A 57,671-nucleotide genomic window follows, 5' to 3' on the forward strand; every position below is an offset into this window, starting at 1 on the left:
CGGCAAGGGCCGGCCGCTGGTCATGCTGCTGAGCGAGGGCCAGATGAGCGACTACAAGGGCGCTGCCCTGATGCTCGACGCCTTGCCTCCCGCCAAAGCCTTGCTCGGCGATCGAGGCTATGACGCCGACTGGTTCCGCAAAGCGCTTGCGGAGCGCAACATCACCGCCTGTATTCCCTCAAAGAAGAACCGGAACGTGCCAATCCCGCACGACGCCGCGCTCTATCGTCAGCGCCACAAGATCGAAAACATGTTCGGCAAGCTCAAGGACTGGCGGCGCATCCACACCCGATACGACCGTTGCGCACACACCTTCATGTCCGCCATCTGTATCGCCGCCGCCGTTATCTTCTGGCTCAATCAATGAGTCCTGAGCCTAGCAGATGCAGATAAAAGTAACCCCACCGGAAAGATCTCCACGGCGGGACCAGAATTCAGGAAGGGCCGCTCTACAGGGGAGGAGCGGCGAGCCGGCTACGGTGCACCGCGATGACGTTATGATGACGATGCCTTCTGCCACTTGCCGAAATCTTACACCGTCCAGAACATGGGATTGCGCAGCCAGTCGTCGATGGCAGATTCGCGCCCATTGTAGACTTTAATCTTCATGCCCTTCCTGCGAGGTCCAGACCTCATGCGCGTCGATCTGGATGCGCAGGATGGCGCGCAGCAGGGTGGCGCGGGCGTCAATTTCCTGGCGGCGCGTCTCGTTCGCCTGGCGGCGGGCGAGCAGCGTATCGGCGAGGTCGATCTGGCCCAGCTCATAGCCTCTCTTCGTCCGGGTCGCGGCGGCGGCGGCACTGGCGGCAGCGCTTTCCATGCTGCGCCAGACCGCTTCGCGGGCGCGGACATTGCTGAGATCGGCGGCGGCGGTCGCCTCTATCTCGCGCCGCACGCGGGCGAGTTCTAGTTCCGCCGCACTGGCGTCTGCGGTCGCCTGGTCATGCGCGGCGCGGCGATAGCCACCGCCCAGCGGAATGGAGCCGACCAGACCGATGCCCTTTTCCAGCCCGCCCCGTTCGCTGAAGACGCGCACGCCGAATGACGGGTCGGCGATGCGATCGGCCGAGGCGCGGCGGGCGACCATGGCCAGCCGCTGCGCCTCCCGCTCCGACGCGCGGATCTCATGGCTGCGCTCGATCACCAGATTGCGCAGTTTCTCCAGCGCCGTGGCGGGCATGGCCGGATCGGCAAGCAAGGGCGCCTCTTCGGGCAGAGCAAGGCCGGGGAAGCCGGCGGCGAGCTTCACCCGCGCCTCATCCCGCGCCGCGCGGGAGCTTGCGGCCTGCGCCTCCGCCTGAGCCAGCGCGGCTTCAGCCTGGTCGACGTCCAGTAGCGACGCGTCACGCAACTGGGCACGGCGGCGCACGGCCGCCATGTCCTGCGTCAGGCTGGCGGCGGAATCGAGGTCGGTGCGATGCTGGGCACTGGCGACCAGCCAGTCATGCCAGAGATCGGAAAAGGCGAGCGCGGTCTGATGCCGTACATCCTCCATCAGATTATGCGCCACCTCGATGCCCAGCTCGCCGGCCTTGCGATCCAGCGACGCCTTGCCGGGCAGGCGGAACGGGCGGGTGAGGTTGACGTCATATTCACCATAATCGCCCTCCCCCTCGGCCGAGCGGCGGGAGACCGTGCCCTGGAAGGTAAACTCATGGCTGCCCCGGCGGAGCATGGCGGCGCCGGCCTCGGCCGAGCGCACGCGCGCTTGTGCCGCAGCCACGGCGGGATGGCTATCAAGCGCTTCGACCACCAAGGGTTCGGGCGGCAGGTCGGTGCGCTGGGCCCAGGCGGGCGTGGTAATGAGGGCGGTGGCCGACAGGAGAAGCGCACGGATCATGCGATGCGCCCCCGTGCCGCGACCGGGCAGGCGTGCCAGCGGACCGGATGGCCCCGCCGCGCATCGGTGACGGCGGCGACCAGCGGGGCGACATCGTCCGCCGCCACGATCAGGTCGATCGCCGCCCGGCGCAGCGTGCCGCGCACCTGCTCGCCTGCGCCGGCATCGCCGAAATCGCGGCCCAGCACCTGCTCGTCGCGCAGATGGAGCGGCGCCGGGGTGCGGCCGCGCAGCGCGTCGGCCACGCCGTCGCGGTCGATCGCGGCGCAATAGAAGGTCAGCAACATGTCGGTCATGATCGGGCTTCCGTGGCGCCTTCACCGAAGCGCTCGAACAGGATGGGCAAAAGGATGAGGGTGAGCAGGGTCGAACTGACCAGCCCGCCGATCACCACGATGGCGAGCGGCTTCTGGATTTCCGACCCTGGCCCGGTCGCGAACATCAGCGGGACAAGGCCGAAGGCCGTGATGCTGGCGGTCATCAGCACCGGGCGCAGCCGGCGTTCGGCGCCCAGTCGCACGGCCTGGGCCATGCTCTGCCCTTCTTCGCGCAACTGGCGGAAATAGGCGACGAGGACGAGGCCGTTCAGCACCGCGATGCCGAGCAGCGCGATGAAACCGACCGAGGCAGGCACGGAGAGATATTGGCCCGATACCCAGAGCGAGATGATGCCGCCGACCATGGCGAAGGGAATGTTGGCGAGGATCAGCAGCGACGCGCGCATCGAGCGCAGGGTCATGAGCAGCACCAGCAGGATCAGCAGCAGCGCGGCCGGGATGACCAGCATCAGCCGGGCGGAGGCGCGCTGCTGATTTTCGAACTGGCCGCCCCAGACCATGCGATAGCCGGCCGGCATCTTGATCTCGCGATCGACGGTGGCGCGCGCCTCATCGACATAGCCGACCAGATCGCGGCCCGAGACGAAGGCCTGGACCAGCGCGTAGCGCGAGCCATTTTCATGGTCGAGCTTGACCGGCCCCTCGGTGCGTTCGACCCGCGCCATGTCGCTGACCCGCGCGACGGTGCCGTCGGGCGTGCGCAGCGGCAGGTCGGCAAAGCGGGTCGCGTCGCTGCGGATCGTCTCGTCGCCCTTGACCAGGATCGGCACACGCTTCTGCCCGTCGGCGACGACGCCGGCATGCACGCCCTCGATCTGGGCACGCAGCGTGTCCTGCATCTGGTCGATCGGCATGCCGAAACGGCCGGCGGCGGCGCGATCGATATCGAGCTGGAGATAGTCGACATGGTCGTTGGCGACCGTCATCACCTCCGAAGCGCCGCGCGTCTTCGACAATATCTTCTGCACCTGCCCGGCAAGGTCCGACAGGGTGGCGAGGTCCGGGCCGAAAATCTTGACGGCAAGGTCGCCGCGCGATCCGGTCAGCATTTCCGAGACGCGCATCTCGATCGGCTGGGTGAAGGTCGGCTCGATGCCGGGCAGCCTGTCGAGCGACTTGCGGATTTCATCGACGACGAATGCCTTGTCGCCGCGCCACTCCTTCTGGGGTTTGAGCACCACGAAACTGTCGGTCTCGTTCGGGCTCATCGGATCAAGGCCGATCTCGTCGGTGCCGACGCGGGCGATGATCTGCGCGATTTCGGGCACATCCTTCATCAGCGACTGCTGCACTGCCGTGTCGCCCAGCACCGACTGGTCGAGATTGATGGTCGGCAGCTTGGCGGTCTGGACGATCACCGAGCCTTCATCCATCGACGGCATGAAGGTCTTGCCGACCGCGCCATAGGCCAGGCCCGCCAGCACCAAGCCGAGCGCGGCCAGGCCATAGACCAGCCGTTTGCGGCCAAAGGCACCGTCGAGCAGCGCCCGATAGCGCGGCGTCAGCTTGCGCATGATCCAGGGTTCGCCATGATGGCCAGCCTTGAGGCCGAGCGAGGCGAGCACCGGGACCAGCGTGAGCGCGATCAGCAGCGATCCTGCCAGCGCGAAGATGATGGTGAGCGCGACCGGGGCGAACAGCTTGCCCTCCAGCCCTTCGAGCGAGAGCAGGGGCAGGAAGACGAGCGCGATGATGACGATGCCCGCCGACACCGGCACCACGACTTCGCCGGTGGCGCGGTAGACATGGTGCAGTCGCGGCGGGCCATCATCCTTCGCATGATTGAGCCGCTCGACGATGTTCTCGACCACCACGACCGCGCCGTCGACCAGCATGCCGATGGCAATGGCCAGGCCGCCCAGGCTCATGAGGTTGGCCGACAGGCCCATGCCGCGCATCATCAGGAAGGTGACGAGCGCCGACATCGGCAAAGTGGCGGCCACGATCGCCGCCGCGCGCCAGTCGCCCAGGAACAGGATCAGCAGGATGATGACCAGGACGGTCGCCTCGATCAGCGCCTTTTCGACCGTGCCGACGGCGCGGCCGATCAGGTCGGATCGGTCATAGAAGACGGCGATCTTGGTGCCCTGTGGCAGGGTCTTTTCCAGTTCGGCGACGCGTGCCTTGACGCCATCGACCACGGCGCGGGCATCGGCACCGCGCAGCGCGATCACCAGCCCCTGCACCGCCTCGCCCTTGCCGTTGGCGGTGACCGCGCCATAGCGGGTCAGGCTGCCGGTGCCGACGGTCGCGACATCGCCCATGCGGACGATGCGGCCATTGCGGGTGGCGATGACCATCGACTGGAGGTCCGCTTCCGACTGGATCGCACCGACCGCCCGGACGATCAGCGATTCCTCGCCCTGCGACAGGCGACCGGCGCCGTCATTGCGGTTACCGCGCTCGATCGCTTCCTGAAGATCGGCGATGCCGAGGCCCGCGCTGGCGAGCGCGATCGGATCGGGCCGCACCTCGAAGGTGCGAACGAAACCGCCCAGCGCATTGACGTCGGCGACGCCCGGCACGGTGCGCAGTGCCGGCCGGATCGTCCAGTCGAGAAGGGTGCGCTTTTCCTCCAGGCTCAAAGGCCCTTCGATCGTGAACATGAAGATGTCGGACAAGGGCGTCGAGATCGGTGCCATGCCGCCCGATACCGCGGGTGGCAGGTCGCCCATCACGCCCGACAGGCGTTCGGCGACCTGTTGGCGCGCCCAGTAGATGTCGGTGCCGTCGACGAAATCGATGGTGATGTCGGCGATCGCATATTTGGCCGAGGAACGCAGGATCGCCTGCCCCGGAATGCCCAGCATCTCCATCTCGATCGGGGTGATGACGCGGCTTTCCACCTCCTCCGGCGTCATGCCGGGGGCTTTGAGGATCACCTTCACCTGGGTCTGGGCGATGTTGGGATAGGCATCGACCGGCAGGTTGACGAAGGCCCAGGCCCCCAGCACGGCGGTCAGCAGGGCAAGCGCGATGACGATCAGGCGATAGGACAGCGCCCAGGCAGCCAGCGATTTGAGCATCCGGCCTTACTCGCCCATCGCCAGCGGCTTGAGCGCGCTGGTGCCGGCGACGACGACCTGCTCGCCCGGCTTCACGCCGGACAGGATCAGGACATGATCGCCATCCTTGCCGCCGGTCCTGACCGGACGTGCAACGACGCCGGCGCGGGTGCGCACGAACAATGTGTCGCCGCCGGGCAGCGTCGTGACGGCGGCGGCGGGCACCATGGCGGCACCGGCGGGCGCGGGGCCGAAGATCGACAGGCTGGTGGCGCGGCCGGCCATGGCACCGGGGCCAGCCGGCAACTTGGCCTTCAATGTTACCGACCGGGTGGCGGGATCGATGGTCGATCCGACGGCGGTCACCGTGCCGCGCAGATCATCGCCCAGCGCCACGGTCATGCCGGGCTTCACCTGCCCCGCCAGCCGCTCGGGCAATTGCGCCTGCGCCTCATATTGGCCGGCCGCATCGATCACATAGGGCGCGGTGGTGCCATCGACGACGCTGCCGGCATGGATCGCGGCGCTGGTCACGCGACCCGCGATCGGCGCGGTCAGCGTGTAGGTGCCGCTGGCGCCCGATCCGTTCACCATCGTTAGGATGCGGCTCTTTTCCGACACGTCGGCGCGGGCCTCGCCCAGCACGGCGCGGGCCTCGTCCGCGCGGGCGCCGGCGATGATGCCTTCGCGTTCCAGTTGCGACAGGCGGCTGGCGCTCGATTGCGCCACGCCCAGCCGTGCGCTCGCGCGATTGAGGTCCGCGCCCATGGACAGGACATCGCGGCTCGACACGATGGCCAGCGGCTGGCCGCGCCGCACTTCCTCGCCCTCGACCACCAGAATGCGGGTGACGACGCCGGGGAAGGTAGCGGCGACCGCGACACGGGCGTTGGGCGGCGGCGCGATCAGCGCGGGCACGACCGCAATCGGCGCCTCGGTGGCAGCGACGGCCGCGCCGAATTTCAGCCCCAGCCGGGCGATATTGTCCGCCGTCAGCGGGATCGATCCGTCCGCCTGTTGCGCCGCAGCGCTGTCATTGGCGGGCGCGGCCTGCTCCCCCGAACAGGCAGCAAGCGACAGGAGGGCGAGAGCACCGGGCAGGCACACGAATCGGAATAGCGGGACCATGGCCCCCGCCCTACGGGATCAAACTGACGAGACCCTGACGAGGAGGCCGGGGCGCTACAACCGTGGCGCGAAATCCAGCACCAGTTCCTGTGCATCGGCCACGCTGGAGAGGGTGCCGCCATGCGCGGCCATGATGCGGGCGACGATCGCCAGCCCCAGCCCGGCGCCTTCGCTGCTGGCATGATCCGCGCGGCGATGGCGTTGGACCAGTTCGGCCAGCCGCTCGGGCGTCAACCCGGCGCCACCATCCTTCACCCGCAAGCGCGGACCGGGGCCAGCGATCACCGTGACGGCGCCACCCGCCGGCGTCACCCGCAGCGCATTTTCGACAAGGTTGCGCAGCGCCGCCGCGACCGTCTCGCGCTGTCCCATGATCGGCGCGACATCGCCGACGCGGGTCAGCGACAGGCTCTTGTCGGCAGCGATCGCGCCGGGCGCCATCAGGCTGACGATTTCGGCGCCGACATCCTCCAGCCGGACGCTGTCGCGGATCGACTGGGCTACACTCTGCGCCTCGACCCGCGCGAGCAGCATCAACTGGTCGATCAGCCGGCGCATCGCGATCACCTCGGCGCGCAGACGCGGCGCATCGGGATGGTCGAGCCCGTCCAGTTCCAGCGCCAGCACGGCGAGCGGCGTGCGCAGTTCATGCGCGACGTCAGCGGCGAACGCCTCATGATCGCGCGCCGCCTGGTCAAGTTGGCCAAGCAGGCGATTGACAGCCTGGGCGAAGGGCACGGCCTCGGTCGGGAAGGCGGCATGATCGATTAGCACGCCACGCTGATGGCGCTCGGCCACCTGCAACTGGGCGACCGCCTCCCCCAATGGCGCCAGCGCCTTTCGGATCACGATCAGGCTGGCCATGCCCATCGGGATGATCAGCACCAGGATCGGCAGGATGACATGCTCGAACAATTCGCGGAAGGCATGGCGGGCGGCAGCCGGGTCGCCCAGCGCGGTGAAGCTTTGCTGATGTTCGTTGATGATGAAGACGAGCAGCAGCGTGGTGCCGATGAAGCCCACGATCGATAGGCCTATGAAGAGCCGACGGGCAATCGAGCTACGCTGGCTCATGCCGCCGGCTCCCGCAGCATATAGCCGACGCCGCGCACGGTATGGAGCATGCCACGCGCGCCCGCTTCCTCCAGCTTGCGGCGCAGGCGCGACACCGTGGCTTCGACCGCATTGGGGGTGACCGGTTCGGCAAAGGAATAAAGCGCGCTTTCGATGCTCTCGCGCCGGACCACGGCGCCGGCCTGACGCAGCAGCAGTTCCAGCAGATCGGTCTCGCGGCGGGACAGGTCGATCGCCTGCCCCCCGCACAGCGTCATACGCCGCGCCGAATCGACCAGCAGCGGACCGAAGCGCAATTCGGTCTGGGCACGCGGCCCCGGCCGACGCATCAGCGCGCGGATGCGGGCGGCGATCTCGTCCACCTCAGCGGGTTTCACGACATAATCGTCGGCGCCGGCATCAAGGCCGGTGACGCGGTCCTCCAGCGCGTCGCGCGCCGTCAGGACCAGGGCAGGCTGCATATGCCCCTGCCGCCTGATGTCGCGCAGCCAGGCAATGCCGTCGCCATCGGGCAGGCCGCGATCGACGATCAGTACATCATGAACTTCCGCTGCGACGGCCTCTGTCGCAATGATCAGCGTTTCGGCATGGTCGCAATGGAACCCACGCCGCTCGAGGCCGGCAATCAGCAGTCCGGCCAGTCGACTATTGTCCTCAATCAGCAAGAGACGCATGACCAGTCTCATCCCGTTTCATCCATGGTGGATCAACAGATTTCTCTGGAAGTCGCCAAGTTTCTTGGCCCTCGCCGCCCTCTCCTGCTCATCCTTCGGCGTGAAACGGTCGGCATAGCAGACGCTGGTCCCTACCTCGCCCTTGCGGACATTGCCGCCCAGCGCCTGCGCCTGCCGATAGGCGATCCAGCGCTGCGCGCCATAGCCCCGCTCGAACAGACGGTCCAACAGGATCAGGATATTGATGCCTGAATAGCAGCGGCCCGTTGCCGCATTGCGGAGAAGCCCCGTGACAGTGAGGCTCGTGTCCCAGGGCTGCACCCATGGCAACCGCCCCTCTTCCAGCTGTGCGATGATGTGCTGCGTCACATCGTCATAGAGCGATCCGTTCCCCGTACCCATGTCCTTTCTCCTGCCTCTCCAGCACCGGCCGCCGGAATGGCGGGGATGGGCGGCAAGGAGGCGCACGGCAGGCCCGTGCCCATAAGGCGGGCTGCACCCGCAGGGCCGCAACGCAAGGGAAGGAGCCGGTGCAGCCGCGCTGGCCGCAGCCAGCAGCCCAAAAGGCTGCAATGCGTCAGCGGCCGTCACCTATATGGGACGAGATAGGCAAAGCCGTCTCGGAGGCGCCAGGGCGCCATAGGGCGTGGTCCGCCAGAGGCGGAGACGCCAAAAGTAAAGATCACATCGACAGAAAAATCTGACAGGCTTCAAATATTTTTACACACTTCATGAGCATTACAGAAAGGTAAATTCAGAATTATAAAACATGTTTATTTGATAATTAAAAGAGATGCACGCACTAATTGTTGCGCCATCACTTGAATATAGCCAAAATAGCATATTTGACTTTAACCGATTTTATCTCGACCATTAACTCCACCACTCCACCACTCCACCACTCCACCAATACAATCAGTGAATTCTTGATAAATAAGGAATGACCGCAAAGGACACGGCGACATCATTTGCGCGTGACCTGCCCCAGCGTGAGCATCACCACACTGTGCTGGGGCAACGTCACGGTCAGAGCGCCTTGCGAGAGGGTCGCGCCACTGAACGGGACAGGCCTCACCACATCGGGCGATCCGAAATCATTGTGCGACTGGACACTCGGCGCGGTCAGGATACGCCCCTCGACCATAGAGGCGGTTACCCCCTCCAGTTTCGCGGTCACTGTCATCGGTCGATTGGGGTCGGTGTTGGCAAGGGCGATATGCACAATGCCTACCCTGTCGCGCACCGCCGCTGCGCTGAGCGCAGGCATCGCCCATTGATCCCTGCTGTACCAAGGGGATGCCAATTCCAAGGGCAGGAAGGTCGCATCCTGGAAGGGCTTGTACATGTCGAACACATGATAGGTGGGCGTCAGCACCATCTTGTCGTCGCGGGTCAGGATCATGGCCTGGAGCACATTCACCATCTGGGCGATGTTGGTCATGCGCACCCGGTCGGCATGGCGGGCGAACAGGTTGATGTTGAGCGCGGCGATGATCGCATCGCGCATACTATTCTGCTGATAGAGGAATCCGGGATTGGTGCCGGGTTCAACATCGGTCCAGATGCCCCATTCGTCCACCGCCAGGTTGACGCGCTTTTCGGGATCATATTTGTCCATGATCGCGCCATGCTTTTCCAGCAGTTCCTCCATGACCAGGGTGCTGGCAAGCGTGCGGGCATAGTCCGTTTCGGTGAACTGGGTCGCCGATCCCTTCACCTTGCCGCGCGTGGGGTGCGTGTAATAATGCAGGCCGATACCGTCGATCGACTTGCCGGCGACGCGCATCATCACGTCGGTCCAATCATAATCGCGGCTGTTCGCCCCGCTCGCGATCTTGAGGATCTTCGTGCCACGCGGTGCTTTCACGAAGGTCGCGTAACGGCGTGTGACGTCAGCCGCATATTCGGCGCGCATGTTACCGCCGCATCCCCACAGTTCGTTGCCGATACCGAACATCGGAAGTTTCCAGGGCTCCTTGCGGCCATTCTTCGCGCGTTCCTGCGCCAGCGTACCGGCCGGCGCGGTCATATATTCGACCCACTCCGCCATTTCCGCCGGTGATCCATTGCCGACATTGCCCGACACATAGGCTTCCGCGCCGATCAGTTCGGCGAAATCCATGAACTCATGCGTGCCAAAACTATTGGGTTCCGCGACGCCGCCCCAATGGGTGTTGATCTTGACCGGACGCTTACCACGCGGGCCGATCCCCTCGCGCCAATGATATTCATCGGCAAAGCAGCCGCCCGGCCAACGCACCAGCGGCACGTTCAAATGCTTCAGGGCGGCGACCACATCATTGCGATAGCCCCGCGTGTTCGGGATTTTCGATTCCGGACCGACCCAGATGCCACCATAAATGCGATAACCCAGATGTTCGGCAAATTGACTGAATATCCTACGATCTATTGTCGCACCGGGCTGGTCGGCATGAAGCGTCGCCGACACGTTCAGGATCGTGGCGGCTGCCGGACTTTCCTGCGCCATTACTGATGCATGCGGCGTCATGATCGCCGTCGCCAGCAACCCGATGGACAATATGGAGCGCTTGATCATTCCGTCCTCTCCCAATCCGGCACGTTTCACGCGTTTCTGAGCGGCTCCACGATCGCGGCGATGTCGCGATGTCCTTCCCCGGCAGAGTCGGCCTCGACGAAGCGCTGCCGTGCGGCCTGGGCGATAGCAGAGGTGATGCCGACATCGGCCAACGCCTGCGCAGCATATCCCAGATCCTTTGCCATCAGCGGCACCAGGAAATGCGGGGCATAATCGCGATCGAGCATCCGTCGGCCCACGCCCTTCACCATCGGACTGGCGGGGGCACCGTCGAAGAGAATGGACATCGCCTGCTCGACGTCCAGTCCATGCTTCTCGAACAAGGCGATGGCTTCTGCCAAGCTGGCCGCCTGCACGCCGCACAGGTAATTATTGGCAAGCTTGACCGTAGCGGCGCTGCCGACGGGGCCGAGATGGACAAGCGCCCCGCCCATGGCATCAAAGGCTGGGCGAGCGGCTTCGATCGCATCCGCGTCGCCGCCGACGAGGAAGCGGAGCGTACCCTGCGCCGCCTGATCGCGACTGCCGGTAACGGGCGCTTCCAGGAAACCTATGCCCCGGGCGACGGCTTCGCGCGCCAGACCGAATACCCAATCGCCGGTCAGCGTGCTGGATTCGATCGCGATCGCGCCCGCCTTCATCGCGGCGAGCGCGCCATCCGCTCCGGTCCAGACCATCTTAGACACGTCGTCATTCGCCAGCATGGCGATGACGATGTCGGCATCTGTCGCCGCCTCCGCCGGCGAGGCGGCGATATGGGCGCCAGCCTCCCCCAATATTGCCGCCTTATCGGCACTACGGTTCCACACCGTCACGTCGAAACCGGCCGACAGCAACTGGCGCGCCATGCCCGATCCCATGATGCCCAAACCAAGTACCGCCACTTTCATCTTCATCATCCGATCACCTTGAAACGCGCGAGCGCGGCCTCGTCAATTTCGAGCCCCAGGCCCGGAAGATTATCGTCAAGATCGATATGGCCATCGACTGCCTGGGGCTCGCCCTTGAAGATGTACCAGAAGAGCTCGTTGCCCACCTCCACATCGACCATTGGGAAATATTCGGCGATGGGGCTGTTGAGGCTCGCCATCACCACATGATAATTGTGCATCTGGCCGGCATGAGGGACGACGGGGATGGAATAGGCTTCGGCGAGCGCCTGTATCTTTCGCGCGGCGGTGATGCCGCCGACGCGGTTGGTGTCGAACTGGAAATAGTCGAGCGATTTCGCCTCGATCATCTGGCGGAAGCCATAGCTGGTAAATTCATGCTCGCCCGCCGCGATCGGCGTCGTGCCGAACCGGCGCAGTTCATGATAGCCGTTGATATCGTCGGGAATGATCGCCTCCTCCAGCCAGCGCAGGTTGAAGGGTTCGATGAGGCGCATCATGCGCTTCGCATAGTCGAGGCTCCAGCCCATATAGGCGTCGGCCATGATGTCGATTTCGTCACCCACCGTTTCGCGCACGGTGCGGATCAGTTCGACATTGCGCGCCATGCCCTCCGCCCCGTCGATCGGCCCCCAGCCGAAACGCAGCTTCATCGCCTTGTAGCCCTGCGCCTTGTAATTGGCGGCTTCCTGCGCCAGCTCGTCGAGCGGGATCGAGTAGAGGCGGCTGGCATAGACCGGGATCTTCGCCTTGGTCCGGCCGCCCAGCAGGCGGAAGACGGGCTGTTTCGCAGCCTTGCCCATCAGATCCCAGATCGCGATGTCGAGCGCGGAAATCGCAACCAGCGCCACGCCCTTGCGCCCGAATGCCATGGTCTTGCGATACATATGCTGCCACAGAAACTCGCTGTCCCACGGATCCTGGCCGATCAACAAGGGGGCAAGATACTGGTCGATCAGTTGCTTGGTCACGAGCGGCGCGAGCGCGGCATTGCCGATCCCAACCAGCCCCTGGTCGGTGAAGATTTCGACAATCAGCCAGCCATGGAAGGTGAAGGTGCCCATGGTTTCGGGCGACAGCATTGGCGACACCATATCCATGGGATTGGTGCAGAAGTGCGGCGGCAGCGGGACGGTTTCGCCTTCCCACTGGACGACGCGGGTGCGGATTTCGGTGATTTTCAAGGGACGACCTTTCGAGTGAAGCTGAGAGGCGAAATGCGGGGGATGGAGCGGCAGATCAGCGCGAAGGCGATCAGGTGCAGGGTGGCAGCAACGGTCAGCACCGGCGCGTAGCCAAGCCCGGCGTCGAGTGTCCAGCCAGCCGCCTGCCCCATCACGATGCCACCAAAGGCGCCACCAAGGCCGACCAGCCCGGCAAGACGTCCCAGGGCGCTGCGCGGCGCAAGGTCGGTCGGCAGGGTCATGACGAGGGTCGACCAGCTTTGCTGCCCGAAGAAGGCGAGGCTGAAGATGCCAATGACCGCTGCGACCGAGGCAGTCGCGGGCGCCAGCATGACCCAGGGCATGCAGGCGGCGCTCAGGCCCAGGGCGATCTTGCGGGCGGCATCGACCGAACGGCCGGCGGAAAGAAGGCGGCTGGAGAGCCAGCCACCGCACAGACTGCCGACACCCGATGCCGCATAGGGAATCCAGCCGATGGTCGCCGCCTGTTTCAGGTCGAAGCCATGCGCCTCGAAGAGATATTTGGGCAGCCAGAAGAGGTAGAAATACCAGGCTCCGTCGCTCAGGAACTTGGCGCCGACAAGGCCACGCACTTCACGGCGGGCAAGGAGCATGGCCACGGTCGGCGCCAGTCCGGCGTCCTCGCCTGCGGAGACGACGTCCCCAGCGGGCGTGCGATAGGTCAGGAACCACCAGAGCGCCCAGGCGAGGCCGAACCCGCCGGTGATGAAGAAAACCCACCGCCAGCTCGCCAGATCGAACCAGTGCCCGTAGGCCAGAATGCCCGCGATCAAGGGCGGTGCGACGACGGCGCCCACTGCCGTCCCGGCATTGACGAGGCCCATGGCGGCCGCGCGGCGTTCAGGCGGAAACCATTCGGCAATGGCGCGGGTAGCGGCGGGGAAGCCGCCGCCCTTCCCTATGCCCAGTAGCAGGCGGCTGACGACCAGCGCAGCGATGCCACCGGCCACGCCATGGCTGGCGCAGGCAAGCGACCAGAAGATCATGATCGCCAGAAAGCCACACCGCGTTCCCACCCGATCCAGCAGCCAGCCGCCACCCAGATACATGAGGCCATAGGTGGCGAGGAAGGCGGAATCGAGAAAGGCCTTGGTCTGGTTTCCAATGGAAATGTCGGCTTCGATATATTTGATCGCCCAGGGAAGCGTCTGGCGATCAAGGTAGGAGATGGCGATGGCGACGGTGATCATCGCCGCAATCGCCCAGCGTTCCCGGTACGGCCCCGATGCGGCCACAACGGCCATCCTATTGCGCGTCCAGGATCAGCAGGGCGACACCCTGGCGCGGAAGCGCAAGATCGATGCTGGCCGCGCCACGCGGGCCGGCGACAGCGACCGTCTCCGCCTTCATGACCGACGCGGCCTCCAACTGCGCATATTGATCCTGATCGGGCGACTGGGGCGAGCCCATCTTCTTCCAGGCGGCAAAGGCATTGGCATGATCGCCATCCACTCGCCACAGCGTCGCCGAGGACGGCGCAGCCTTCAGTCCCTTCAAGCCGATCTTCAGCTGCGCATTCGGCCCGGCGACATCATCGTCATGATAATGCCAGAGTAGCAAGGCGACCTTGCCGTCCGCTGTGCGGGTGGCGATCGATCCGATGTCGGCGTCGCCCTGAATCCCCTTCGTCATCGCCTGATCGAGCGGGATCTGTGCGCTGTTGACGGTCGTCAGCCTGGTCTCCCCGAGTTGGGCGAACATGCGGAAGACATTGAGAACCGGCAGATCGACGCCGTTGGTGGAAAGCTGCCGATAGCCCGCAAACCAGGGCTGATCCTCGAACTCGAACGACCAGGACAGGACGCCTTCTAGATTGACCTTTCTCCGTTCCGCCAATTCCCAGATGCGCGCGAAGCTGGCGGCGGTGTAGCTCGAATACATGGTACCGTTGCGATAGTCGTTCTGCGGCCCAGGACAGGCCGCGCAGCCTTCGGGATCGCTTTCGCCGATCACCACCGGCTTCCCGGCCAGCGACGGGATTGACAGCACTTTGGTAAAGCCGCGATCCGTTTCCCGCAAATGGGTCGCGATCCCCATGCGGACATGCCCGTCGACAAATTCCGGTCGGCCCTTGGCATGGAAGGACAGGAAATCGGTGGGCGTCCCGGTCTGGCCGGTCACATAATTCTTGCCGGACGACACATGCCTCAGGAAGCCGTCCATGAAAGCGCCGCCAGCGCCCGCGACGTCCGGACCGCCGACCCGCGCGGTCGGCAGCGCCCGACGCACCGCGCCGATCGCATAGTCATGAAGCTTGTAGAATTCCTCCGGCGCAGCGGTCCAGTAGAAGGGCGAGTTCGGCTCGTTCCAGACCTCGAAATACCATTTCTCGACCTCGGCCTTGCCGTATTTCTCGATATTGTGGAGCGTCCACTGATAGACCAGTTCCGCCCATTTCTCGTAATCCTTGGGGGGATAGGTCCAGCCGGTCGCGATCAGCTTGTAATCGAACCCAGGCCGCCAGCTATGCTGATAGGGCGTGCCGGCCGGCGCAGATGACATGGCTTCGGGCATGAAGCCGATCTGGAGATAAGGTCGGACGCCGCGAGCCAGATAGGTGTCGATGATGCCGTCGACAACTTTCCAATCATAGACGGGTTTGCCGTCCCTGGTTTCGGTATAGGCGTTGCTGCTGCCCCATTTGAAGGCGGCGGTGCCATCGCCGCTGCTCAACAGGTTATGGGCACGGAAATAGACCTCGCCCTTCTTCAGTTCGCCCAGTTCGACCAGCAATTTCCGGCCGTCCTTCATGGTCGCATAATTGGGCTCGTCCGCGCCGAAGAAGCGCCAGACGGGCGGCAGCTTGCCTGCTGGCTTGGCCGCGTCCACGCTGATCGCGACCTGCCGCGCCGGCATTGTCTGGCCATGGGCCAGTTGCGGCAGCGCCAGCAGCACCGACAGCGAGGCGATCACTCGGGAAATGGTCATGGAACATCCTCTCGATATGGGCTTGTTCAAAGCTTTGCCCGGAAACCAAGGGCAAAGGTGCGCGTGTAAAGAACCGTGTCGCGCGGATAGAGACTGGGGTCGTTGAAAGAGGTTTGATAGAGATTTTTCAGAATGTTGCTCGCGTCGAACACGACCGTGAACTGGGGATTGATCTCGTAGGACAAAGACAGGTCCAGATTGCTGATCGCACCGTTGGCAATGAAATTGGGATTGACCCCAGTAAAATGCAGGCCAGCATTATATTTGTCGCGCCAAACATAGGAGGCGCGACCGGAAAAGCCGCCCTTCTCATAGATGAGCGTGGCGGTACCGGAATATTTGGACACATTCTGGAAGGGGATGTCCATATAGCCGGTAACGCCAGGCAGCGGCGAGAGCGCCTTGTTGTTGCCATCGATATAGGTGCCGTTGGCACTGATACCGATGCCGTCCAGCCATTGCGGCAGTCCCTTGGGGAAGAAGGTGAAGCCGCCCTCGATTCCCTGCAGGCGTCCCGAACCGGAATTTTCCGGGCGGGTGATCTGATAGACGCCATTGTCGTCGCCCAGATAATCGATGTCGAAATTGCTGGTAACCGACTGGATGAAGCCCTTGACGTCGCGACGGAAGATCGTGGCGGTGATCGAGCTGGAACGGTCGATATACCATTCGAGCGACAGGTCGTAATTGTCGGAGCGGATCGGTTTCAGATCGGCGTTGCCGCTCGTTCCCCGGCCGAACGGTTGCTGACCGGGTACCGGTGGCGTCAAAGTGAGCGCCGGATTGAGCTGTGCGAAGCTCGGGCGCGTGATCGTCTTGCTAGCAGCGAAGCGCAGGAAGAGATTGTCCTTCAGCTTGTAGCGCAGCGCCAGGCTGGGCAACACATCCGTGCTCTTGTTCCGGATCGTGACGGGTGAGGTGGCGCCGCGCAGAACCAAGAAGGCATTGGATGTGATGTCGGTGCGGATCACGCGCACGCCGACCTGCCCGTCCAGTTGTCCGACCTCGATATTGGCCTGGCCATAGCCGGCCTGGTTTTTCTCCTTGATGTCAAAGTGCTGGGTATCCTGGAAAGCCGGATCACCGGGCGCGAGACCGAACAATTGCCGTAGCGATCCGATATTGTTCAGCAGATATTCGGTGCCCGGCGTTGCCCATTGCTCCACGAACTTGCCGGTTCCCGTATCGAATCCGCCAGGTGTCACCGTCATCAGCCCCGGCAGGCTGGCCGCCTTGACAGCATAGCATTTGACCGCAACCGCCGGACCGCAATTCACGGTCTGGGTGAAACTGTCCGACTGCGCATCGCGCTGGCTGAGCCGAAGGCCCGTATCCAGCCTGGAAAAGATCAGGAAAGGCGCGCGGTAGGAGAGATCGCCCCGCCAGGCCCATTCCCTGCCGTCGCCGATCGTGCGCGTGGTGGACAGGCGAGACAGATAATAGCGGTCCGGATCGGCAATGTCGTCATTGGGCAGGGAGAAATAGGGGGTGCCCGATCCATCATTGAAGACGGCATCGGTGCGGGACGCGATGAAGTCGACGTCCAGATTATTGCCGACGTCGGTGGCCTTAGACCTTGTGTAGGACAGTTCCGTCGCGGCCTTCCAGTCGTTGGCCTCCCAATCCGCTCCGATCGCCCCTTGCCAGCGATCCGCCTTGTTTCGGTAGGCCGTGCCGAAATTGGCGACACGCCCGCCGCTGATGCTGAGCGATTCTACCAGCTTGGTATCGCCCACGAATGCGAGCGGCGAGCGCAATGTGCCGTTCATCGACGTGAAATTCTGATTGCCGTTGCCGCGTTCGCGATAGCCGTAGAAAAGGCCGCCAACATGAATGGTCAGGCGATCATCCGGCGCCCATTGCAGCGTGGCATTGACGGCCGGGCGGGTCCGGGTGCCGATCCGGTCGAAGGCACCGATAACGTCGGTCCGAAACACGGCAGGGTCATTTGCGCCGTTACCGCGCGGGTCGAGCGGGACGCCCGGGGTGTAGGGCGCGCGGCTATTGTCGAGATTATAGCCGAAATATCCGCCGCTATAGACCGTGAAGTCGCGATAGCGGGTCTTGTGGTAGGAGACGCTCACCAATACGCCAATCTCGCCGATGCCGGTCGACCAGCGATTGCTGATGAGCGCGCTGGCATAGGGATCGATCGTATCGGGCTGCTCGCTATAGACTTCGCGTCCGGCCAGCGCGACTTCCAGCCCCTTGAAGTCGAAGGGCCGGCGGGTGCGCACGTTGATGAGCCCGGCAATGCCGCCTTCCAGTTGATCGGCGGAACGCGATTTGTAGACGTCGACGCCGGCAACCAGGTCTGCCGGCACATCGGCCAGCGACAGGGAACGGCCGGTGGTACTGAAAATGTTGCGGCCGTTGACCAATGTCACGACGTCGGGAAGGCCACGGATCAGCACGGTCGCGGATTCGCCGCGCGCGCGGGGCGAAACCTGGATGCCGGGCACGCGCTGAAGCGCCTCGACCACATTGTTGTCGGGTAGCTTGCCGATATCCTCGGCAACGACAGAATCCACCAACTGCTGCGCATTACGCTTGATGTTTTGTGCTGACGAAAGGCTGGCTCGCATGCCGGTGACGATGATGTCGACATCGCTCACGCCCGTCCCGCTCGCCTCCGCATCACCCTGTGCCACGGCCTCTTGCGCCGCCAGCAACGCGACCAATGAGATGGACAGCTTCATAGCGCCTTTCATCACAGCAATCCCTCCGAGTCATTTTTATTTCTCATACTAGATTATGCGAATTAAAGGTGGTTTCAAGCGATATTTTGACGGAGTAATAGGGACATGTCGAAAATTCTCCACTTTTCCTCATACCAGTTCTGGCAAATGTCGGATCTGGCTTGACGATCGCAGCCGCAAATCGGACGAGAACCTATGACGCAAGCAGATGAGCACCCACTGTCCCGCCCCGCCAGCCAGCCCCAGCGCGCCGTGCACGACAGGATCGCGCATGACCTGGGCATCGCCATCGTGGGCGGCCGCTATCAGCCGGGAGACATATTGCCAGGCGAGGAGCGTTATAGCGCCGAACAGGGCATCTCGCGGACCGCCTATCGTGAGGCGGTCCGCGTCCTGTCAGCCAAGGGGCTGGTCCATAGCCGGACGAAGAGTGGCACGCGCATCAACGACCGGCTTCGCTGGAACATGCTGGACCTAGACGTTCTTGCATGGATGTTCGAAGCCGGCCCCACGCCCGAGTTTCTCCGCGACATCTTCGAATTGCGTATCGTGGTGGAGCCGGCCGCGGCCCAGTTTGCAGCGCTGCGCCGTGATACGCAGGACATTTCACGCATGGGTCATGCGCTCGAGGAAATGCGGCGCTGCGGACTCCAGACGATGGAGGGACGCGCAGCCGACCAGAATTTTCACCGCCAGATCCTGCTCGCAACCCGCAATGAATCCCTCATCACGCTCGCGACATCGGTCACGGCGGTAGTTGCCTGGACCACGCGCTTTGCGCGCGACGAGCGCCAGGAGTCGCGCGATCCGATGCCCGACCATGACGCCGTTTTCGACGCGATCATGCGAAGAGACGGTGAGGATGCACGTTCGAAAATGCTGCTGCTGATCGGCAATGCATCGAGCGATGCCGGCATGCTGTGAACGAGAAAAACTATTTCTCATACCAGATATTGCAGTATCCGGCAGCAGACCGAACGGAACAACCCGCGCCGTTCACCCCACCTGACACAGCGCTTGCGCTTCGAGCGTGCCCAGCCCCTTCTATATCCGGGTGCCCGACATGAGCTGCCCCAAATCGCTTCCCGCGGGCCGCTGGAACAGGCGCAGCCCGAATTCGGGCAGGATCGCGATCAGATGGTCGAAAATATCGGCCTGTATGCCTTCATACTCGGCCCAGACGATGCTGTTGGCGAAGGCGTAGATTTCCAGCGGCAGTCCATGTTCGCTGGGCGCCAGCTGGCGCACCAGCAGGGTCTGGTCGGGGCGGATATTCGGATGCACGCGCAGATAGGCCAGCACATAGGCGCGAAAGGTGCCGATATTGGTCAGCCGCCGGCCATCCAGCCTGTTGTCCGCCGCATGGTCCCCATTCCAGCGTGACAGGTCATGCTGCTTGTCATGCAGATAGGTTCGGAGCAGGCCGAAGCGTGCGACGGCATCAAACCCTGCCTCATCGAGAAAGCCGACACTGTTCTGGTCGATCACCAGCGCCCGCATGATCCGGCGGCCGCCCGATTCCTGCATCCCGCGCCAGTTGCGAAAACTCTCGCTGATCAGCCTGTGCGTCGGGATGGTGGTGATGGTGCGATCGAAATTCTGGACCTTCACCGTGTGCAGCGCGATGTCGATCACATCGCCATTGGCGTTGAGCTGCGGCATCTCGATCCAGTCGCCGACCCGGATCATGTCGTTGGAACCGATCTGGACGGATGCGACCAGCGACAGGATCGTGTCCTTGAACACCAGCATCAGCACGGCCGCCATCGCCCCCAGCCCCGACAATAGCAGCAAGGGCGACTGGTCCATCAGCGCCGCGATCATCAGGATGCTCGCCGCGCCATAGACCAGCAGCTTGGCCACCTGCACATAGCCCTTGATCGGCCGGTTCGCGGCATCGGGGCGGCGCTGATACAGGTCGTTGCCGAGCGTCAGCAGGCCGCTCAAGGCGATGGCCAAGGTCAGGATGATGAAGGCGGCGCACAGGCTGGCGATGAAGCCGGCGAGCCTGACCGGCAGATGCGGGACGGCGGCGACGCCCGACTGGATGATGAGCGCCGGCACGATGTTGGACAGGCGCGCGACGACGGCACCGATATGCGCGGCCTCGACCCGGAACGGCAGGTGATCGATCAGCCGCAGCAACAGGGCCAGGACGATACGCTTGGCCACCCAGTTGGCGCCCCAGGCGAATGCGCCAAGCAACAGCAATCCCGTCATGGCCTGCAACCAGCCATTCTCGACATAGCCGCGGGTCAGGATCTGGAGGCTGTCCGACGCGATATAGAGCTGGCTGATCATGCGGCACGCTCCCGTCCGAACGGATCGTCGTGGAGCGACCGGCCTGCCGTTTCGGGCATGAAGCGGAGCGCAATCAGGCCGATGATGCAGGCCGCCATCATGTAGAAGGCCGGCATGAGTTCATTGCCGGTCACGCCGATCAGCGCGCTGCCGATCGCCGGCGCCGTGCCGCCGAACAGCGAGGTCGACAGATTATAGGCGATCGCGAAGCCGGCGAAGCGCGCGGCGGTGGGGAACAGCGCCGGGAAGGTCGCCGAAATCGTCGCCAGTTGCGGCACATAGAGCAAGCCGAGCAGGACGAAGCCGATGATCGCGCCGACCAGGCCCGTCGCCATCAGCATGTAGAGCGGCACCACCGCGACCAGCAGGCCGATCAGCGACAGGCGCCACATCGGACGGCGCCCGATCCGATCGGACATATGCCCGGCGATCGGCAGGAAGACCATCATGAAGAGCATGCCGATGATCGGCACCACCAGAGCCTCGTCCGGGGACAGGCCGATGCGGCGCTGCAAATAGGTCGGCATGTAGCTGAGCAGCGTATAATTGACGACGTTGAGCGCCACGACCAGCCCGCCCACGACCAGCATCGGCCGCTTATGATCACGCAGCAGCCGGGAAAGGGACGGCGATCCGCTGCCTTCGGCCGCCTGCTCGCGAAAAACCGGCGTGTCCTCCATCCGCGACCGCAGATACATGCCAATGAGGCCCATGGGCGCGGCCACCAGGAAGGGAATGCGCCAGCCCCAGGCATGCATGACCGCGTCCCCCAGCAGTAGCGAAAAGCCCAGCATCAGCGCCGCGCCGAAGGAGAAGCCGGCGAGCGTGCCAAACTCCAGGAAGCTGCCATAGAAGCCGCGCCGCTCGTCGGGCGCATATTCGGCCATGAAGGTCGCGGCCCCGCCATATTCGCCGCCAGTCGAAAAACCCTGCACCATGCGCAGGATGATGAGCAGCGCGGGCGCCGCCCAGCCAATCTGCGCATAGGAAGGGATGAGGCCGACGGCCAGCGTCGCGCCCGACATCAGCAATATGGTCAGCGCGAGCACCGACTTGCGCCCCAGACGGTCACCCAGCGGTCCCCAGAACAGGCCACCCAATGGCCGGACGAGGAAGGAAATGGCAAAGGTCGCCAGCGCGAACAGCACGGCATCATCCACCTCGCCGGGAAAGAGCGCGGCGGAAATATAGGTCACGCCATAGGCATAGATGCCATAGTCGAACCATTCGGTGGCATTGCCCAGCGCCGACGCAGCGATGGCCCGGCGCAGCGTGGCCTTGTCGGCCTGCACCGGGGCAGCAGGGGTGGCAGGAACGGCGGAAGCGGTCATTCGGTCAGTCCGTCTACGGTATTGGGATCGAGCAGCGAGGCCACCGGCGTGGTGCGCGGCACGATCTGGAAGTCCTGCTGGTCGGGCACCGGCACGGGCGGGGTCGCCGTCTGGCGCCAGAGGCCGAAGGCCAGCGTCGCGCCGGCACACAGGGCAATGAAGAGAAAGAGGCCGCTCGTCGGCGCCAGGCTCATCAGCAGGGCAGCGCCGAGCGGACCGATCGCCGCGCCGACCGAATAGAGCAGCACCAGCCGCCCGCTCGCCGCGACCCGCTCGATCGCCAGCAGCCGGTCGTTGCAGTGGGCGACGCAGAGCGGATAGAGGGCGAAACTGAGGCCGCCGAACAGGGCGCCAAGCGCCAGCAGCAGCGGGCCGCCCGACACCAGCATCGCCAGCACCGTGCAGACCGCCAGCGTCGCGGCAAAGCAGCCGACGATCACCCGCCGCCGGTCGAGCCGGTCCGACAGGCGCCCCAGCGGCCATTGCAGCGCGACGCCGCCCAGGATGACGATCATCATGAAACTGGCGGTCGCGCCAAGATCCAGCCCCAGCCGGCGCACATGCACCGCCGCCATGCCATAGAAGGCGCCCAGCATCAGCCCGGTCGCGACCGAGCCGACGGTGCCGAGCGGCGAGGCGGCATAAAGGGCGCGAATGGTGAAGGCCTGCGCATCGACCGGCGCGGGGGCGCTGCTGCGCGTCAGGCAGAGCGGGATGATGGCCAGGGAAATGAGGATGGAGGCGATCTGGAACGGCACCGCCGGCAACGCACCGCTGGCGCCCAGCAGCAATTGCCCGACCGCCTGCCCGGAATAAAGGGCGACCATATAGGCGGCGAGCACGCTGCCGCGCGTTTCCGCCTCCGCCCGATCGTTGAGCCAGCTTTCCAGGCAGATGAACACGCCCGCAACGCAGATGCCATCGATCAGGCGCAGGCAGGCCCAGAAGAGCGGATATTGGACCAGTGCATAGGCCAATGTGCTGGCCGACAGCAGCGAGACGAAGGCGGCGAAGGCGCGGATATGCCCCACCTGTCGCACGATCGCCCCGGCCCGCAACGCACCCACCACAAGCCCACCGAAATAGGCGGTGGCGACCGCACCGATCGCCATCGTGCCGGCCCCTGCCCGCTCCAGCCGCAGGCCGATCAGCGTGGACAGGAAGCCGCTGCCCGCCATCAGCATGAAGATGGCGAGCAGCAGGCTACGGACGGGGTGGATCGCGGCGAACATGGGGGATGACCGGGGGCGGATCAGGCCGCGCGCCGATCCTCCGCCGGTTCCGCCCCGTCCTCCACCAGGGCACGGTGCAGCGCGCCCACGGCGGTCTCATAATGATCGACATCGACGATGAACTGCACATCGACATTGCGGATCTGGTGCTGCATCGCGACGATCGGCACATGGGCATCGGCCAGCGCCTGCAGGGCATCGGGCACCAGCCCCGGCCGGGATATGTCGCTGCCGATGACCGACACGATCGCCACCGGCTGGGCCGATATGGCAGCGTCGGGATAGCGCGCCTGCAAATCCGCGATCACCCGCTTGACCGTCGCCGCATCGGCGGACAGATAATGGGTGATGGTGTTAGCGTTCGACGCCTTGCTGACGATCCAGGCGCCATGGCGGGCCAGCGCGTCCAATATCGCCGCGTCATAGCCTTTCACGCCGACCATATCCTGCTCGAAGAACTGAAGCGCCTGCGCATGGCGCACGCCGGTGACGATCTCGACGCGCGGCGTGTCGGACACATAGGCGCCGCAGATCAGCGTCCCGCCATCTTCCCGGTCGAATGTGTTGCGCACCCGCAGTGGAATGTCGGTCTGGCGCAGCCCCCGGCCGGCGCCGGGATGGATCGCCTCCATCCCCAGATTGGCAAGCTGGTCCGCCACATCATAATTGGTGCGGCCGATCTTGCGCGCCTTGTCCGTCCCCACCAGGCGCGGGTCGGCGCTCGACAGGTGAAACTCCTTGTGGATGATCGCCTCGCGCGCCTTGGTCAGCACGGCGATGCGTGAAAAGGTCATTTCCGAATAGCCACGGGCATAAAGGCGCACCATGCCCTCGCTGCATCCGGCATAGCCGGTGACGATCGGCAGGGTGGTGGAAAGGTCGATCGGCGCGAACGCCTGGCCGATCCGGTCGTCCAGTTCGCGCATGTCCTGCTGGTCCCACAGGGTCAGGTCGACAAACTGCGCATTGACGCCCCGGTCGCGCAGCAGCAGCGCGGTCGAATGCGCGCTATGCGCTTCGCCGAGACCCGCCAGCAGTTCGCGCACCGTTACCAGTTGTTCGTTGACGCAGAAGCGACCATGGCTGCGCAGCCGCGCCAGATCGTCGAGACAGGCGGCGACCGCATCGATCCGCATGTCGACAAAGGCATTGGCCTCCGCCAGCCGGTCGGCGCGGACGAACATCGTCGCATTGCGCTCCTGCATGGCGCGGCGCACCGCCTCCATCGCCTGGCGCCAGCCGTCCGCATCCTCGTCCGCCACGAAGCGGGCATAGACACCCGGTTCGCCGCTTTTCTTGTGCTCCAGCAGCAGGTCGGTCATGCCGGCATAGGCCGACACGACGAAGATGCGATGATAGAGGTCCGCGCCCTTGCGGCCGGCGATCAGCACATTGTCGAACAATGTCGCGGTCGCGGCCATGGACGTGCCGCCGATCTTCTCGACGCTATGCAGGCTGCTCATGCCAGCGCCTCCTGCATCAGGGGGCCGGTGATCGGCGTGATGACCGGCGGCTCGCCGCGCGCGGCAATGAAGGCGGGGCGCGGCCGGTCGACACCAAAGGGCGCCTCCAGCCGGTTGGACACCGCATTATAGACCAGGAAGGCATTGGCGCGCGGGAAGGGTGTGATGTTGCCGTTCGACCCGTGCATGATGTTGCAGTCGAAGATCACCACCGATCCGGGCTTGCCGGTCGGCGCGACGATGCCATGATGATGCGCCAGTTCGGCCAGGCTGTCCTCGTCGGGAACGCCATATTCCTGGCGCTTGAGCGACTGGCGATAATGATCCTCGGGCGTCTCGCCGACGCAGGTCAGATATTGGCGATGCGATCCGGGGATCAGCATCAACGGGCCGTTATGCGGCGTGTTTTCGGCCAGCAGCACCGACATGGACAGCGCGCGCATGCGCGGCATGCCATCCTCCACATGCCAGGTCTCGAAATCACTGTGCCAGTAGAATTCCTTGCCCTGGAAACCGGGCTTATAGTTGAGCCGCGACTGGTGGATATAGACATCGTCACCCAGCAGGAAGCGGGCCACGCCGGCCAGGCGGCTGTCCGCCGCCAGCCGCTCGATCACCCGGCTCTGGGCATGGATGCGGAAGATGGAACGAACTTCCTTACCGCCCGGTTCGGTGATGACCGTTTCAGCTTCCAACGCATCGGGATCAGCCAGCAGCTTGCGGGCCTCGTGCTGAAGGAAGGCGACTTCCGCGTCGGAGAAAATGTCTTCCAGCACCAGATAGCCGTCGCGCTCGAAGGCATCCGCCTGGTCGCGGCTGATCGGCGCGCCGGCGCTCCAGTCGGCATGGACGACCGGATCGTGGCGCGGCAGGAATTCCGCCATGTCGGCATGGCGGGACGGGTAGAGGTCTTTCATGGGACTCCCCCTTTTTTCAATCTAAGATAATAAAGGCGTGGCTGGCTCGGGCAGCCCCAAGCCAGAGCTTGATCCGTTCATACTGAATCGGATCAAGCTCCAATTTTCGTTGTTGTCCGCATTTTCCGAGTCAGCAGATGTGGCCATCTGCTTTGAAAATGCTGGAGCGTCACGCATCAGTCGGCCAGCGCAGGCTCGCGCGCGGCGCTGCTATCGGCGGGATAGGCGCCATTCTCGTCATGCACTTCCTTGCCAGTGACCGGAGGATTGAAGGTGCAGGCGCACAGGATATCGGTTTCCGGCCGCACGATATGCTGGTCATGGGCATTGAGCGCATACATGACGCCGGGCGCCAGTTGATGCGTGATGCCGGTGCCCAGATCCTCGATCGTGCCCGTGCCCTTGAGCACCAGCACCGCCTCCAGATGGTTCTGGTAGTGCATGTGCAATTCCTCGCCCGCGTACATGGTGGTGACGTGGAAGGAAAAGCCCATATTGTCGTCCTTCAGCAGAAGGCGGGCACTTTCCCAGCCCTTGGACTTCACATTGCGGTCGGACTTGCGGATGTCCTGAAGCTTGCGAACGATCATGTCTGAAATCTCCTCTTATTCTGCGGCGACGCCATAGGTGACGGTCAGCGCGGACCGGATGCTCTCCTCGAGAATGTCGAGCCCGGCCGACAGCACGGCGTCCTCGATCACGAGGGGCGCCAGTATCTTGACGATCTCGTCATGCGCGCCGCTGGTTTCGATGATGAGCCCCTGCGCAAAGCAGGCGGCGGTGATGGCCTGAGCGACTTCGCCCGATCCGACGTCGATGCCGCGCATCATGCCGCGGCCGCGCGTCGACAGGCCATGTTCGGCCGCCATCGCGTCCAGCCGCCGTTCCAGCAGCGCGCCGCGACGGGCGATATCCTGCTCGAACTGCGCATCGCCCCAGAAATGGCGCAGCGCGGCGGTGGCGGTGACGAAGGCATGGTTATTGCCCCGGAAGGTGCCATTATGTTCGCCCGGCGCCCATTGATCCAGTTCCGGACGGAACAGGGTGAGCGCGAAGGGCAGGCCCATGCCCGACAGCGACTTCGCCATGGTGACGATGTCGGGGGTGAAGCCCATGCCTTCGAAGCTGAAGAAATTGCCGGTGCGGCCACAACCGGCCTGGATATCATCGACGATCATCAGCGCGCCATGGCGCCTGGCGATCTCGGCGATCCGGCGCAACCACTGCGGCGAGGCGGCATTGAGGCCGCCTTCCCCTTGCACCGTCTCCACCAGGATGGCGGCCGGCGCATCAAGGCCGCTCGACGGATCGGACAGGCGCCGTTCCAGCAGGTCGGCGGTATCGACATCGGGACCATGATAACCGTCATAGGGTTCATGGGCGACATGGCTCAGCGGCACGCCCGCGCCGCCGCGCTTGGCAGCATTGCCGGTGCAGGCGAGCGCGCCCAGCGTCATGCCGTGAAAGCCGTTGGTGAAAGCGATCACCAATTCGCGACCCGTTATCTTGCGCGCCAGCTTGATCGCGGCCTCGACCGCATTGGTGCCGGTCGGCCCGGTGAACATGGCGCGATAATCAAGCCCGCGGGGACGCAGGATCACATCCTCCAGCGTGGCAAGGAAGTCGGCCTTGGCATCGGTGTGCAGGTCGAGGCCATGGGTGATGCCGTCGCCGGCGATATAGTCGACCAGCGCAGCCTTCAGGACCGGGTGATTGTGGCCATAGTTGAGCGTGGAGCAGCCCGACAGAAAGTCGAGATAGCGGCCGCCCTGATTGTCGTGCATCCACACGCCTTCCGCGCGGTTGAACTGGCGCGGCATGGCGCGGGCATAGCTGCGCACGGCGGACTCGCGCCGCTCATAAATGGCCGTGTCGGGCATGGCACTGGTGGGTTTGGGCTGGGTCGTGACGGTCATGCTTTTCAATCTCTCTCAAATCTGTGCCAGGGTCGGCAGCGGGCCGATGCGCGCCTGCCATTCGGTGGCGTGGGCGCCGGCAAAATGGGCCTGTTCTTCAAAGCGGGCGGTCTTTTCGATCCGAACGCCCCAACGCCGCGCCAGCCCCTGGAACAGGGCCCAGGAGGCGCGATTATCGTCGGTGATGGTCGTCGTCAGATGAGCGACGCCGGCCTGCTCGGACCGAGCCAGCAGCGCCTCGATCATGCGCCCGGCCAGGCGCTGGCCGCGCGCGGCAGACGACACCGCGACCTGCCATACGAAGAAATTCTCGGGCGCTGTTGGCGGGCGATAGCCCGATACCCAGCCGACCACCGCACCGCCGCGCTCGGCGACGATGCAGCTGTCGGCAAAGTCCGTGCATTGCAGCAGGTTGCAATAGGCCGAATTGGGATCAAGCGGCGGACAGGCCGCAATCAATCCGCTGATGGCTGGCCCGTCCGTGGCGACGGGCTTGCGTAAGACGATGTCCTGCCCCTCGCCCGATCGAGAGCGCGCAGAAGCCCGTGGCGGCGAAGCAGCCGCTGTAGCTTGGGAATCGAAGATTGTTCATCTCCCGAATTATATTTTACTCGGAGAAGCAGATTCTCCGGCGAGACGGGCGGTTATATGCCGATCATCCACGCCATCTTCAACCCCAAAGCCGAAATTATATTTCATATGATGAAGTATATGATGAGGAACTTTTGGCCCCGTTGGCGCTTTGCGGGACTTCGCGCTATGCGCCTTCCCATGGATTCCGAAATTGCCTCCCTGACCCTGCGCGCGCTGCGCCGCGTCCTGCGCGCGACCGAAATCGGCAGCCGTCAGCTGGCGACGACGACCGGGCTCACCCCCTCACAATTGCTGGTGCTGCGGGAAATCGACACGCGCCTGTCTGTCACCCCCTCCGCCGTGGCACAGGCGCTGCAATTCAGCCAGGCGACGATCACCGCGATCGTCGACCGACTGGTCGCGCTCGGCTTCGTCCAGCGCCAGCGCGGCGAGCGCGACAAGCGCCAGATCCACCTGACCCTGCTGCCCGCCGGCCGCGACGCCCTGGCCGACGCCCCCGACCCGCTGCAGAAGCGCTTCACTGATCGCTTCGACGCCCTCCCCACTTGGGAACAGGCCATGATCCTTGCCGCGACGGAAAGGCTGGCGATGCTGATGGACGCAGATTCGATCGACGCCGCACCGCTGCTCGACAGCGGCCGGATCGACCGGTCGGAGCCGCTTTGACGCCCCACGGCGCCCCGCCGTCAGCGTCCCCCCCTTCATAGACTATGCATAGATTCCCTATTCGACGCATCGTCTGCCCTTCGGCCGCCAGTCAGGAAACGCTGTCAGTTGCCGCTTCGATCCGTTAGGAGGGCGCGATGAACGGAGTTATTTGCATGTTGCGCCATTCCGGCCGCACCCTCCTGATTGCAGGATCGATGGCCATCGGCACTGCTGCGCCTGCGCAGCAGGCCGCGCATGGCTCGCTGCTGGTCGGCGCGGTGGTCGTACAGCCCTGCCGCATTTCCAGCGACCAGGCTGCTGGAAATTGCGGACAATATCATTATCGCATGGTGAAATCGTCCAGCGACAACGGAACAGTCGTCTCCCTTCGCAGCGGCAATATGGATCACAGCCGGCAGGACGACATCCTGTCCTATGAATTCTGACGGATCGCTCCGTTATCTTGCGACGAACGCGATTTACGCAAAATATTGGTAAAGCCGTCTTTTGCCCAAAAGCGCGTTATTAACCGACATTGACGATACTCCCTCCATCAAAGCTTGAGGTGTTGGAGGACACATGTTTCGTTTCAAACTGGCCGCATCCCTCGCAGCCGCGGCCCTGCTGACGGGTCTTGCAGGCACGGCCCAGGCAGCCACCACCACCACGACCTTCCCGGTTACCGCAACCGTGATCAAGGCCTGCGTCGTGTCGGCGACGGCGCTGGCGTTCGGCAATTATGACCCGACCGCAACCGGGCCGACCGACGCCACCTCCACCCTGTCGATTCTCTGCACGGTCGGCACCACCTACACGGTCGGCCTGACCGCGGGCACGGCATCGGGGGCGACCGTGACCACGCGCAAGATGTCGAGCGGAAGCAATCTGCTGAGCTATGCGCTGTATCAGGATTCGGCGCACACGACGAACTGGGGCAACACGCCTGCAACCGACACCGCCGCCGCGACGGCGCCGGTCGGCACCAATGCCCTGACCGTCTATGGCCGGATCACGGCCGGCCAGAATGTCCCGATCGGTTCCTATAGCGACACCATCACCGTCAACGTCGTCTATTGATCGATCCGGAGCGAGGCGGCCATGCCCAAGATGTTCGCACGACGCGCGGCAGCGGCCCTGCTCGCCCTGGCGCAGCCCGCCACCGCCTGGGCCGCGACGCTGAAAATCTATCCGGTCTTGGTCGCGCTTGACGACAAGACCCCGGTCGAGACGATGACGATCGAAAATAGCGGCGATGCACCGGCCCGCATGCAGGTGCGGGTCGTGTCATGGCGGCAGGATAATGGGCAGGATCTGTTCGAGGAAACACGCGACATCCTGGCCAATCCGCCGCTGTTCGAAATAGCCGCAGGCGGGCAGCAGATTGCGCGCTTCGGCCTGCGCACGGCCGCCACACCGACCGAGAAAAGCTATCGCGTCTTCCTGGAGGAAATCCCGACCGATCGCCCGACCGCCGCTGGCGAGATCCGCACATTGCTGCGCGTCAGCATCCCGATCTTCGTGACCGCGCCCGGTGCGCAGGCATCCCTGGCGTGGCAGCTGACCGCCACCAGTGACCGGCAGCTCACGCTGACCGCACGCAATGAAGGCAGCGCGCACGTCCACCTCAATCGCCTTGACCTCAAGCGGGCCGACGGCACCGCATTGGCGACGAGGCAGGAATCGATCTACATCCTCCCCGGCGCGACACGCAGCTTCCTGTTCGACATGCAACGACCGGTGGGCGGCGGAGAGAAGCTGACGCTGGAGGCGGCCACCGGCCAGCGCAGCCTGACCGCAGAGCTCGTCCTCCAGTCGGCATCCCATGCCGGTGGGACGCGCTAGCACCCTTCTTGTCCTGCCCTGCGTCGTGGCCAGTTGCGGCATTGCCAGCGCGCAGGACAGCGCGCCGACGACAGGCGCGGTTGCGACGACGGCAGACGCGACGGCGCCCACAATGATGCTGGCCTCGGTCACGCTCAACGGCCGGCTGTTGCCAGGCGACTATCTGCTTGCGCGGCGCGCCGGCGCATTCCTGGTGCGCGTAAAGGATCTGGCTGCCTGGCGGATGCGCCCGCCGACCGGCACGGCAATGATGATCGATGGCGACGCCTTTGTCGCGCTATCCGCGCTCGGCGGCGTCGCGGCCGCCTTCGACGAGCCCAACCAGGCCCTGTTGCTGACGGTGTCGCCCGAAGCCTTCGAAGCGACCAGCGTTGCGCCCGCCAGCACCGTCGCCGCGCCCAGCGACAATATGCTCGCCGCCTTCCTCAACTATGACATTTCTGCCGAATATGCCGGCAAGGCGCGCCTGGGCGCCTTCGTGGAGGCCGGGCTGTCCGATGACTGGGGCGTGGTGTCGAACAGCATGTTGCTGGGCAACGGCACGGTCTATGGTCGGGCGACCCGGCTGGACAGCTATTATCTGCGTGACGATCCGATCAACCTGACGCGCCTCGTCATCGGCGATGGCGTGACGGATGCGCGCGACTGGACGCGGCAGATCCGCTTTGGCGGCGTGCGCTTCGGCACCGAGTTCGCCCTGCAGCCAAGCCTCCTGACCTTTCCGACCCCGTCCCTTGCCGGCAGCGCCGCCGTGCCGTCGAACGTGGAACTGCTGGTGAACGGCACCCAACGCTTCCAGACCGACGTCGGCCAGGGGCCCTTCTCCATCAATCAGGTGCCGCTGGTCACGGGCGCCGGCCAGGTGACGCTGGTGATCCGCGATCCGCTGGGCGTGGAGCGGCGCGTCACGTCCAGCTATTATGTGAGTTCCCGCCTGCTCCGCGCGGGCCTGGCGTCCTGGTCTATGGAGGCAGGAGCCGAACGGCGCGGCTATGGGCTGCGCAGCTTCGGCTATGACAATCCCTTCCTGGCCGGCACCTATCGCCGCGGCCTGACCGACCGGCTGACGATCGAGGGACGGGCCGAAGCCAGCGCCGACGTCACCATGGCCGGCGGCGGCGTCAACATGATCATCGTTCCGATCGGCGAGATCAGCTTGGCGGCAGCGGGATCGACGAGCCAAGCCGGTGAGGGCCTGTTGTATCGGGCGGCCTTCGCCCGCAACGCGCCGACCTGGAACGTCGCTCTCAGTTACCAGCGGGCGTCGAACCGCTATCGCGAAATCGGCGTGGAGCGCGACAGCGAACGGATCGTGGAACAGGTGCAGGGCTCTGCCGGATGGAGCCTGGGCACGATGGGCACGATCGGCGCATCCTATACCAGCCTGACCTATGCCGACAGCCAGTCCGCCCGCGTCCTGTCGGGCAATTACAGCCTGTCCCTGCGCGACAAGGCCTTTGTCAGCGCCTACGCGATCCGCAGCCATTTTTCGGAAAGCGGTCATGAAAACAGCATCGGCTTCAACCTGACCATCCCCTTCGGCCCGCGCAGCAGCGCCTATCTCCAGGCCGATCGGGGTGGCGTGCGGGCGGAAATGCGCAGCACCCCGCCGCAAAGCGGCGGCTGGGGCTATCGGGCGGCGATTTCGACCGGCAGCAATGCGCAGCAGCAGGGCGAGATCCTGTGGCGCGGCAATGCGGCGGAGATGACCGCGCAGGTGGACCGTGCCGGCGGACAAACCGGCTGGCGTGTCACCGGCCAGGGCGGGCTGTTGCTGGCCGATGGCGCGCTGTTCCCGACCCGCCGGGTGGAAAGCGGCTTTGCCGTGGTGCGCGTGCCCGGCCAGGCCGACGTGCGCATCTATCAGGAAAACCGCCTGGTCGCGCGGACAGACGCCCGTGGCATGGCCGTCATTCCCGACCTGCGCCCCTATGAAGTCAATCGCCTCAGCATCGCGGCGGCGGACGTGCCGATCGACATCCGGATGCCCAATGACCAGATCAGGGTGGTGCCGCGCTACCGTGGCGCCGTCAGCGCACGTTTCGTCGCGGTCCGGGAGCATCCGGCGACATTGCGCATCGTCATGCCGGACGGCGCGCCGGCGGAAATCGGCGCCAGCGTCACCGCGGAAGATGAAAAATCCTTTGTCGGCAATGATGGTGCCGTCTTCATCCGCAGCCTTCATCCCGGCATGATGCTGACCGTCGATACGGGGCACGGCCCCTGCCAGGTTCAGGTCGACGCCGTGCCGAACGAAATGCTACCAGTGATCGGGCCGCTGACATGCGTGCCATAAGGAGGATGAGGATGCGCACTGGCCATGCCCTCTACGCCGTTGCGGTCGCGCTGACCGCCCTGTTCATGGCGGCGCCCGCGCAGGCGGCGTGCGATCCCCTGGCCCTATGCACCTGCACCGTATCGGCAAGCGGCCTGAGCTTCGGCAATTACAACCCGATCGCCAGCGGGGATAATGATTCGTCGGGAACGGTCCGCGTGCGCTGCTCGCTGGTGGTCGCGCTGGGCGGCAGCTACACGATCCAGCTGAGCAAGGGGACATCGTCAACCTATGCGCCGCGCGTCCTGACCAATGGCGGCTCGACGCTCGCCTATAATCTCTACACCAGCAATGCGCGCAACCAGGTCTGGGGCGATGGGACCGGCGGATCGCAGACGGTGACCAGCAATTTCATCGCACTGCTGAACCTGGACCAGACCACGACCGTCTATGGCCGTATCCCGGCCGGGCAGAATGTCCCGCCGGGCAGCTATTCGGACACGGTGCTGGTCACGGTCATCTTCTGATCTGGCGTCTCTGAACAGCGCCTATTCATTGGCTGCCAGGGAATAGCCATGGCAGGTCTGCGCGTCGAACTGGATGGTCGTGATGCAATCGCGGCCGCGCTGCTTGCTGGCGTAAAGCTGGCGATCGGCTTCCGCCATCCACAGTTCGGCGGGCAGGTCGGCATGGCAACGGGCACTGGCGACGCCGATGCTGACGGTGATGAAGGGACTGACCTGCGACTGGGCATGGGGAATGTTGAGCGACTGGATCTGCAGCCGGATTTCCTGCGCAACCAGTTCTGCCCCCTGGGGGTCCGCGCCGGGCAGGATGCAGGCGAACTCCTCGCCGCCATAGCGCGCCGGCAGGTCGGTCGCGCGCTTGACCGCGCGGGTCAGTGCGGCGCCGACCATCGCGATGCAGCGATCCCCGGCGGGATGTCCATAGGTATCGTTGAACTGCTTGAAGAAATCGATGTCGAGCATGATGACCGACATCCATTCCCCGGTCCGGGTCAGGCGCGCGCTTTCCGCCTGCAGCGACCGTTCCATGTGGCGACGATTGCTCAGGCCCGTTAGCGCATCGGTCACGGCCAGCGTCGCGAGCTGATCGCGCAGGCGCTTGAGTTCGACATGGTTGCCGACCCGCGCGCGCAATATCGCCGGCTGGATCGGCTTGGTCACATAGTCGATCGCGCCCAGCGACAGGCCGCGCATCTCATCCTCCGTATCGCCAAGCCCCGTGGTGAAGATGATCGGTATATCGACCAGCATGATGTCCGCCTTGATCTGGCGACAGACTTCGAACCCGTCGATGCCCGGCATCAGCACATCCAGCAGGATCAGGTCGGGCTGCACCGTGCGCGCAATGTCCAGCGCCTGCTGGCCCGACGTGGCGAAGCAGATCTCATAATCATCCTCCAGCACGGCGTTCATGATTTCGATGTTCGAAATCTCGTCATCGACGATCAGGATGGTGGCCTTGCTCATGATGTCGCTCCTGCCGGATCGATCGACCGGCCTGCTGTGCCCGCGCCCGGCGCATCAGCATCGATCAGCGCGAGGGCGGTTTCATAATCCAGTTGCTCCAGCGCCCGCTGAACCGGATGGCTGGCGCGCTGATCGGCCGTCAGTCCCATTGCCTGCGCCAGCCGCTCGAACCCGGCGCGGGCGCTGAGGCTCCGGCGCGCGAGCAGCCCGCGCAATTCGGTGCGCGCCTGTTCGACCGCGTCATCATCCTGGACGGTGACGATCGCGACGTCCGATGCCTCTGCGCCCCCCGTCAGGCTGCGCGCGGCGGCGATCGCTGGTGCTATCGCCACCTCCAGATCGACGACCGCGGCCAGCGCCGGCCCGGTTTCGCCCGCCGCCAGCATCCGTTCGATGTCCGACGCGATCTGCTGGACGCCGGGCAGTTCCAGCGATCCGGCCACGCCCTTCAGGCTATGGGCCAGGCGCCGCGCATCGGGCAGCAACCCTGCCGCCAAATGCGCCCGCAAATCCCGGCCGACATGGTCATAGCTGTCACCGAAGGTGACGATCAGCTTGCGCAGCAGCCCGGTCTTGCCATTGACCCGCGCCAGTGCGGCGGGCAGGTCGAAGGGCGGCAGTCGATCGGGCAGCGACGAACCGGCAACCGTCGGCACGACCGGCGACGGCAGCGGCGTGGTCACTCGCCCCGCCTTCAGCCAGCGATCCAGCACCCGGACCAGCACCGGCGGCTCGACCGGCTTGGCAATATGATCGTTCATGCCCGCGGCCTTGCAGCGCTGCTTTTCCTCCTCATAGGCATGGGCCGTCATGGCGATGATCGGCAGATCCTCGGCGCTCCACTGCTCGCGGATGATGCGGGTGGCGCTGATGCCGTCCATTTCGGGCATCTGCACGTCCATCAGCACGGCGGCATAACCCGCCCCCTTCTCGCGCACCATGTCGCAGGCGATGCGGCCATTTTCCGCGAAATCCACCTTCAACCCGGCATCGTCCAGCAGTTCGGCCGCAATCTCGCGGTTGATCTCATTATCCTCGACCAGCAGCACGCGCAGCCCGCGCAGCGCTTCGGCCACCATCGGCAGGGCGGGCGTGGCCGGCGCGGCGACATGGACGACGGGCGCATGTTCCTCGGCGAAAATCTCGGTGATCGTATCCAGCAATATCTTGGGCACGACCGGCTTGGTCAGGAAGGCGGCAACCTTGTCGGTATCGACACCCTGCAACAGATCGTCGGCGCCATAGGCGGTGATGATCAATGCCTTGGGCTGGGGATGGCGCAGCGCCGTGGCGCGCAGCGCATCGACCGTCTCCATCCCGTCCAGGCCGGGCATCTTCCAGTCGAGCAGGGCCAGGTCATAGGGCTCGCCCCGTTCGTCGGCATGTTCGATCGCGGCGATCGCCTCGCCACCCGACGCCACCAGGTCCACCGCCATGCCCCAGCCGGCAAAGACGTCATGGATGATCTGGCGCGACGCCGGATTGTCGTCGGCGGCCAGCACGCGCAGCCGGCGGACATGCGCCGACATCGGCATTTCCAGCCCCATCGCCCGGTCGTCCGCATCCATCAGCATGTGGCAGATGAAGCTGCTGCCCTGGCCGGGTGCGCTCTCGACCGCGATGTCACCGCCCATCTGCTCCACGATCTGACGGCAGATGGCGAGGCCAAGGCCGGTGCCACCGAACCGCCGCGTGGTCGAACTGTCCGCCTGGGTGAAGGAATGGAACAGCGATTTCTGCTGCTCGGGCGTCATGCCGATGCCGGTGTCGCGCACCGTCAGCTTCAGCCGCACCCGGCCATTCTGCTCGGACGCCGACAGGCCGATGGTGACGGTGCCTTCCTCGGAAAATTTGACGGCATTGCTCATCAGGTTGAGCACCACCTGGCAGAAGCGCATTTCATCGCCGATCAGCCGCTCGGGCACGTCGGCATCGACCCGCGAGACGACCCTGACCTGCTTCGCCTCGGCATTGGCCGCGACCAGCTGGATCTGGTTCTCGATCGCGCTGCGCAGGGTGAAGGGATGCGCCTCCAGCGTCAGCTTGCCCGCTTCATTCTTCGAGAAATCGAGGATGTCGTTGATCAGCCGCAGCAGCGACACGCCAGCCTGGTTGATCTTGCCGATATAATCCTGCTGCTTGGGGTCGAGGTCGGTCCGGGCGACCAGATGGCAGAAGCCCAATATGGCGTTCATCGGCGTGCGGATTTCATGGCTCATATTGGCCAGGAACAGGCTCTTCGCGCGATTGGCCTCCTCGGCCTCGCGGGTCCGCGCCTCCAATGCCTGATTCTTGGCCAATATCTCCTCGCCCATCTTCTGGTTGCGCTGAAAACTCTCGACCAGCTTGTCGCTCAGCCAGACCAGCACCGCCGTCTGGAAGGCGACGATGCCGGCATGCAGCAGCACCCGTTCCAGATTGCCCTGCCCCGGAAACACCGCATAGGGCAGCAGATAGAGCAGCAGCAGATGATGCAGCGCCGTCGCCGTCGCCGCCGCCAGGATGGCACGCTTGTCGCACCAGGCGATGGTCAGCGCCAGCATGGCGAAGAAATACATGTGCATGTCCATCTGCCAGGCATGGCCGCGCAGCAGGAACAGCAGGATCGCCGGCTCGCCCATCAGGGCGACGGCGGACAGATAGCGGGTGGCAGGGGCGATACCTTGGCGCCACCAGGTCAGATGATAGGCCCCCGCCAGCAATGTGCCGCCCAGCGCCGCCGCGATCGGCGAATGGCCCGTGAGCAGGGCCACCGTCGCCAGCAACGGCACATGCGCCCAGAAAAGCGGCACGAGGAAGCGACCGAAATGGAAACGCAGCTTGTCCAGTTCGATAATCATGATGTCTGCCCCCCCGGCAATGGTTCGCCGCATTCGATCCGCGACGGCGTCGCGATCACGCCCCAGGCCCCCGCCCTGCGCAACGCCGCCGCGAAATCCGGCCGGTTCGACCCGGCAATGATGATGTTGGACAGGCGCCCCATGCCGACCAGCCCCCCGTCGGCCGCCCGCACCAGGTTGATCGCCTCGGCCCGCGACGCGCCCCAGGGCGCGATCACCAGATAGCGTCCCGAGCCGCTGCCGCTCATGATCCAGGCGGCAGCCAGCCCGACCAGCCCCGCCAGCAACAGCAAAGCCGCAGGCAAATAGGCGGACATGGCGCAGGACGCGTCCATGCTGCCCGCGCGCGCGGGACGGTTCAAACCCTTGAGCAACCCTGCCTCATCCATCGCTTTATTAGGCCATGGAAGCATTTTACAATGGTTAAGAGGCCTTTGCCTGTTCTGTTCGCAAAATGATCGCCTACCTTTCTCGACATGGCCAATATTTACATATGAAATTACAGAAAACGGGCTTGGATTGGCGGCATAATTTACAAGTTATGCGTCAACCGCACGCTCTTTTCTGCAATTCCGACATCGGCTTGCCCGGCTCGCCCGAACATGGCATCTGCGCCGGCCGAACCCGTATTTTTGCCGGACGAGCCCCTGTCTATGGTCGTGCGCAACGCTGCGCCCGGCCCTTGGAGGCGCTTCTCCGGCATCGCCGAGGACAATGCGCCAGCCTGCCCGTCATCCGTCCCTGTCCGACCATCAGCGCACCGGCGATGACTCCATCGCCGCGACCGCACCCGATCGCGCGTCCCGCCTGGCGGCGCATGGTGTCGCCTGATGCTGTTCGGCCAACTCCATTCCGATATCTTCGCGCTGTTCGCCGGGTCGAACCGCTTTCTCTACGAGCGCGTGCTGATCGGCCTCTATGAAGGCTTCTACCGTTCCGACCTGCATTTCCCGACCCAGGGCGAGGTCGTCCAGCTGATCTATACGCTGCTGGGCGACAATGCGGAGCTGTGGCGCGAGGATGAAAGCCCGGTGGTGCTGGACAAGCTGGCCGCGCGACCGGGCCGCCGCGTGCGCCGGCGCAAGCTGGAAGCCGCCGACGCGCAGGCGACCAGCGCGGCGATGATGCGCGCCCGGCATATCTACAACCGGCTTCAGGCTACCGGCTGGATCGAGGAAAGCCGCTATGGCCTGAAGGTCACGGTCGACATGCCGGCCGGCGCCATGCGCCTGGCCGAATTTCTCTGCAGCCTGCGCGAAGGCCTGTCCGACCAGCTTGGCGGCCTTGTCATCCAGGTGAAGAACGAGCTGGAAGCGCTGCAGCGCAATGCACGGGAAAATGCCCCTGGCCTGCACAAGGCGGCGCGCGATGCCGCCAGCTTCGGCCGCTATCTGCGCAGCGTGCTGAGCGCGCTGCGCGACATCGACAAGCGGGTGGTGGAAAGCGACAGCGTCGGCCGCCGGCTGCGCCATTATTTCGAGGATTTCGTCGAGAAGCTGTTGCTGCAGGATTATGCGGCCATCTCGACCACCTCCCACCCCTATCGCTTCCGCCATCGCATCTTCACCGCGCTCGACGCAATCGAGGATTCGATCGCCGACGTCGCCGCCATCGCCGAAGCCTATCATGAGGCCCGGCTGGCGCCCGACCCGTCCGCCGCCCGTGATCTGGTCTATGACGACCTGCACAAGGTGCGGCGCGTGTTCGACCAGATCGAGGAGGCTTTCGAGCGCATCCAGCAGCATCGCAGCCGGCTGGAAACGCGACTGCGCAACACCGTTCGCTATGCCGGACGGCGCGGCAACAGCTTCCTCCAGCGCAGCGAGCCGATGCTGCTGCAACTCGACCGGCTGCTCGCCCGTGGCGATGGGCAGGATGCGGCGCCTTCGGTATCCGGCCTGTTGGAACCGCGCCGGTCCTATTGGTCCCCCACCCTGCTCGCCCGCCCCCGCACCTATCGCTCGACGGTTTCGGGCGGGCTGCTGATCCTGCCGCCGCCCGATCCCCTGCGCGAATGGCGCAAGCGGTTGGACCGGGACTATCTGGCCCGCCTGGCCGTCACGCCCGAACAGGTCAGCCGCTTCCTCGAACGGCGCGTGGCCCCCTTCGGATCGGGCGAGGCCAGCCGCTTCTGGATCGAGACGGTCGATGATTTCCTGGCGCTTGAGGCGCTGCGCTTGTCCATCCTGGCCGCCGATGCCGACGGCCGGGGCAATGCCATCGTCAACCATCTGGCGCCCCATTTCCGCTTCTCGGTCGATACCGGATCGACCATCGACAATGACTGGCTGCACTGCGCGGGCTTCACCGTCTCGCGCATTGGCGATGCCGTGACCCCAGAGATACAAGATGCTCAGTGAATTTCAGGCCCTGGAGGCGCGCGATCCGCGCCGGATGCACCGCGTGACCCAGGCGATCGGCCAGTTGCTGCGCCATCAGTTCCTGCATGTGCAGGATCGCGGCTCATCGGCCCTGCTCGAAGTCCTGCTCCGCCCCGATGTCGAGCGGCTGGTGGCGGATTATTTCGAAGTCGCCGGCTATCGGCTGGTGGTGCGCGAAAGCGAAGGCTGGGCCGGCATCCTGCCCGACACCGAACAGATCGGCCATCCGCGCATGCGAATCGACGAGACGCTGGTGCTGCTGCTGTTCCGCCGATTGTGGGAAGAAGGGATCCAGGAAGGCGATGTCGAACGCTATGGCAGCGTGATGGTGACGCTCAACGCCGCCTATGACGCCTATCAGGACATGGTCGCCCGCGCCCGCCGCGCGACGCTGGGCATCAACGAGTTCAAGGCACTGGTCACCGCGCTCGACCGCCGGGCGATCGTCCATATGGGCGACATCGACGACGAGATGGAGGACATGCCGATCACCATCCGCGCGCTGATCGCCACCGTCGCGGGCGAGGAGTTCATGGCCCATCTCGAACAGTTGCTGGCCGGCGGCGACTATCAGGAAAACGAGACGGAGGAGCCCGTCATCGACCTGGATGACGCCGACGAGGAGGAGGTCGCATGATGCAGCTTGCCCATATCGCGCTGGTGCAATGGCATCTGTTCGGTCGCGAAGACCTGGCCGTCGGCGGCGACACCGCCGTGCTGGGCCAGAACCGCTCCGGCAAGTCGACGCTGATCGACCTCATCCAGGCGGTGATGACCGGCGGCTCGCGGCGCTGGTATCAGTTCAATCGTTCCGCCGGCGAAACCGGCAGCCGCAAGTCGGAACGCACTCTGCGCGGCTATTGCCTCGGCCAGCTCAACGAACATGAATTTCTGCGCCAGGAATCCGTCACCCACATCGTGCTGACCTTCGACGATCCCGACGGCGTGCGCCCACCGGTGAGCGTGGGCCTGTGCGTCGAGGCGTCCGCGATCGAGGATGCACAGGTGGTCGGCCGCTATATCGCGCCCGGCGTGCGGGTGGATACCGACCTGCTGATCGAGCATCTGGATGGCGGGCAGCAGCGCTCGGCGCCTTGGAGCCTGGTGCGCGAACGGCTGGAGCAGGCCTGCGCAGCGGCCGGCACCCAGCTCATTCGCCCCGATGGCCCGCGCAACCATATCCGCGAATATATGCGCCAGCTGTTCACTGGCCGGCGCCACAGCGATCCGGATCGCTTCATCCGCGCCTTCGTCATGGCCCTGTCGTTCGAGGATATGCGCTCGGTCGAGGGCTTCGTGCATAATTTCCTGCTCGCCCGGAACGACATCGACATCGGCGAGCTGCGCGAGGGCATCCAGCGCTATCGCGACATCCAGAAGGATGTGCATGAACTGGAACGGCGGCTCGACGCGCTGCGGGCGCTGGCCGAACTCGTGTCCCGCTTCGTCACCTTGCTGGAACGGGAGGATGTCGCCCGTGGCACCGCCCGCCTCGCCGCCATGATCGAGGCCGGCGCCGCGCTGATCGCCAATCTGCGCGAACGGCGCGACACGCTGGCGGAGCTGGACGACATCCAGCAAGACATCGGCCGCTGCGATGCGGAGATCGCGGCACTGGGCGAGCGGCAGGACAGCCTGCTCGCCCAGTCCGTGGCGGAGGGCGCCGCCGGCAAGCGGGCCGTGGTCGCCAGCGAACTCAAGGCCGTGGACCTGGCCCGCACCGGCGTGGTGCAACGGCTCGAAGCCCGTTTCCGCGCGGCCGCGCTCGGCGCCAGCCTGCTCGACCATCGCGAGCGGCTCGCGCCCCTGAAGCTCGGCGCCCTGTTCCAGGCGCTGGAGGCGCTGCGGCAGCACAGCGACGGGCTGGAGCCGCCGACATGGCCGCGCGATCCGCTGACGATGGAGGAGCTGATCGCCAACGCCCGCCGCAGCGCCATCGATAGCGTCGCCAAGATCCAGGAACGGCGCGACCAGGCGATCGCCCAGCGGCGCGGCCTGCAGGACGAACTGGCCGATCTGGTCGCGCGCCGCGACAAGGCGCGCGCCGGTCAGGTGAGCCTGGACGATCGCACCATCCGCCTGATGGCCGCGCTGGAGCGGGAGAATATGCGCCCGCGCACGCTCTGCCAGGTGGCCGAAATCGTCGATCCGCAATGGCGCGAAGCGGCCGAGGCCCTGCTCGGGCGCGACCGCGAGGCGATCCTGGTCGATCCCGAACATGCGTCCCGCGCGGTCGAGATCGTGCGCGCCAACCGCGACGGCTTCCGCGGATGCCGGGTCATCAACAGCCGCCGCCTCGCCGAACAGCCGCCCGGCTTCGACACCGATTCCCTCGCCACCGTCTTTGCCAGCGACGACCCATTGGCGATCGCCTTCCTGCGCTTCCGCACCGGCCAGGTGCGGCTCGCCGGCACCCAGGCGGAATTGCTGGCCGGCGGCCGCGCGATCATGCGCGATGGCGCCTATAATAGCGGCATCGTGGTCGAGGTGCTGCGCACCCGCGACCTCAAGATCGGCCGGGCCGCGGCCCCGCTGATGGAGGCCGAACTGCTCGCCCGGATCGAGGATCGGCAGGCGCTGATCGCCGTCCATGCCGAAACCGAGCGGTTCCATGACGATATTCATCGCAAGCTGCTGCCGCTGATGGCCGATGTCGATCCGGCCGACCGGCTCGACCTGCTGGTCGCCGCGATCGACCAGCATGAGGAAAGCCGCACCGAATTGCAGCACCGGATCGACAAGATCGCGATGACGGTCGATCCGGCGATCCAGCACAATCTGGACAAAGTGAAGCTGCAACTGCGCAGCGCCACCGAGGAAAAGGAAGAACTGATCGGCCGGCGCGGCCAGCTTGGCCAGGCCAGGATCGAAATCCAGCGGCGGCTGGATGCGGGCGATGCCCAGCCCGGCTCCTGGCTCTGCCTGCGCTCGCGGCGCGCCCTGTTCAAGGATCGGGTGCGCTCATCGGCCAGCCTCTCGATCCTGCGCGAGGCCTATCGCCAGCAGCGCGGACGTCCCCTGCCCCGACTGGTGCAGGAGATGATGAAGCGCGCGGACGAGGCGCGCGACGCCTATCAGGCGTTACAGGGCGAAATTCGCGAGACGCTGGGCCATTACCGCGCCGATTTCGACAATAGCGCGCCCATTGCCCTGCCCGGCGCGATCGCGACCGAAGTGAAGCCCTGGCTCGCCGCCAATATCGCGGCGCTGGAGGAAAATGAGCTGATCCAGTATCGGCGCCAGGCCGACGAAGCCGCCGAACAGATCGGCCAGCTGTTCCGCACCGCCTTCATCCATGAGCTGAACGCCCGCTTCAACGATCTGCGTTCGGAGCTGGACAACCTCACCCGCGCGCTGCGGATGCGGCCGCTCCATGGCGAGATCTACACGCTCCATGCCCGTCCCAAGGAGGAGTTTGCCGCGCTCCACCGGCTGGCGCGCGAGAGCGAGCATGACGAACTGACCTTCGACGCCCTCTTTGGCCGGGCCGCCCCGCGCGACGCCGAACATGCCCAGGCGCTGGCGGAGGTCGAACGGCTGCTGAGCGACGAGTCCCTCGATTTCTCCGCCTATCAGGACTACCGCAATTACTTCACCTTCGACCTGCGCATGGAGGATGTGAACAAGGGCCGCACCACCAGCTATGACAAGCGCAAGGGCACGGCGAGCGGCGCGGAGCGGCAGGTGCCCTATTATGTGGTGATCGGCGCGGCGCTGGCCAGCATCTATCATGGCGCGCGCCGGCAATATGAGCGGGCAGAGCTGGGCCTGGGCCTTGCCGTGTTCGACGAGGCGTTCAGCAAGATGGACGGCCCCAACCAGCGCACCCTGCTCGAATTTTACGACGATATCGGGCTGCAGGTGGTGATCGCTGCGCCATCGGAAAAGCGCGCGGTCGTCTATGAGAATCTCGACAGCGTGATCGACGTGTTCCGCCATGGCGACAATGCCAGCGCCGAAGCCGTCCGCATCAAGCCCCATGCCCGCACCCAGATGCGCGCCGCCAATCCGCAGCATCTCGACGATGCCGCGCTGGCCGAACGGCTCGACCTCTTCGCGCTCGACAGCGCGGAATAGGAAAGGCCGGCTTCAGGGGCACCGTCCCGCGCCCCTGAAGCCGCCATTAGATCAGGGGCGCGACGCTGCCACGCGGATCACGCCTACGCCCTTGACCGTCTCGATCTTCGTGCCGAACGGCGCGGACAGGCGCTGTAGCCGTTCCAGGATGCGCGCGCCCACGGTGGCATCGGCCAGGTGCGGCACGCCCTTGCCCGCGCCCGTCGCATTGACGCCCAGGTCGACGGGATAGAGGCGGATTTCGCTCAACTGGCCATCCTTGTACTGGCTGACCGCGATCACCGTTTCATAGAGGTTGGGATCGCCAAATTCCTTCGCGCCGCGCGCCTGCAGCAGCTCGGGCGCGGTCACGCTGCCCGGCGTGATGCCGAACTGGTCGTACATGTCGGCCGGCAGGTCATCCAGGCTGTTGTTCATCATCGCGAAGTTGCCGAGCGAATAGAAGATCGGCTTGCCCTTGTAGATCTCGATCCCGCGCAGCTGGTGCGGGCCATGGCCGACATAGGCGTCCGCGCCGGCATCGATCGCCTGATGGGCCAGCCCCTGGGCGAAATTGGCGGGCGTCTGGCTGGCATTGCCGGGCTCATGATTATGCAGCGAGAAGACAGCGAAATTGCCATTCTGCTTGGCCTGGCGCACGGCCAGCATGTTGGCGGCGACATCCCTGGCGTTGAGATCATATTCGATCGTCATCGGTGCGGTCGGGGTTGTCGTCGCCCGATATTCGCGGCCCTTCATCTTGACCGGCGCGCCCGCCTTGGTGCCCGCCAGCCGGGCGATCGTCGCCAGATCGGTGTCGGACACCAGACCGACCTCGACGCTGCGGATGGCATTGGCGCCGCCACGGCCGGGCACCTGGCCCAGTGGATCGGAGGCCGGCGTCATCGGCGTGAAGCTGGTGGTGGCCGACACCAGCCCGACGCGGCCATGCGGCCCGTCATAATAGGCCGGCGCACGGGCCGCGGTCATCGAACGGCCGGTGCCGGCATGGACGATATGCGCGCCGTCGAGCAGCGCCAGCGTATCATACAGCCCCTCCACGCCCCAGTCGGTGGCGTGGTTGTTGGCATGGCCAACAATGTCGATGCCCATCTTCGCCACATCGGCCGGGACGGCGGGGTCGGCCAGCATCCAGGTGCCGCCCGACTCCGCCTGGGGGGAGCCCTTGAAGGTCTTGAGGTCGAGTGCGGTCGTCTCGAAATTGCCGAAGGTCACATCCGCGCCACGCAGGATGCGCAGCATGTCGGGCGACTGCTGCTCGATCGTCGCCAGCATTGGACGCAGATAGATGAGGTCGCCCACCGCCGCGAAGCTGAAATCACCGGTGATCGGGCTGGTCGGCACGCGGCTGGTCGACAGCTGGCCACCGCTTTCCTCTTCCTCGGCATGGGCCGCGATCGGCGCGGTCAGCATCAGCGCGGCGCCGGCCAGCGACAGGCTGCGCACCGCGCGGCGGCGAAGAATCTTGGACAGCATCAACGGACTTCCCCTTTGTAACTTTGTGTCGGGGATAGCCGGTCGGGCTGACATGAACCTGTCGCCGGGACAGGCTTTTCTGTTCGCTGGATCTATTCCGCGCGAAACGCGATGGTGACGCACAGCCCCCGACCGGTCCGTCCGTCGGCCAGGCTGATCTGCGCGCCCATCCGGTCGGCCAGAGCGCGGGCGATCGGCAGGCCAAGGCCGGTGCCCGGCGTCGCGCTGTTGCCCGGCAAGCGATAGAAACGGTCCCACACCTTCTCGCGCTGGGCCTCCGGAATGCCCGGACCATCATCGTCGATATCGACCATCGCCTGCCCGTCACGGCGATAGAGGTGGACGGTCACCGTGCCGCCCGGCCGGTTGTATCGGATCGCATTGTCGAGCAGATTGCCGATCAGTTCCGCCGCCAGCCCCGGCTGGCCGACCGCCATGGCCGGACCGACCATCGCCTTGTCATAGCCGATCTCGATATCGGCCGGCGCCTGGGCGGCGCGATCGGCAATCACGTCCGCGGCGACTTCGGACAGGTCGAACGGTCCCATGCGCATGTCGCCATCCTCCTCGCTGCGGGCGAGCGCGATCAGCTGGCGCAGCAATTGTTCGAGGCTGTCGATGGCGTGGGGAATATCCTGCAACGCCGCCTTGCCCTGGGGCGAGGCCGCGCCATAGCGATCGAGCACGTCGAGATGGACCCGCGCCACGGCGAGCGGCGTGCGCATCTGGTGCGAGGCGTTGGAGGTGAACTGTCGCAGCGAATTGGTTGCCCGCTCCAGCCGCGCCATCAGCCCGTTGAAGGCCGCGACGAACGGCTTGATCTCGACCGGCGTGGCGTCCGCCATTTCCATGCGGAAAGCCGGCGACGCCTCGCGCCGGGCGGCCTCCACCTGCCCCGTCAGGTCCGACAGCGGCCGCAGTCCCCAGCGGATCGCCCACCAGAAGAGCAGCCCGGTGACCAGCAGCACCGCGACGCCGACCAGCAGCACCTGGCGCAGGAACAGCCGTTCATAGGCGGACCGATCATCCAGATAGTCGGCAATCTGGATCGCGATCAGCCTGTCATCGCCATAGGCGCGGCGCATCTCGGTCGCGATCCGCACCGGCTTGCCGTGCAGCGTGCCGCTGCGCAGATAGGCCGCCTGGGTGACATAATGGGCGTCCGCCGGATCGAGATAGCCGCGCACCAGCGGCGTCTTGCGATAGGCATTCTTGAAGGTCGCGGGCGGATGGCGATCGGTCACGCCGTCCCAGTCCGCGCGATAATCGGCGGGCGGTTTCAGGCTGGGATCGCCGGCGACCAGCCTGTCGCCACGATAGACGCTGTAATGCATGACCGGGCGGGCGCGGCGCTGGAGCAGGTGGATGACCAGCGGCACCAGCCGCTTCTGGTCGGCCGGCGGGCTGTTATAGGCAAGGCTGAGCGTGCGGACCGACCCCACCAGCACCCGATCGACCGTGTCCGCCTCGGTATTGTGATTGACCAGTGCGGTGATGACGGAAAAGACCAGCACCAGCGCCGTCAGCGGCATCATCACCGCGCCCGTCAGGCGCAGCCGCAGCGAGGAAGACAATCTGCGCATGTGTGTGGCGGTCGATCAGTCCGGCGCTCAGGCCGCTTCGATCATATAGCCCAGACCGCGGATCGTGCGGATCGACGGGCCTGACGGCTGCAACTTGCGGCGCAGGCGGCCGACATAGACCTCCAGCGCATTGGGCGTGACGGCATCGTCGAAGTTGAACACTTCGGCCGACAGCCTTTCCTTGGCCACCACCTTGCCCGGCCGGCCCATCAGCGTTTCGAGCACCGCCAGTTCGCGTCGGCGCAGGTCGATCATGCTGCCTTCCAGATAGACGGTGCGGCTGGACCGGTCGAAGGTCAGCGTGCCGATGCGCAGCACCGGATCGAGCGTGCCCTGGCTGCGCCGCACCAGCGCGCGGACCCGCGATTCCAGTTCGCGCGGATCGAACGGCTTGGCCATATAATCGTCGGCGCCGCGATCCAGACCATTGATCCGGTCGTCGATCATGTCGCGTGCGGTCAGGATGATGATCGGCGTCCGCGCGCCGCGCGCGCGCAGCCGGCTCAGCACTTCCAGGCCGTCCAGATCGGGCAGGCCCAGGTCCAGGATGATCGCGCTATAGGGTTCCTGATCGGCCAGCCGCAGCGCATCCTCGCCGCTGGTCAATATGTCGACGGCAAAGCCCGCGCCTTCCAGCGAGGCCATGATCCCCCGCGCCAGACGCTCATCATCTTCCACCAGCAACAAACGCATTACAGCACTCCTACCGATCCCGGCAGGCACCCTCGATCGACATTAAATTGCGATACGCATCCGCAGCAGGAATGCAAATACCAAATAAAAAGCCCTTATCTTGCCGTTGATTGCAAGATCGGCCGCCTCACCCCTCTCTGTGTCAGGTTCGTGACAGCGACTCCGGTTAGGACTCGCCAGGAAAGACGGACGACGACGGATTTTCCGCCGTACGCGCCGCCGGAAAAAAACAGATCGCAGCGCGACAAGAGCGCTTCGGGCGCACAAGGGGAACATTGATATGACGACCGTTCGGTCCTCGCTCGCGGGGGCGCTCATCTGCATGGCTGCGGCACTGCCCGCTGCCGCCATGGCGCAATCGGCCAGCCCGGCCCCGGCTGATGCCGCGTCGCTCGCCCGTCTCGACGCGCTGTTTGCGCGCTGGAACAGCAAGACCGCCCCCGGCTGCGCCGTCGCCGTCTCGCGCAATGGCCAGGCGATCGCCACCCGCGCCTATGGCATGGCCAGCCTGGAACTGGGCGTCCCCCTCACCCCGGACAGCATCTTCGAGGCCGGATCGGACTCCAAGCAGTTCACCGCCGCCGCGACCCTGATGCTGGCCCATGCCGGCAAGCTGTCGCTGGACGATGACATCCGCAAGGTCGTGCCGGAAATGCCCGATTACGGCACCCCGGTCACGATCCGCCACCTGCTGCACCACACCAGCGGCCTGCGCGACTGGGGTTCGGTCGCCGCGATCGAGGGCTGGCCGCGCAACAGCCGCACCGCCGACAATCAGGACATGCTGAACATCGTCGCGCGCCAGAAGGAACTGAACTTCGCGCCCGGCAGCCATTATCTCTACAGCAACAGCAATTATAACCTGCTCGCCATCATCGTCGCGCGGGTCAGCGGCCAGTCGCTCGCCGACTTCACCCAGGATCATATCTTCAAGCCGCTGGGCATGACCCACACCCGCTGGCGCGACGACCATGGCGATGTCGTGCCGGGCCGCACCGGCGCCTATGAATTCGACGATGGCGTCTATCGCAACGACCAGGTGATCGAGGACGCCTATGGCAATGGCGGCCTGCTGACCACGGTCGGCGACCTGGTGAAGTGGCAGGCGGCGCTCGACGCCGACACGTTCGGCGCCGGCTTCACCGCCGAAATGCAGACGCCGACCAAGCTGAATGACGGCACGCCGATCGCCTATGCACTGGCGCTCGTGAATCTCGACCATCATGGCCAGCAGGAAGTCAGCCACAGCGGTTCGACCGGCGGCTATCGCGCCTGGATGGCCCGCTATCCGCAGCAGAAGCTCGCCGTGTCGCTGCTCTGCAATAGCGGCAATGCCGATACGCCGGTGCTGGGCCGCGATGTCGCCGACATCTTCCTGCCCGCCTACAAGGCCAAGGTCTATACCCCCAAGGGACCACTGCCCTCGGGCACCTATGCCGACGGCATGACCGGCTTCCCGGTCCGCTTCGACAGCGACGACAAGGGCAATCTGCGCGCAGACGGCCGGGTGCTGACCCCGGTGGGTCCGGGCCGCTGGGCGCAGCGCGAGGATATCTTCGCCTTCGGCAAGACCGGCCTGACGCTGGAACATCGCGAGGGCGAGAAGATCGCCTATCGCAAGGTCGATGCCGTCACCGCCTTCGACGCCAAGCCCTATGTCGGCCGTTTCTGCGGCGTCGACACCTTCGCCTGCCTCAGCTTCAAGCAGCAGGGCAACACGCTGACCTATAGCGGCCCGCGCTGGTACAACACGCCGCTCAGCCCCGCCTATGCCGACGTCTTCACCGGCGAGGCCGCGCCGGGCGCCGGCCGCATCACCGTCAAGTTCGAACGCGACGCATCGGGCGCGGTCACCGCGCTGCGCTTTGGCGAAGGGCGTGCCTACGACGTCGCCTTCCGCCGCGTCGCCGACTGATTTTCAGCCATCACACAAGAGCCGCTCGGGTCGCGGCCACAACAAAGCAAGAGCAAAAGGGGACTATTGGAAATGCGTATTGAAGACACTGGATTTCGCCGCCTGCTGATGGCGGGCAGCGCCGGGGCCGCCCTGGTCCTGTCGCTCGCCACGGCGCAGGTCGCCATGGCACAGGACAGCACGCCCGCCGCCGACGATGACGCCGGTTCGATCGTCGTCACTGGTTCGCGCATCGACCGCAAGGGCTTCGACGCGCCCACCCCGACCACCGTCGTGGGCGAGAGCGAACTGCGCCAGGGCGCCCGCCCCAGCATCGCGCAGGTGCTCAACGACCTGCCGCAGTTCCGCGCGACCCAGTCGCCGGCCAGCACCGTCGCCAACACCAACTCCTCCTCGTCGGCGATGGACCTTCGCGGCCTGGGCGTCACCCGCACCCTGACCCTGCTCAACAACCGCCGCTTCACCGGCTCGTCGGACCTCAACACCGTGCCGCAGGGCCTGGTGAAGCGGGTCGAGATCGTCACCGGCGGCGCCAGCGCAGCCTGGGGCTCGGGCGCGATCGGCGGCGTCGTCAACATCATGCTCGACGATGATCTGGAAGGCCTGACCATCGGCGCGCAGAACGGCGTGTCGTCGCGCGGCGATGGCTATCGCTACAGCTTCGACGGCACCTTCGGCACCCACTTCGCCGACGGTCGCGGCCACTTCATGATCGGCGCCGAATATCAGAATGACGAGGGCATTCTGGACCGCAATTCGCGCAAGAATGTCGGCAGCGCCAACCTCTTCTCGCCCACCACCGGCGACCATGACTATATCCTGGTGCGCGACGTCAACAGCTCGACCACCAGCCTCGGCGGCCTGATCACCTCGGGCACGCTCAAGGGCCAGACCTTCAATTCGGACGGCACGCTGCGCGCCTTCCAATATGGCAGCCAGATCAGCGGTTCGACCATGGTCGGCGGCGAAGGCGTGGCCACCAACGACGAATATGCGCTGACCAACCCCTATCAGCGCGTCAACAGCTATGCCCGCGCCAGCTTTGAAGTGGGCGACGCCACCTTCTGGGCGGACGGCAGCTACAGCCGCATCTGGGCCAAATATCCCTTCTATGCGGAAAATGGCACCTACACCCTGTCGGCCAGCAATCCCTATCTGTCGCAGTCGATCCGCGATCAGCTCGCCGCCGCCGGCGAGACCAGCATCAAGGTTGGCCGCTTCTTCGAGGATTATGGCTATCGCACCTTCGGCTATTATCGCCAGAATGTGGAAGGCGCGATCGGCGTCGATGGCAGCTTCGCGGACGGCAAATGGCGCTATTCGGCCTATTACAGCCATGGCGAAAACCGCAACATGCAGAGCTATGACAACCAGATCACCGGCGCGAACCTGACCGCCGCGCTGGATGCCGTGACCGACAGCAGCGGCAATATCGTCTGCCGCACCGCGCTCACCGATCCGACGACCGCCTGCCGCCCGCTCAACATCCTGGGCGAAGGCGCCGCCAGCCAGGACGCGATCGACTATGTGTTCGGCAATGTCGCCCGCGTCGTCTACACCTCCAAGCTCGACAGCGCCGGTGCCAGCCTGCGCGGCGATCCCTTCTCCACCTGGGCCGGCCCGGTTTCGGTCGCCTTCGGTGCGGAAGCTCGCTGGGAAGAGCAGGTCACCAACAGCCTCGACGCCACCTCGGCCGCCAAGGGCTTCAGCCGCTTCAACTTCTCGCCGCTCGACGGCGGGTTCAACGTCCAGGAAGCGTTCGGCGAAGTCGCCATCCCGCTGCTCGACCAGCCGTTCAGCAAGCTCGATGTCAACGGCGCGGCCCGCTACAGCCGTTACAGCACCAGCGGTGGCATCTGGTCGTGGAAGCTGGGTGTGACCGATCGCATCTTCGACAATCTGCTGCTGCGCGTGTCGCGGTCGCGTGACATCCGCTCGGGTAGCCTGGCGGAACTCTACACCACCACCACGACCAGCTTCACCACGGTCGCGGAAAATGGCAGCACCTACTCGATCACCCGCTATGGCGGCGGCAATGCGAACCTGAAGCCGGAAATCGGCAGCACGCTGACCGCCGGCGCGGTGTTCACGCCGACCTTCCTGCCGGGCTTCAACCTGTCGGTCGACTATTACAACATCAAGCTCAAGGACGCGATTACCTCGCTGGGCGCACAGGACGTCATCAGCGGTTGCGCCAACGGCAATACCGACCTGTGCAGCCAGATCGTGCGTGACACTGCCGGTGCCCCCACCACCATCTACACCACCTATATCAACCTGGCCGAATACAAGACCGCCGGCGTGGATATCGAGGCCAGCTACACCCTGCCGCTAAGCAAGGTGAGCGGCGGCTTGGGCGGCACGATGCGCTTCCGGGGCCTCGCCACCTATGTCGACAAGGTGCTGATCAACGACGGCATGACCAGCGTCGACCGCGCCGGTGACGTGGGCGACAATGTCAGCTTCGGCACGCCGCACTGGCGCGCCACCGGGTCGATCAACTACAGCAGCCAGGACGTCTCGGTCGACGCCCGCGTCCGCTATGTCGGCGGCGGCAAGTTCAACCATGCGCTGGACATCGCCAACAACGACATCGCCGCCCGTGTCTATGTCGACCTCGGCGCCCAGGTGAATGTCGACAAGTTCACCCTGTTCGCCAACGTCAACAATCTGTTCGACCGCGATCCGCCGCTGACCACCTATGGCGCGATCCATTATGACACGATCGGCCGTTACATGACCGTCGGTGCCAAGGTTCGCTTCTGATCCCTGGCTGATCGATGTGCGCGGGCAACCCCTTGCCCTCTGCCCGCGCACATTGAAAATCCGCCTTCGAACGACCGGCACGCACGCGGCGGGCTTTCATGCGCCGCCCCGCTGGGCTAGCACGCGCTATCCATCCGGTGCAGGATCATGGACGTTCGATGCTCACGGTTCGACAGATAGAAATTTTCCGCGCCGTCATGATTACCAAGACGGTCAGCGGCGCCGCGCGGATGCTCGGCACGTCCCAGCCCGGCCTCAGCCGGATGCTCGGCCATATGGAAGACCGGCTGCAGTTCCGCCTGTTCGACCGCACCCGCGGCCGACTGGTGCCGACCCAGGAAGCCGGCGTGCTGTTCGAGGAGATCGAGCGCATCTACAAGGGCTTCGACGATCTCGCCCATGTCATCCGCCGGCTGGCCAAGGGGGAGGACAAGACCTTTCGCGTCGGCGCATCGCCCTCGCTCGGCCATTCGATCCTGCCCCAGATGCTGGCCCGCCTCAGCGCCAATTATCCCGGCCTCACCATCCAGTTCGACATTCTCTCGGTCGAGCAGGCGATCGATTATCTCGCGCTCCAGCGCGGCGAATATGCGCTGACCGTCTTTCCAATCGATCATCCCAATATCCTGTCCAGCCGGATCGGCGCCGGGCGCATGGTCTGCGCCGTGCCCAGCCATCATCCGCTGGCGGACCGCGACCGGATCGGCGTGGCGGACCTTGCCGGCGCGCAACTGCAATCCTTCCGCCCCGACACCCCCCATGGCCGGATCATCGCCGACATGTTCGCCCGCGCCGGGCAGGAGCCGGACGTTTCCACCTATATACGCTTCGCCGAAACCGCAGTCGCCTTCGTCGCCAACGGCATGGGCGTGGCGCTGGTCGACAGCTTCACCGCGATGCAGCCGCATGCCGACACCGTCCGCTTCCTGGAATTTGAAGACCCCGGCGTGCTTCCGGTCTATATCAACCGCAATATGGAATCGCCGCGCGCCATCATCGGCGAAACCTTCGAGGAGATTGCCCGCAGTGCGATGCTCGCCCTGCCGCGCCCGCCAAAGCCATAACATAGCGATATAGCGAAGCGCATCTGGAGCGGTGGAAATTACCTATTGAATGGATGAGGCATAGCCATCCGCAGAATAGAAGCCGACAGGCCACCGGACAAGCAAGGCAAGGGCGCAGGGCGCCGCGAGAGGATGAAAGGCATTATTCGAGATGGCCAGCTATTCCGCCACCGGCAGCGTGTCCGTGCGGCCCTATGTGACCGTTGACGGCCAGGCTGCGCCCGTCGCGTCGGACAGCCTATGGACCGCGCGCCAGATACTGGTCGTCGCCATCTGCTTCATCCTCAACATGCTCGACGGCATGGACGTGCTGATCCTGTCCTATATCGCCCCCGCCCTGTCGACCGACTGGCAGGTGACGCCCGAACGGCTGGGCGTGGTGTTCAGCGCCGGGCTGGCCGGCATGGCCGCCGGCGGCCTGCTGATCGCGCCGATGGCCGACAGGTTCGGCCGCAGCAAGCTGATCCTCGCCTCGCTGGTGATGATGGCCGGCGCCATGTTCGGCTCGGCCATGGCCGCCAATATCGGCGAACTGATCGTCAGCCGCTTCATCGTCGGCATCGGCATCGGCACGGTGCTGGCCAGCATGGCGGCGCTGACCGCCGAATATGCCCCGCCCCGGCACCGCACCTTCGCGGTCGGTTTCCTCCAGGCCGGCTATCCGGTCGGCGCCACCATCACCGGCTTCGTCGTCGCCAACCTGCTGCCCATCTATGGCTGGCAGGCGATGCTGCTGGGCGCGGCGATCCTCTGCACCCTGTCCCTGCCCTTCGTCTGGCTGCTGCTGCCCGAAAGCATCGACTTCCTGCTGACCCGCCAGCCCAAGGACGCGCTGGAAAAGGCCAACCGCCTGCTCCGCTCGATGGGCCAGCCAGCGGTCGATACGCTGCCCGCCAGGAAGGTGCATGAAGCCAACAAGGCCGGCGTGCGCGGCCTGCTGACCGATGGCCGCGCGACCGGCACCATCCTGCTGTGGATGGCCACCATCTCGGGCTTCATGACACTCTATTTCGTCATCAGCTGGATTCCCAAGCTGGCGGTCGAAGCTGGCCTGCCGGCCAAGGACGCCATCTATGCCGGCGCCATCTACAATATCGGCGCCTTTGTCGGCGTGACCCTGATCGGCATCGCCGGCACCCATTTCGACCTGCGCCGCCTGATCCTGGGCTATATGTCGGCCGCAGCCGTCACGCTGGTCCTGTTCGGATCGGTCGCCATGCCACTGGTCGCGACGCTCGCCACCGCCTTCCTGATCGGCGTCTTCGTCCAGGGCGGCTTCAACGGCTGCTACCCGCTCGCCGCCAGCCTCTATCCGCCCGAAGCACGCGGCACCGGCATCGGCTGGGCCATGGGCGTCGGCCGGATCGGTGCGGTGATCGGGCCGATGCTGGGCGGCTTCCTGCTCGCGGCGAAAGTCTCACTGCCTGTCATCTTCGGTGTCTTCGCGGTGCCGGCCGTCATCGCGGGCATCTGCGCCGCGATGATCCGCCTGCCCAAGGCCGACTGACCGCCCCTCTTCCAAGGATAATGCCATGTTCCAGTCCCCCGCGCCCGTCGCGGATCGCCCCCGCGCGTCCATTCTCTGCGGCCTGATCGGCCAGGGGATCGCCGGATCGCGCAGCCCGCACATGCACGAGACGGAGGCAAAGGCGCTCGGCCTAACCCTCGTCTACCGCATCCTTGATGCCGATCGGATGGGCTATGGCGCGGACGACCTGCCCCGCCTGCTGCCGATGCTGGGGGCGATGGGCTTTGACGGGATCAACGTCACCCATCCCTTCAAGCAGGCGGTCATCCCCTTGCTCGACAGCCTGTCCGACGCGGCGCGGGCATTGGGCGCGGTCAACACCATATTGTTCCGCAACGGCCAGGCCCATGGCGACAATACGGACTGGTCGGGCTATCGCGCCCATTTCCTCGCCGGCCTTGCCGATCGCCCGCGCGGCCGGATCGCGATGATCGGGGCTGGCGGCGCGGCGGCAGCGGTCGGCTACGCCCATCTCGACCTTGGCGCGACGCATCTTGCCATCGTCGATCCGGCACAGGACCGAGCGGCGGCGCTGGCCGATCGGCTTGGCGCGCTCTTCCCGGCGGCGCGGGTGCAGGCCATGGCCCATGCGGCCGATGCCATCGAGGACGCCGATGGCGTGGTCCAGACCTCCCCGATCGGCATGCTCAGCCATCCCGGCCTGCCCTTCGATCCCGATCTGCTGACGCCCGATCAATGGGTGTCGGACATCATCTATTTCCCGCTGCACACCCCGTTGCTGGTGGCGGCGCAGGCGAAGGGCTGCGCCATATTGACCGGCGGCGGCATGGCGGTGATGCAGGCGGCCCATGCCTTCGCCCTGTTCACAGGGGTCGCGCCGGACAGCGACCGCATGCTGGCGGACTTCGCCCGCGCGACCGATGCGGCTGTCGCGCCATGATCGCCGACAGCCCGCCCGCCATCGTCCTGCCCGTCCAGGTCGCCGAAGCGGTGAAGCCCGCCCCGCAATTGCAGGGGCCGCCCGCCGGACCACAGACGCCCCCGCCACCGCCGCCGGCCGCGCCCCAGGCCGGCTGGCGCACGCGGCTGAAGGACAGCGGCATCAACCTCACCTTCTCCTATGTCTCCGAAAGCGCCGCCTCGATCAGCGGCGGCCGCGATCAGGGCGCGGCCTATACCCAGCAATTGCTGGCATCGGCGGTCGTCGACACCGGCAAGGCGTTCGGCCTTTCAGGCGGGAAGATCATCGCGACGATCATCCATCGCAAGGGACAGGATCTGACCGCCACCCGCATCGGCAATCTGTTCGAGGTGCAGGAACTGTTCGGCGGCGGGCAGGATCTGCGCCCGGCGGAACTGAGCTATGAGCAGCAGTTGAACGGCGGCCGGACCGCGCTCAAGATCGGCCTCTATCATACGGGCGACGATTTCGCGACCTTGCCCTCGGGCTGCCAGTTCCAGAATTTCGCCTTCTGCCCTCGCCCGACCACGCTTTTCTACAATAGCGGCTTTTCCGGCTTCCCGATCCCGCGCTGGGGTATCCGCGCCCGGCAGGACATCGGCCATGGGCTGAGCATCAGCGTCGCCGCCTTCGAAGTGAACAGCATCCGCGCCCAGACCGGCAATGGCTGGCAACTGGCGCCGCGTTTCGACAGTGTCGTCCTGCCGGTCGAACTGGGCTGGAAATCGGGCCAGGGCGAGGGACAGTTGCCCGGCCTGGTCCGGCTCGGCGGCCTCATCGACACGACCGACAAGCCCGATGTCTATGCCGACGCCAATGGCGATTCCTACGCCTTGTCCGGCCTCGCCCCGGCCACCCGGCGCGAACGGTGGAGCGCCTGGGCGATGGCGGAGAAGATGATCGTCCGCTTCGGCCCCGGCGAACGCGGCCTGTCGCTGTTCGGCACCATGACCCTGTCCGACCGGGCGACCGCACGCGTGCCCCTGTTCCTGAGCGGCGGCTTCGTCGCGCGCGGCCTGTGGGATAGTCGGCCCAGAGACAATTTCGGCCTCGGCCTCGTCTATGCCAGGGTCAATCCGCGCATAGACGATCGGCAGCGCGACCAGCAGATGCTGGGACAGGATGTCGATCCGCAGCGCTGGGAAGCAAGCGGTGAAATCTTCTATGGCTGGCAGGCGACCCGTGCATTGCTGCTGCGCCCCAACCTCCAATATATCCACCGCGTCGGGGCGACGAGCCGCTATCCCGATGCGGTGGTGGCCGGCATGACGATCAAGCTGATCCTCTGACCCCGCTCAATCGACCGGATTCTCGTCGCGGAACCGGTTCTGTGCGGCCAGCCGGACGCCGGCATTGGGTGCGCCATAGCCCGTATAGCCACTATCGCGCTGGACGAACTCGAAGAAGAACAGCTTGTCGAAGGCGCGGCTGTAGAGCTGCCAGAAGCCGTGACCATCAGCATCCTCGTCATAGAGGATGCCCAGCGCCTGCATCCGCGCCACCAGCGCATCGTCAAAGCCGAAGCGGGCGGCGATGTCGGCATAATAATTGGCCGGGATGGTCAGCACCGCCGCGCCCTCATCGCGCAGTGCCTGCGCGGTCGCGAAGATATCGTCGGTCGCCAGCGCCACATGCTGATAGCCGCCGCCAATCCCCTGGTCTAGGAAGCGGGACGACAGCGTCTCGCGCGCGTCCGACGCATTGAGTGTCACGCGGAACGCGCCGTCGGGCGCCTGCAAGGCCTGGCTATGCACCAGTCCCGACGGATCGATCACATCCTGCGCCGCCTTGGCCTCCAGCCCGAACAGGGCACGCCAGTAAAGCTGCCAGGACAGGAATTCGTCATTATGAACGACGGCAGCGAGATGGTCGAAGCCATGGGCATGGACCGGCGCATCGGGCTCGGCCTCGATCGCCTGGAACTCGCGCGCCCACAGCCCTTCGACCTCATTATCGTCGATCAGATAGACCAGGCTGCCGCCGACCCCGCGCAGCGCCGGCATCGCCATCCGGCCGGGGCGGCCTTCCGCGCTATAGGCCTTGATCCCCAGCGCCGCCGCGCGCGCCTGCACCGCC

The 57,671-nt window shown here is 65.2% G+C and carries 45 protein-coding genes (1 of these 45 running past the window's edge); 17 read left to right on the top strand and 28 right to left on the bottom strand.

Translation table 11 applies throughout. The features are described 5' to 3' along the window. A partial coding sequence (locus AC13EK_RS20180; protein WP_483022371.1) for an IS5 family transposase occupies positions 1–367 on the top strand: 367 nt, incomplete at its 5' end. A gap of 231 nt (positions 368–598) precedes the next feature. Here the strand turns inward: AC13EK_RS20180 and AC13EK_RS20185 are convergent. From AC13EK_RS20185 to AC13EK_RS20245, 13 genes are all read right to left on the bottom strand, one after another. Next, on the bottom strand, positions 599–1,840 hold the full coding sequence (locus AC13EK_RS20185) for a TolC family protein (protein ID WP_069337321.1): 1,242 nt from the start codon (positions 1,838–1,840) through the stop codon (positions 599–601). After that, positions 1,837–2,136: a DUF3240 family protein gene (locus AC13EK_RS20190; protein WP_069337322.1), complete on the bottom strand. Its 300-nt coding sequence runs from the start codon at positions 2,134–2,136 to the stop codon at positions 1,837–1,839. The genes AC13EK_RS20185 and AC13EK_RS20190 overlap by 4 nt, the downstream gene beginning before the upstream one ends. Further along, positions 2,133–5,204 (bottom strand): efflux RND transporter permease subunit, encoded by a 3,072-nt coding sequence (locus tag AC13EK_RS20195; protein WP_069337323.1) that lies wholly within the window; start codon positions 5,202–5,204, stop codon positions 2,133–2,135. Before AC13EK_RS20195 ends, AC13EK_RS20190 begins: the two co-directional genes overlap by 4 nt. Before the next feature lie 6 nt (positions 5,205–5,210). Then, on the bottom strand, positions 5,211–6,311 hold the full coding sequence (locus tag AC13EK_RS20200; protein WP_069337324.1) for an efflux RND transporter periplasmic adaptor subunit: 1,101 nt from the start codon (positions 6,309–6,311) through the stop codon (positions 5,211–5,213). 54 nt (positions 6,312–6,365) lie between these two features. Further along, the gene (locus AC13EK_RS20205) at positions 6,366–7,385 is read right to left on the bottom strand and encodes a sensor histidine kinase (RefSeq protein ID WP_069337325.1); all 1,020 of its coding nucleotides are present in this window, start codon (positions 7,383–7,385) and stop codon (positions 6,366–6,368) included. Beyond that, positions 7,382–8,059, bottom strand: a complete 678-nt coding sequence (locus tag AC13EK_RS20210; protein WP_069337326.1) for a winged helix-turn-helix domain-containing protein — start codon at positions 8,057–8,059, stop codon at positions 7,382–7,384. Before AC13EK_RS20210 ends, AC13EK_RS20205 begins: the two co-directional genes overlap by 4 nt. Positions 8,060–8,077: 18 nt before the next feature. Next, positions 8,078–8,461 carry an ArdC-like ssDNA-binding domain-containing protein gene (locus tag AC13EK_RS20215; protein ID WP_069337327.1) on the bottom strand — a complete coding sequence of 128 codons (384 nt, stop codon included), beginning with the start codon at positions 8,459–8,461 and terminating at the stop codon, positions 8,078–8,080. A gap of 562 nt (positions 8,462–9,023) precedes the next feature. Further along, positions 9,024–10,616: an alpha-N-arabinofuranosidase gene (locus AC13EK_RS20220; protein ID WP_069337328.1), complete on the bottom strand. Its 1,593-nt coding sequence runs from the start codon at positions 10,614–10,616 to the stop codon at positions 9,024–9,026. A 26-nt stretch (positions 10,617–10,642) separates the two neighbouring features. After that, complete coding sequence (locus AC13EK_RS20225; protein ID WP_081331709.1) at positions 10,643–11,515, bottom strand: NAD(P)-dependent oxidoreductase; 873 nt, start codon at positions 11,513–11,515, stop codon at positions 10,643–10,645. Continuing rightward, entirely contained in the window at positions 11,512–12,690 is a 1,179-nt protein-coding gene (locus AC13EK_RS20230) for an L-rhamnonate dehydratase (RefSeq protein WP_069337329.1), read from the bottom strand. Before AC13EK_RS20230 ends, AC13EK_RS20225 begins: the two co-directional genes overlap by 4 nt. After that, positions 12,687–13,955 (bottom strand): MFS transporter, encoded by a 1,269-nt coding sequence (locus tag AC13EK_RS20235; protein ID WP_139150006.1) that lies wholly within the window; start codon positions 13,953–13,955, stop codon positions 12,687–12,689. Before AC13EK_RS20235 ends, AC13EK_RS20230 begins: the two co-directional genes overlap by 4 nt. A gap of 1 nt (position 13,956) precedes the next feature. Then, a complete protein-coding gene (locus AC13EK_RS20240) occupies positions 13,957–15,639 on the bottom strand; it encodes a GH39 family glycosyl hydrolase (RefSeq protein ID WP_069337330.1) in 1,683 nt (560 codons plus the stop codon). Between the two features lie 26 nt (positions 15,640–15,665). Next, the gene (locus AC13EK_RS20245; protein ID WP_069337331.1) at positions 15,666–18,338 is read right to left on the bottom strand and encodes a TonB-dependent receptor; all 2,673 of its coding nucleotides are present in this window, start codon (positions 18,336–18,338) and stop codon (positions 15,666–15,668) included. A 195-nt stretch (positions 18,339–18,533) separates the two neighbouring features. On the opposite strand from AC13EK_RS20245, the gene AC13EK_RS20250 reads away from it, so the two are divergent. Continuing rightward, positions 18,534–19,262: a FadR/GntR family transcriptional regulator gene (locus AC13EK_RS20250; RefSeq protein ID WP_277788373.1), complete on the top strand. Its 729-nt coding sequence runs from the start codon at positions 18,534–18,536 to the stop codon at positions 19,260–19,262. 120 nt (positions 19,263–19,382) lie between these two features. Here the strand turns inward: AC13EK_RS20250 and AC13EK_RS20255 are convergent, their stop codons facing one another. The 8 genes from AC13EK_RS20255 to ectA all read right to left on the bottom strand — a co-directional run bounded on the left by AC13EK_RS20255 (position 19,383) and on the right by ectA (position 28,005). Then, positions 19,383–20,639, bottom strand: coding sequence for a mechanosensitive ion channel family protein (locus AC13EK_RS20255; RefSeq protein WP_069337335.1), 1,257 nt, complete (start codon positions 20,637–20,639; stop codon positions 19,383–19,385). Then, a complete protein-coding gene (locus AC13EK_RS20260; RefSeq protein ID WP_069337336.1) occupies positions 20,636–21,970 on the bottom strand; it encodes an MFS transporter in 1,335 nt (444 codons plus the stop codon). The genes AC13EK_RS20255 and AC13EK_RS20260 overlap by 4 nt, the downstream gene beginning before the upstream one ends. Then, the gene (locus AC13EK_RS20265) at positions 21,967–23,202 is read right to left on the bottom strand and encodes an MFS transporter (RefSeq protein ID WP_069337337.1); all 1,236 of its coding nucleotides are present in this window, start codon (positions 23,200–23,202) and stop codon (positions 21,967–21,969) included. The genes AC13EK_RS20260 and AC13EK_RS20265 overlap by 4 nt, the downstream gene beginning before the upstream one ends. Positions 23,203–23,222: 20 nt before the next feature. Then, entirely contained in the window at positions 23,223–24,665 is a 1,443-nt protein-coding gene (locus tag AC13EK_RS20270) for an aspartate kinase (RefSeq protein WP_069337338.1), read from the bottom strand. Further along, a complete protein-coding gene (thpD, locus tag AC13EK_RS20275) occupies positions 24,662–25,582 on the bottom strand; it encodes an ectoine hydroxylase (protein WP_069337339.1) in 921 nt (306 codons plus the stop codon). The genes AC13EK_RS20270 and thpD overlap by 4 nt, the downstream gene beginning before the upstream one ends. Before the next feature lie 176 nt (positions 25,583–25,758). Further along, a complete protein-coding gene (locus AC13EK_RS20280) occupies positions 25,759–26,172 on the bottom strand; it encodes an ectoine synthase (protein ID WP_069337340.1) in 414 nt (137 codons plus the stop codon). Between the two features lie 15 nt (positions 26,173–26,187). Continuing rightward, complete coding sequence (ectB, locus tag AC13EK_RS20285; protein ID WP_037511920.1) at positions 26,188–27,498, bottom strand: diaminobutyrate--2-oxoglutarate transaminase; 1,311 nt, start codon at positions 27,496–27,498, stop codon at positions 26,188–26,190. Between the two features lie 15 nt (positions 27,499–27,513). Beyond that, positions 27,514–28,005: a diaminobutyrate acetyltransferase gene (ectA, locus tag AC13EK_RS20290; RefSeq protein ID WP_081331710.1), complete on the bottom strand. Its 492-nt coding sequence runs from the start codon at positions 28,003–28,005 to the stop codon at positions 27,514–27,516. 264 nt (positions 28,006–28,269) lie between these two features. Between ectA and AC13EK_RS20295 the strand changes: the two genes are divergently transcribed. The 6 genes from AC13EK_RS20295 (at position 28,270) to AC13EK_RS20320 (ending at position 33,384) form a co-directional block, all read left to right on the top strand. Next, complete coding sequence (locus AC13EK_RS20295; protein ID WP_169861750.1) at positions 28,270–28,758, top strand: MarR family winged helix-turn-helix transcriptional regulator; 489 nt, start codon at positions 28,270–28,272, stop codon at positions 28,756–28,758. Between the two features lie 155 nt (positions 28,759–28,913). Beyond that, positions 28,914–29,186 carry a hypothetical protein gene (locus tag AC13EK_RS20300; RefSeq protein WP_069337343.1) on the top strand — a complete coding sequence of 91 codons (273 nt, stop codon included), beginning with the start codon at positions 28,914–28,916 and terminating at the stop codon, positions 29,184–29,186. Between the two features lie 133 nt (positions 29,187–29,319). Next, entirely contained in the window at positions 29,320–29,817 is a 498-nt protein-coding gene (locus AC13EK_RS20305) for a Csu type fimbrial protein (RefSeq protein WP_069337344.1), read from the top strand. 21 nt (positions 29,818–29,838) lie between these two features. Beyond that, entirely contained in the window at positions 29,839–30,582 is a 744-nt protein-coding gene (locus AC13EK_RS20310; protein ID WP_069337345.1) for a fimbrial biogenesis chaperone, read from the top strand. Between the two features lie 112 nt (positions 30,583–30,694). Continuing rightward, positions 30,695–32,878: a fimbria/pilus outer membrane usher protein gene (locus AC13EK_RS20315; RefSeq protein WP_069337351.1), complete on the top strand. Its 2,184-nt coding sequence runs from the start codon at positions 30,695–30,697 to the stop codon at positions 32,876–32,878. An 11-nt stretch (positions 32,879–32,889) separates the two neighbouring features. Continuing rightward, complete coding sequence (locus AC13EK_RS20320) at positions 32,890–33,384, top strand: Csu type fimbrial protein (protein WP_069337346.1); 495 nt, start codon at positions 32,890–32,892, stop codon at positions 33,382–33,384. Between the two features lie 21 nt (positions 33,385–33,405). On the opposite strand, the gene AC13EK_RS20325 is transcribed toward AC13EK_RS20320, so the two are convergent. The 3 genes from AC13EK_RS20325 to AC13EK_RS20335 are packed head-to-tail and all read right to left on the bottom strand — an operon-like array spanning position 33,406 to position 37,507. Beyond that, the gene (locus tag AC13EK_RS20325) at positions 33,406–34,350 is read right to left on the bottom strand and encodes a diguanylate cyclase (RefSeq protein WP_004208311.1); all 945 of its coding nucleotides are present in this window, start codon (positions 34,348–34,350) and stop codon (positions 33,406–33,408) included. Next, positions 34,347–37,190, bottom strand: coding sequence for a response regulator (locus AC13EK_RS20330; protein ID WP_069337347.1), 2,844 nt, complete (start codon positions 37,188–37,190; stop codon positions 34,347–34,349). Before AC13EK_RS20330 ends, AC13EK_RS20325 begins: the two co-directional genes overlap by 4 nt. Then, positions 37,187–37,507, bottom strand: a complete 321-nt coding sequence (locus AC13EK_RS20335) for a hypothetical protein (protein ID WP_010338507.1) — start codon at positions 37,505–37,507, stop codon at positions 37,187–37,189. Before AC13EK_RS20335 ends, AC13EK_RS20330 begins: the two co-directional genes overlap by 4 nt. Before the next feature lie 513 nt (positions 37,508–38,020). Between AC13EK_RS20335 and AC13EK_RS20340 the strand changes: the two genes are divergently transcribed. Genes AC13EK_RS20340 through AC13EK_RS20350 form a run of 3 tightly spaced genes read left to right on the top strand, consistent with a single transcriptional unit; the run spans position 38,021 to position 43,648 of the window. Beyond that, complete coding sequence (locus tag AC13EK_RS20340) at positions 38,021–39,550, top strand: Wadjet anti-phage system protein JetA family protein (RefSeq protein WP_069337348.1); 1,530 nt, start codon at positions 38,021–38,023, stop codon at positions 39,548–39,550. Next, the gene (locus AC13EK_RS20345; RefSeq protein ID WP_069337349.1) at positions 39,540–40,208 is read left to right on the top strand and encodes a DUF4194 domain-containing protein; all 669 of its coding nucleotides are present in this window, start codon (positions 39,540–39,542) and stop codon (positions 40,206–40,208) included. The genes AC13EK_RS20340 and AC13EK_RS20345 overlap by 11 nt, the downstream gene beginning before the upstream one ends. Next, positions 40,205–43,648: an SbcC/MukB-like Walker B domain-containing protein gene (locus AC13EK_RS20350; protein ID WP_069337350.1), complete on the top strand. Its 3,444-nt coding sequence runs from the start codon at positions 40,205–40,207 to the stop codon at positions 43,646–43,648. Before AC13EK_RS20345 ends, AC13EK_RS20350 begins: the two co-directional genes overlap by 4 nt. Positions 43,649–43,699: 51 nt before the next feature. Here AC13EK_RS20350 and AC13EK_RS20355 read toward each other — a convergent pair whose 3' ends face one another. The 3 genes from AC13EK_RS20355 to AC13EK_RS20365 all read right to left on the bottom strand — a co-directional run bounded on the left by AC13EK_RS20355 (position 43,700) and on the right by AC13EK_RS20365 (position 47,400). Further along, positions 43,700–45,124 (bottom strand): CapA family protein, encoded by a 1,425-nt coding sequence (locus tag AC13EK_RS20355; protein ID WP_277788375.1) that lies wholly within the window; start codon positions 45,122–45,124, stop codon positions 43,700–43,702. A 92-nt stretch (positions 45,125–45,216) separates the two neighbouring features. After that, positions 45,217–46,707, bottom strand: a complete 1,491-nt coding sequence (locus tag AC13EK_RS20360) for a sensor histidine kinase (protein ID WP_483022372.1) — start codon at positions 46,705–46,707, stop codon at positions 45,217–45,219. A 27-nt stretch (positions 46,708–46,734) separates the two neighbouring features. Next, on the bottom strand, positions 46,735–47,400 hold the full coding sequence (locus AC13EK_RS20365) for a response regulator (protein WP_010338501.1): 666 nt from the start codon (positions 47,398–47,400) through the stop codon (positions 46,735–46,737). 280 nt (positions 47,401–47,680) lie between these two features. Here AC13EK_RS20365 and AC13EK_RS20370 point away from each other — a divergent pair, with 280 nt between their 5' ends. The 6 genes from AC13EK_RS20370 to AC13EK_RS20395 all read left to right on the top strand — a co-directional run bounded on the left by AC13EK_RS20370 (position 47,681) and on the right by AC13EK_RS20395 (position 56,884). Further along, a complete protein-coding gene (locus AC13EK_RS20370) occupies positions 47,681–49,315 on the top strand; it encodes a serine hydrolase domain-containing protein (protein WP_069337354.1) in 1,635 nt (544 codons plus the stop codon). A gap of 72 nt (positions 49,316–49,387) precedes the next feature. Beyond that, positions 49,388–52,081 carry a TonB-dependent receptor domain-containing protein gene (locus tag AC13EK_RS20375; RefSeq protein WP_069337355.1) on the top strand — a complete coding sequence of 898 codons (2,694 nt, stop codon included), beginning with the start codon at positions 49,388–49,390 and terminating at the stop codon, positions 52,079–52,081. A 158-nt stretch (positions 52,082–52,239) separates the two neighbouring features. Beyond that, entirely contained in the window at positions 52,240–53,145 is a 906-nt protein-coding gene (locus tag AC13EK_RS20380; protein ID WP_010338498.1) for a LysR family transcriptional regulator, read from the top strand. Between the two features lie 151 nt (positions 53,146–53,296). Further along, a complete protein-coding gene (locus tag AC13EK_RS20385; RefSeq protein ID WP_069337356.1) occupies positions 53,297–54,652 on the top strand; it encodes an MFS transporter in 1,356 nt (451 codons plus the stop codon). A 25-nt stretch (positions 54,653–54,677) separates the two neighbouring features. After that, a complete protein-coding gene (locus AC13EK_RS20390; protein WP_069337357.1) occupies positions 54,678–55,574 on the top strand; it encodes a shikimate dehydrogenase in 897 nt (298 codons plus the stop codon). After that, on the top strand, positions 55,571–56,884 hold the full coding sequence (locus AC13EK_RS20395; RefSeq protein ID WP_277788376.1) for a carbohydrate porin: 1,314 nt from the start codon (positions 55,571–55,573) through the stop codon (positions 56,882–56,884). Before AC13EK_RS20390 ends, AC13EK_RS20395 begins: the two co-directional genes overlap by 4 nt. Positions 56,885–56,890: 6 nt before the next feature. Here AC13EK_RS20395 and AC13EK_RS20400 read toward each other — a convergent pair whose 3' ends face one another. Further along, positions 56,891–57,671, bottom strand: the 3' portion of a protein-coding gene (locus AC13EK_RS20400; RefSeq protein WP_069337359.1) for a bifunctional sugar phosphate isomerase/epimerase/4-hydroxyphenylpyruvate dioxygenase family protein. It continues 1,091 nt past the right edge of the window; 781 of the gene's 1,872 nt are visible here — the last part of the coding sequence; the start codon falls outside the window, past its right edge — the gene reads right to left on this strand; its stop codon occupies positions 56,891–56,893.

The organism is Sphingobium sp. L-44 (genome assembly GCF_056859495.1).

Coding starts and splice junctions, on each gene's coding strand:
- AC13EK_RS20185 (WP_069337321.1), bottom strand. CDS start 1,840: ATGATCCGTGCGCTTCTCCTGTCGGCCACCGCCCTCATTACCACGCCC.
- AC13EK_RS20190 (WP_069337322.1), bottom strand. CDS start 2,136: ATGACCGACATGTTGCTGACCTTCTATTGCGCCGCGATCGACCGCGAC.
- AC13EK_RS20195 (WP_069337323.1), bottom strand. CDS start 5,204: ATGCTCAAATCGCTGGCTGCCTGGGCGCTGTCCTATCGCCTGATCGTC.
- AC13EK_RS20200 (WP_069337324.1), bottom strand. CDS start 6,311: ATGGTCCCGCTATTCCGATTCGTGTGCCTGCCCGGTGCTCTCGCCCTC.
- AC13EK_RS20205 (WP_069337325.1), bottom strand. CDS start 7,385: ATGAGCCAGCGTAGCTCGATTGCCCGTCGGCTCTTCATAGGCCTATCG.
- AC13EK_RS20210 (WP_069337326.1), bottom strand. CDS start 8,059: ATGCGTCTCTTGCTGATTGAGGACAATAGTCGACTGGCCGGACTGCTG.
- AC13EK_RS20215 (WP_069337327.1), bottom strand. CDS start 8,461: ATGGGTACGGGGAACGGATCGCTCTATGACGATGTGACGCAGCACATC.
- AC13EK_RS20220 (WP_069337328.1), bottom strand. CDS start 10,616: ATGATCAAGCGCTCCATATTGTCCATCGGGTTGCTGGCGACGGCGATC.
- AC13EK_RS20225 (WP_081331709.1), bottom strand. CDS start 11,515: ATGATGAAGATGAAAGTGGCGGTACTTGGTTTGGGCATCATGGGATCG.
- AC13EK_RS20235 (WP_139150006.1), bottom strand. CDS start 13,955: ATGGCCGTTGTGGCCGCATCGGGGCCGTACCGGGAACGCTGGGCGATT.
- AC13EK_RS20240 (WP_069337330.1), bottom strand. CDS start 15,639: ATGACCATTTCCCGAGTGATCGCCTCGCTGTCGGTGCTGCTGGCGCTG.
- AC13EK_RS20245 (WP_069337331.1), bottom strand. CDS start 18,338: ATGAAGCTGTCCATCTCATTGGTCGCGTTGCTGGCGGCGCAAGAGGCC.
- AC13EK_RS20250 (WP_277788373.1), top strand. CDS start 18,534: ATGACGCAAGCAGATGAGCACCCACTGTCCCGCCCCGCCAGCCAGCCC.
- AC13EK_RS20255 (WP_069337335.1), bottom strand. CDS start 20,639: ATGATCAGCCAGCTCTATATCGCGTCGGACAGCCTCCAGATCCTGACC.
- AC13EK_RS20260 (WP_069337336.1), bottom strand. CDS start 21,970: ATGACCGCTTCCGCCGTTCCTGCCACCCCTGCTGCCCCGGTGCAGGCC.
- AC13EK_RS20265 (WP_069337337.1), bottom strand. CDS start 23,202: ATGTTCGCCGCGATCCACCCCGTCCGTAGCCTGCTGCTCGCCATCTTC.
- AC13EK_RS20270 (WP_069337338.1), bottom strand. CDS start 24,665: ATGAGCAGCCTGCATAGCGTCGAGAAGATCGGCGGCACGTCCATGGCC.
- thpD (WP_069337339.1), bottom strand. CDS start 25,582: ATGAAAGACCTCTACCCGTCCCGCCATGCCGACATGGCGGAATTCCTG.
- AC13EK_RS20280 (WP_069337340.1), bottom strand. CDS start 26,172: ATGATCGTTCGCAAGCTTCAGGACATCCGCAAGTCCGACCGCAATGTG.
- ectB (WP_037511920.1), bottom strand. CDS start 27,498: ATGACCGTCACGACCCAGCCCAAACCCACCAGTGCCATGCCCGACACG.
- AC13EK_RS20295 (WP_169861750.1), top strand. CDS start 28,270: ATGGATTCCGAAATTGCCTCCCTGACCCTGCGCGCGCTGCGCCGCGTC.
- AC13EK_RS20300 (WP_069337343.1), top strand. CDS start 28,914: ATGTTGCGCCATTCCGGCCGCACCCTCCTGATTGCAGGATCGATGGCC.
- AC13EK_RS20305 (WP_069337344.1), top strand. CDS start 29,320: ATGTTTCGTTTCAAACTGGCCGCATCCCTCGCAGCCGCGGCCCTGCTG.
- AC13EK_RS20310 (WP_069337345.1), top strand. CDS start 29,839: ATGCCCAAGATGTTCGCACGACGCGCGGCAGCGGCCCTGCTCGCCCTG.
- AC13EK_RS20315 (WP_069337351.1), top strand. CDS start 30,695: ATGATGCTGGCCTCGGTCACGCTCAACGGCCGGCTGTTGCCAGGCGAC.
- AC13EK_RS20320 (WP_069337346.1), top strand. CDS start 32,890: ATGCGCACTGGCCATGCCCTCTACGCCGTTGCGGTCGCGCTGACCGCC.
- AC13EK_RS20325 (WP_004208311.1), bottom strand. CDS start 34,350: ATGAGCAAGGCCACCATCCTGATCGTCGATGACGAGATTTCGAACATC.
- AC13EK_RS20330 (WP_069337347.1), bottom strand. CDS start 37,190: ATGATTATCGAACTGGACAAGCTGCGTTTCCATTTCGGTCGCTTCCTC.
- AC13EK_RS20335 (WP_010338507.1), bottom strand. CDS start 37,507: ATGTCCGCCTATTTGCCTGCGGCTTTGCTGTTGCTGGCGGGGCTGGTC.
- AC13EK_RS20340 (WP_069337348.1), top strand. CDS start 38,021: ATGCTGTTCGGCCAACTCCATTCCGATATCTTCGCGCTGTTCGCCGGG.
- AC13EK_RS20345 (WP_069337349.1), top strand. CDS start 39,540: ATGCTCAGTGAATTTCAGGCCCTGGAGGCGCGCGATCCGCGCCGGATG.
- AC13EK_RS20350 (WP_069337350.1), top strand. CDS start 40,205: ATGATGCAGCTTGCCCATATCGCGCTGGTGCAATGGCATCTGTTCGGT.
- AC13EK_RS20355 (WP_277788375.1), bottom strand. CDS start 45,124: ATGCTGTCCAAGATTCTTCGCCGCCGCGCGGTGCGCAGCCTGTCGCTG.
- AC13EK_RS20360 (WP_483022372.1), bottom strand. CDS start 46,707: ATGCGCAGATTGTCTTCCTCGCTGCGGCTGCGCCTGACGGGCGCGGTG.
- AC13EK_RS20365 (WP_010338501.1), bottom strand. CDS start 47,400: ATGCGTTTGTTGCTGGTGGAAGATGATGAGCGTCTGGCGCGGGGGATC.
- AC13EK_RS20370 (WP_069337354.1), top strand. CDS start 47,681: ATGACGACCGTTCGGTCCTCGCTCGCGGGGGCGCTCATCTGCATGGCT.
- AC13EK_RS20375 (WP_069337355.1), top strand. CDS start 49,388: ATGCGTATTGAAGACACTGGATTTCGCCGCCTGCTGATGGCGGGCAGC.
- AC13EK_RS20380 (WP_010338498.1), top strand. CDS start 52,240: ATGCTCACGGTTCGACAGATAGAAATTTTCCGCGCCGTCATGATTACC.
- AC13EK_RS20385 (WP_069337356.1), top strand. CDS start 53,297: ATGGCCAGCTATTCCGCCACCGGCAGCGTGTCCGTGCGGCCCTATGTG.
- AC13EK_RS20390 (WP_069337357.1), top strand. CDS start 54,678: ATGTTCCAGTCCCCCGCGCCCGTCGCGGATCGCCCCCGCGCGTCCATT.
- AC13EK_RS20395 (WP_277788376.1), top strand. CDS start 55,571: ATGATCGCCGACAGCCCGCCCGCCATCGTCCTGCCCGTCCAGGTCGCC.